This window comes from Pseudomonas putida (assembly GCF_028682395.1).
Taxonomy (GTDB): domain Bacteria; phylum Pseudomonadota; class Gammaproteobacteria; order Pseudomonadales; family Pseudomonadaceae; genus Aquipseudomonas; species Aquipseudomonas putida_AB.
The window spans coordinates 230,687-286,513 of sequence record NZ_JANHLC010000006.1 but is presented as its reverse complement, the minus strand read 5'-3'; the positions used below and the strand labels follow the sequence as shown (position 1 = coordinate 286,513).

The following is a 55,827-nucleotide window of genomic DNA, read 5'->3' as shown; positions in this document are numbered from 1 at the left end:
GGGGGTGCTCGCGTGAATAGCCAGAAGCCTCCATTCCGCAATCCACCGCCGCTGTTCCAGGTGAAGCGGGCCCGGGCCAAACCAATCGACCGTGAGGGCATGGAGCAGGCCGCCCTGATGCTGGAGATCGCCTTCCGGTACCCAGCCGCCTCGAAGCTGATCTACCACGTTCCGAACGGCGGGCACCGTCACAAGTCGGTCGCGATCAAATTGAAGGAGCAGGGCGTCAAGGCCGGTGTCCCCGATTTGGTATTGCCGATGGCCCGCGGCGGTTATTTCGGCCTGTACATCGAGTTCAAGGCCCAGCCGCCGTTCGACGCTGCAGTATCGCCTGCACAGGACGCCTATCTCCAGGCACTGACCGGGCAGGGCTACCTGGCCATCGTCTGCCGCGGGCATATCGACGCCATTGAGGCGATCCGGGCGTATCTGCTCCAGCCACAAACGAGGGTCGCGGCATGACCAAGACCGTGGCTGTGAAGGTTTCCGACGCCGAGATCACCCGCCAGGCCGCCAACGCTGACGTGTATAGCCTGCGCGACCTGGGCAATCGCGGGCTGTACCTGCGCTTTGCCACGGATCGCGCGCGTGGCTCCTGGTACCTGCTGGTCAAGCGCCAGTGGCACAAGATCGGCGAGTACCCGGGCCTCAACACCAAGCAGGTAGCGGCGGCGTTGCCTGAGGTTCGCTTGCGGGTTGCGGCCAAGGCCGGGGCGGCGGTTTCCGAGTGGGGCACGGTCGGCGAACTGCTGGACTGGTTTGGTGAGCGGATGGCCAGGGACCGTAGCCTGTCGGACAAGCGCAAGAAGACTGCCGCCTCGGCCATCAAGTGCCACTTGAAAGCGCGCCTGGGCGACGTTCGGCTGGCTGACCTGGACAAGCCCACGCTCGACACCCTGCTGATGTGGCCAATGCAGGAGACGTTGACCATCGACTTCGTGCGGCTGGTGTTCCAGTTGCTGGCCCTGGCCTTCAGGCAGGCCAAGCGCCTGGGGCAGATCGCCAGGAACCCCATGGACGGCATCCGGTTCAGCGACTTCTCCAAGGCGAAGGTCCGGGTCAAGCCGGCGCGCCTGCGCGGTGTCCAGTTGCAGGACCTGCTGGACGGCCTGCGCTTGGAGTTCGACGCCAAGCCGAGTGACGCCATGCTGGCCCTGTTGATGCTGTGCCACGGCACGCGCATCGGTGAAACCCGCCAGGCCCGCTGGGCGCACATCAGCCTGGCCGAGCGGTTGTGGTTCATCCCGGCCGACAACGCCAAGACGCGGGCCGAGCATCACCTACCGCTGACGGACCAGGTCTGCAGCCTCCTTTCCAATCACCGGCGCCACCAGCAGGCGGCCGGGTATCAGGGCGAGTTCCTGTTTCCTTCGCGCAACGGCAAACCACTCAGCGAGAGCCAGGCCAGTGCCGTGTTCCAGCACCTGGGCCAGGGCGAGTGGACGAGTCACGACCTGCGCAAGTTGGCCCGTACCGGCTGGGCTGACCTGGGTGTCGACCACCTGATCGGCGAGCTGCTGCTCAATCACGCCATGGGCCATAACGTGAAGGTGTACATCCAGTCGGACGTGATGAGCCGCAAGCGTGCAGCGTTGGAGCAGTGGAACGCCCATCTAGACAGCAAGGGTTTTGCCCTAATTCACGGGTACACAGGTGCTACATCTGGTGATTCAGGTAATTCGCTACAGGCCACGGCTGGTAAGGCTTACAGCGCTGTTTGCGCATCAACCATAGGCGAGGATTGAAAATGATGGTTTTGCTTGAAAGACGCACCGGTCTCGCCGTGAATTCCGTCGACGTCAGCTCGGTAGTGATCCGCAGCTCGAACGGCTGGCAAGTGCTCGACGTGAAGATGTCGACGGGTGAGCGGCACCAGGTCCGGCACACTGGCCACTGTTTCGACGGTGACGACATCTATGCCGTGCACAAGCGGCTGCTGGAGGCCAAATGAAGAAGTCACACGGCCCGGCATTCCGTGCCGCCCTGCTGGACCTGGCCAAGTGCCCGGCATGCCGGGGTAGGGCGGTGATCAAGGGCGTGTTCCATGATCTGGCCTGCACTCAATGCAATGCCTCGGGCTGGGTGTCGGCCGACACGGGCGTCGAGCTGCCGCTTGAGGTGCTGGTCACCCAGCTCAGCATTCGCCTGCAGGCCGCCGACCAGGTGATTGAAGAATTGAAGCGCGGCCAGGACAGCACCGGCCCGGGCGCGCAGTACCAGGACAACAACCGCCGCGGGGCAGGCGGCACGAATTTCACAGGGGATTGAGCCATGGCAATTTATAAAGACGTGATGGGTACCCTGGTGCGGGTGCTGGCAGCAGACAACATCGACAACAGCACCAAGCAGTCCTGGCAGAAGCTGATCGACGCCGACATGCGCCATGGCGGTACCGGCAGCACGCTATCGGCACGGGACAAGTTCGACTACGACTGCTGCCTGTACGCACTGCTGCATCGCCAGCTTGATCCTGTGCAGTGGGACGTACTGGTCGCCAAGTACTCGACTCACAAGGCCAACAAGGTAAGCGCCATTGGGCGACTAGTAGCTCGCATGGTCTCTCCTGCGCCTCAGCTGTTTATCTACAAGGCGCTCACTGCCTGGGCGATCCCGAAGCTGAAGGGGGTACAGGTCGGCAAGCGCTCCACCGACATGATCGTGCTGCCTGCTGAGTTCTACGACATGAACACATGGGATCTGGATGCATCTCCGGAGCGCACTCGTCGCAACTGGCGAGGCGGGATACACAAGCGTCTGGAGTTGCTCGAGGAGCAGGCCGTGATTCATGCCACCCATATCTTCGATCATGAGCAAATCTTTGTTGAGGCCGCTTGACCTCTTGGCCGCCTGGCCGTAAATTTAACCCATCATGTCGATCTTGCGCGTTATGAGATACGACCATTAAAGAGCCTCGCCATTCAAGCGGGGCTTTTTGCTTTCTACGACTCCTCGAGCCTCGGCATTTGCCGGGGCTTTTTCGTTTCTTGCTCCCTGGTAGGGGAGGACACCGGATGCCGAACATGCCAGACAAACCGGACACTTGGGCGATAGCGCTTGCGTGGTTGAGCCAGCATGCACCAATCCTCTATGCGGCCGGGCTTTCCTGTGCGATGGCGGTCCTGCGCATTACCTATGGTGGTGGGTCGAGACGGCAGATGCTGGTCGAGGGCGCTATCTGCGGCGGGCTGACCCTGACCATCATCAGCGGGCTCGAGTTCTTCGGTCTGCCCCAGAGCATGGCCACCTTCGTTGGTGGCTGGGTCGGTTTCCTGGGTGTCGAGAAGGTGCGGGCAATTGCAGATCGGGTGACAGACTTCAAGTTGCCAGGTCGGACGCCAGAGTAATGGCTTGCAGTGGATGCGCTGCCAGGCGCGAGTGGATCAACAAGTGGAGCAAGGTGGCATATGAGCGAGCCAAAGAACTCTTTGAACGTGGTGACGATCCTGCCCCCACTGAACCAGAAGCCAGGCAGCGTCCAGTTGGCCCAAGGCACCAGGGTGATGCTGAGTGATGGTAGTGAGCTGGCTCGCGTTCAGTCAGTTGAGCTGAAGGCTGAGGCAGGCGGGCTGTGGGTAGCAGTGATCACGGTCTATCCCGAGATCATCCAGCCAGTGATCGCTGAGGCGCACATCGTCGAGGTTGAGGTCACTGACCTGCAGTCGCAGTCGTGTGCCTACGCAAAGGGTGAGGCATGAGCACGCTCATTGCCAAAGGGCTCCAGGCCATCCTTGAAGAGCAGAAGAAGCAGACTGCGATCCTTGAGTTGATGGCCGAGCAGCAGGCCCTGCTGATCCAGGCCATGGCTGAGGATCAAGACCCTGACGCACAAGCATTCACTTACATGGATGGGAGCAAGGTGACCTAATGGCTCGACTCAAAACCCTCAAGTCAAGGGTGCAGGAGGCGGCCTCGCGGCAGTTCGCTAATCCGGTCGCTGAAGGTGCGGATAGCTGGGGCTCCGGCCGTGGCGGGCGACCTTGGCGCCGCAAGCGTGATGCCATCTTGTTGCGGGACAAGTACACCTGTCAGGTGTGCGGCGTGACGACGAACCACCTTGAGGTCGATCACGTCGTCAATCTAGCCCAGGGCGGCACTGATGAAGACGATAACCTCCAGGCTATCTGTGTTCCTTGCCACAAGCTGAAGACTGCTGCTGAGTCCGTGCAAGGGCGAGGCTGAGGCGGCAGAGCGAATGCTTCGTGCTGAAAACGGGATCTGCACCAAATGGGGGCCCCGACCGGGCGAACCATGGGGGGGCGGGTCGAAACCTTGGGGCCTTTCGCTCCGGACACCGCACCCCAACTCACGGACAGATTTTTTCCCTCTCACAGGTTTTTTGTTAATGGCGTTAACAACCAAACAGCGCGCTTTTGTCGAGGCTGTTAGGGGAGGTGCGTCCAATCGAGACGCAGCGATCGCCGCTGGCTATGCGGCTTCAAGCGCTTCGGTCGCCGGATCACGACTCGCCAAACACCCCAACGTCATTGCTGCTCTTGCCGAGTTGCCCGTTAACAAAAATGTTAAAGGCCTTCCGCCTGCGAAGGCGCGCAAGCAACAGTCAGTTGAGGTCATGCCTGAAGAGGAAGACTTCTCGTTCGACGTCACTAAGGCGCTGTCATTCGCCGACCCCAAGGACTTTCTCCTGGCCACGATGAACGACTTCAGCACTGAGCCGAAGTTAAGGGTTGATGCTGCGAAGGCACTGATGCCGTTCATCCATCAGCGCAAAGGCGAAGGCGGCAAGAAGGAAGAAAAAGAGCTCGCCGCCAAAGTGGCGGGCAAGGGCAAATTCGGAGCTGCAGCTCCCCCCCAATTGAGATCGGTGAAATAAGTGAACGAGCCCATTTGGGACACCAGTTGTCCCGACTGGGAGTCGAGAATCCTAAGCCGTCAGTCACTGGTTCCCTTTGCGCCGCTGTACCCTACAGAGGCCGAAGCTTGCCTGCAGGTGATGAAAGACCTGCGCATTGTTGATGCGCCAGGTAGTCCGCTCATTGGTGAATCCTGTGCGCCGTGGATCATTGACCTGGCCGGCGCGATCTTTGGTGCCTACAACCCAGACACCGGCGAGCGGCTTATTCAGGAGTTCCTCCTGCTGATCAGTAAGAAGAACGCCAAAAGCACCATCGCTGCGGCGATCATGCTCACCGTGCTTATTCGTAATTGGCGGCAGTCAGCCGAGTTCATCATCCTGGCCCCGACAATCGAAGTGGCCAACAACGCTTACGCGCCAGCTCGCGACATGATCAAGCACGACGAGGAACTGACGGCGCTGCTACATGTTCAGGATCACATCCGCACAATCACTCACCGTGAGTCAGGGGCAACCTTGAAGGTGGTCGCCGCCGACCAGAACACTGTTGGCGGCAAGAAAGCCGCAGTCGTATTGGTGGACGAGCTTCACTTGTTCGGAAAAAACCCACATGCCGCGAACATGCTGCGGGAGGCAACGGGAGGCCTGGCATCCAGGCCCGAGGGGTTTGTTATCTACCTCACGACGCAGTCAGACCAGCCGCCGGCCGGGGTCTTTCGCGAAAAGCTGCAGTATGCGCGGGGCGTTCGGGACGGGACGATCGTCGATCCCAACTTCCTCCCGGTGATCTACGAATTTCCCAAGCATTTGCTGGACGCCGGCGATCATCGCAAGTCGGAAAACTTCTACGTTACCAACCCGAACATGGGCTATTCGGTCAGCGAGAAGTTCCTGATTCGGGAAATGAAGAAGGCCGAAGAGGCGGGCGAGGCCGAGATACTCGGCTTTATGTCCAAGCACCTCAATGTCGAGATTGGTCTTGCGTTGCGCTCGGATCGCTGGGCAGGTGCTGACTTCTGGGCCGCTGCCGCTGAGCCCTTGCTCACATTGGATTCGTTGATCGAGCGTTCCGAGGTGATAGATATCGGTATCGATGGCGGGGGTTTGGATGACTTGCTGGGATTCGCGGCGGTGGGTCGTGATAAGCGCACCCGGGACTGGCTCATCTGGACCCATGCCTGGGCCCACCCGTCGGTTCTGGAGCGCAGGAAGGCCGAGGCGCCACGATTCCATGACTTTGAAAAGGACGGCAACCTGACGCTTTCCCTGCGCATTGGTGACGACGTGCTGGAGGTGGCCGACCTGGTGGAACAGGTTGAGGATTCTGGCCTGCTGGACAAGGTGGGCGTCGACCCAGTGGGGATTGGGGCGATCTACGATGCCATGGTCGAGCGCGATATCCCAGCCGAGAAAATCGTTGCCATCAGTCAGGGCTGGAAACTGGGCGGGGCAATCAAAACCGCCGAGCGCAAGCTGGCCGAAGGCGGCATGAAGCATGGCGGGCAACCGATGATGGCGTGGTGCGTGGGCAACGCCAAGGTCGAGCCCAGGGCCAACTCAATCCTGATCACCAAACAGGCCAGTGGGACAGCAAAAATTGACCCCTTGATGGCTCTTTTCAACGCAGTGACCTTGATCGCTCTGAACCCTGAAGGTCGGGGCAACGACGATTTTATGGCCGCCATTCGGAATCCGATCATCGTATGAACCCATTGCTCGTTTACATCCTCACGGCCTTGTGCGGATTCGCCTTGGCTGTGGCGGGGATCTACGTCCTGTTCGGATTGGGCTGGTCGCTGCTGGCAGGGTCCGGCTCGTTTCTTCTCATCGCGGGCTTTGTGCGAAAGGGGCTGACAGATGGCTAAAACACTATCGTCGGTCATTCACCGGGCCGCGCGAAAGCCAAGTGCGTCGATCAGTGATTGGTTTGGCAAGACCATAGGATTGAGCGACGGGGGCTTCTGGGGGCAGTTCCTGGGTGGGCAGTCCAGCTCCGGCAAGACAGTCACCGTGGACAACGCCATGCAGCTTTCTGCTGTCTGGGCCTGCGTGCGGATCATCTCCACTTCAGTGGCGGGTCTGCCACTGGGCGTCTATCAGCGTGATGCTGAAGGTGGCAGAAAAGATGCCCGGGACTTTGGTCTGTATGACGTGATCCACAACAGCCCCAATGAGGATATGACGGCTTTCCAGTTCTGGCAGGCCATGGTGGCGGCGATGTTGCTGCGCGGTAATGCGTTCGCAGAGATCCACCGCATTGGCTCTCGGGTCGTGGCGCTGGACTTTCTGCTGCCGTCGCGAGTGGATATTGAAGTGGATGGTGAGGGCCGGATTGAATACTGGTTTCGGCCCCGCAAGGGCGCTCCTCGAAAGATTGAGCGTGCGGACATGCTGCATATCCCGGCCTTCAGCCTTGACGGTCGGGTAGGGTTGTCGGCGATTCGCTACGGCGCCGATGTCTTTGGCTCGGCCATGTCCGCGGACGACGCGGCGAACGGTACCTTCAAGAACGGCTTGCTACCTGCGGTGGCCTTCAAAATCGATCGCACCTTGAAACCGGAGCAGCGCGAAGAGTTTCGCGACTACGTCAAGCAGGTGTCTGGCGCGCTGAATGCCGGGCGCTCCCCCGTCCTTGAGCAAGGGATCACGCCAGAAAGCATCGGTATCAACCCGGTCGATGCGCAGTTGCTGGAGTCCCGGGCGTACAGCACCGAGGAAGTCTGCCGCTGGTTTGGTGTTCCACCCTGGATGGTGGGTAAAACGGACGCGGGCAGTAACTGGGGCACCGGCCTTGAGCAGCAGATGATTGCCTTCCTGACCTTCTGCATCAGCTCCATAACCAGCCAGATTCAGCAATGCGTGAACAAGCGCCTGCTGACCCCGGTCGAGCGTCGCACCTACTACGCAGAGTTTGCCCTGGAAGCTTTCCTGAAGGCTGATAGCGTCGGGCGTGCGGAGTGGTACAGCAAGATGACCCAGAACGGGATCATGACCCGCGACGAGTGCAGGGTGAAAGAGAACCTGCCACGCCATGGCGGCAACGCTGCAGTGCTGACCGTACAAACCAATCTGGCGCCGATAGATCAACTCGGGCAGTCAACCGATGGGCAGGCCGCGCAGGCGGCTTTGAAAAACTGGCTCGGCCAGCATCAGGAGTAACTATGCCGCGGAACAATAAGGCTGGCAGCTTTCACTGCGAGCTGAGCCCTCGTGCGCTTGAAATGTGGAATCCGGACATTCGGGCTGCCACGGAAGCGGGCACCGATACCATCACCATGTACGGCATCATCGGCGAAGATTGGTGGGGCGAGGGGGTCACCGTTAAGCGTGTGGATGCCGCGCTGCGCTCTATTGGCGACAAGCCCGTAACGGTTTACATCAACTCGCCGGGCGGTGACATGTTCGAGGGTATCGCTATCTACAACCGCCTTCGTGAACACTCCCAAGAGATCACCGTCAAAGTTTTGGGCCTTGCCGCGTCGGCGGCGTCGGTGATCGCCATGGCCGGTGCGAAGCGGGAAGTTGCCAAGACGGCCTTCCTGATGATCCACAACTGCTGGACGTACTTCGCCGGCAACCGCCACGCCATTCGTGAACTGGCAGACACCATGGAGGAGTTCGATCGCGCGATGATAAGCCTCTATGCCGACACCAGCAGCCAGGATGAAAAGGCCGTCGAGGCCATGCTGGACGCCGAGACGTACATGAATGGCGCAAGTGCCGTAGAGAAGGGGTTTGCCACTGGGCTGATACCTGCAGACGAGGTTAAGGAGGCCCCTGATCAGGACCAGGCCCAGGCGCATGCCGCCCGGCGCCTGGATGCAGCCTTGGCAAAGTCCGGGATGCCCAGGACAGAACGACGAAAATTACTATCCGAAATCAAGACCGGCACGCCTTGCGCTGCTGGCGGCGACACGCTTCGCGCTGTCGTGCCGGGTATGCCTCGCGCTGCCCTTGATCTATCCGCGTTTGAAGAAACTGCATACCAGGCGTCGGCGCTCAGGAGCCTTATTCCAGTCCGCTGATCGACTGTACACACCATCGATTATCAACCGCCCGAGTGGCGGTTTTTTCATTTCTGAAAGGAACACACCATGCCAGTCGATCTCTCCCAGATTGAAGCTTCCCAGAAGCAAACCCAGGCCGACCTGAAAGCTGTCGGCGACCAGATCAAGACCTATGCCGAAAAAACCGAAAAGGAGATCAAGGCCTCCGGTGAAATGCAGGCGGAAACCCGCGGCAAGGTGGACGAGCTTCTGCTCAAGCAGGGCGAGCTTCAGGCGCGGATGCAGGAAGCGGAACAGAAGTTGGTAAACGCCAACAAAAAACAGGATCCGGAAGTCCAGCAGTCCGCCGGGCATCTGGTGGCGGCGAAGATGCAAGAAGAAGGCGTCGGTAGTTCGTTCCGCGGCTCCCGGCGTGTAGAAGTTCCTCGAGCAGCGATTACCTCGGCACCTGCTTCTGGCGGCGCCCTGGTACCGGCCGAGCGGGTGGGGGTGATTTTGGCTCCCGAGCGGCGCCTGACCATTCGTGACCTGGTTGCCCCCGGTACCACGGGCAGCAACGCTGTCGAGTACGTGCGCGAAACTGGCTTCACCAACAATGCAGCCATTGTCGGTGAAGGCCTGGCCAAGCCTTACAGTGAGCTGAAGTTCGCACTGGAAAACGCGAACGTGCGGACCATCGCGCACCTGTTCAAGGGTAGCCGTCAGATCCTCGACGACGCGGCAGCTTTGCAAAGCTACATCGACGCCCGGGCGCGTTACGGCCTTCTGCTCGCCGAGGAAGCGCAGTTGCTCTATGGCAACGGGACTGGCAACAATCTGCACGGCATCATTCCGCAGGCCCAGGCCTATTCGGCTCCATCGGGTGTTGTTGTAGCGGCCGAGCAACGTATTGACCGCATCCGCCTTGCATTGCTGCAAGCCACGCTTGCTGAGTTCCCGTCGACCGGCATTGTCCTCAATCCGATCGACTGGGCGGCTATCGAGCTGCTCAAGGATGGCGAGAATCGCTACCTCATCGGCAAGCCACAGGAAGGCACCTCTCCGCGGCTGTGGAACCTGCCAGTCGTTGAAACCCAGGCCATCGTCCAGAACCAGTTTCTGACCGGCGCCTTCAGCCTGGCAGCGCAGATCTTCGACCGCATGGGTATCGAAATTCTGGTTTCGACCGAGAACGACAAAGATTTCGAAAACAACATGGTCACGATTCGTGCCGAAGAGCGCCTGGCGTTCGCAGTCTATCGCCCCGAAGCGTTTGTCACTGGCCCTCTGGTTGTAGCCCCTTAACTCAATGACTTGAACCTGGGTCGCCCTTTGGCGGCCCTCTTTTTCTGGAGAGATGAAATGGCTCGTGGAAACCAGGGCAAGGCACAGTCACCTGTAGGCGAACCCGATGCTGGAAGTGTTCAGGCGATGGCTTTTGGTGTGGCGAGCGCCACTGATAGTGACGGTGATCGGGCTCCAGCAGGCGAACTGATTGTTGCATCGGATGTGACCGGCCCCGCAGCCTCTGACGCTGCTGACGCTGCTGACGCTGCTGACGCTGCTGACGCTGCTGACGCTGCTGACGCTGCTGACGCTGCTGACGCTGCTGACGCTGCTGACGCTGCTGACGCTGCTGACGCTGCTGACGTAGATGTCGAGGCAGGTGGCGCAGCTATCACTATCTACCCGCTGCGCAGCTACTTGGACGGCAAAGAAATTCGCCAGGCCGGTGGCCAAGGCTACAAATCTCCGCGACACGAGGCTGGCCTTCTGATTTCTAAAGGTCTCGCAACCGACAAGAACCCGAAGGCCTGATATGAACGTGATTCCGACGGATGAGGCTATGAGGCACTTGCGGGCGGAAGAGGAAGATCGGGCAGGTGTTGAGTTGTACCTGGCAGCCGCCGAAGACAGCGCCGCTCAGTTTATGAATCGACGGTTCTTTGTGGATGATGCAGCGATGGCTGCTGCTGTACTCGGCGGATCGGCAGGTGAACGTCCAATCCTGATCAATCAATCGATTCGTGCGGCGTGCCTTTTGATTTTGGGGAGTCTTTTTGAAAATCGAGAGGATGTGGTGATAGGTGGGGGGGTGTCGGAGCTCCCGCTGGGGTCTAGAACTCTGCTGACGCCGTATCGAATCGGCTGGGGGATCTGATGCGATCTGGAAAACTGCGCCACCGAGTTGATATTCAAAAGCCTCAGTTTGCCCAGGATGATGTCACGGGGGAGGTAGTCAAATCCTGGGCAACTGCCTGGTCCAAGGTCCCAGCTAGCATCGAGCCAGTTTCTGCCCGGGAGTTTATTGCGGCAGCGGCTGTTCAATCCAAGGTATCTACTCGAATTGTCATTCGGTACCGCGCGGGCGTCGACTCGACCATGCGCATTCTTCATCGCGACAAAATCTACTGTATTGAGGGCGTGTTGGCTGATAAGGCCAGCGGCTTGGAGTATCTGACTCTACCTTGCAGCGAGGGGCTTAAGGATGGCTGAGACAATCGAATTCAAATTGCTCGGCCTTGACTCGCTGCTTGGAAAGCTGGAGGCAATCAACTCGGAAACGAAAAGAAAGGGTGGTCGAGCAGCATTACGAAAAGCCGCCCGGATGGTTTCTGCTGCAGCAAAGGCAAATGCTCAGTTACTTGACGATCCACAGACTTCGACGGATATCTCCAAAAACATAGCTGTTCGATGGAACAGCAGTTTGTTTCGGCGGACAGGCGACCTTGGATTTCGCGTGGGTATTTTGGGTGGCGCCAAGGAAAAAAAGAACTACTACACCCGCCGAGGGCGCAAGGGTGGAACCTATGAGATTGGTGGTGATTCCGGGAACCCTGGGGGCGACACCTTTTATTGGCGCTTCCTTGAGTTTGGAACCTCGAAAATGCGAGCCCAGCCTTTCCTGCGCAAAGCGCTCGCGGACAACATCGAACTTGCAACGAGTACCTTTATCAGTGAGTACGAAAGAGCCATTGATAGAGCAATCAAGCGCGCAGAGAAAAAGGCCTGACAATGAAATACCCGCCCATTTTCCAGGTCGCCACGGCTGATCCAGAGGTTCTATCGCTTCTTGGGGCTAGTCCGGTAAGGCTCTATATGTTCGGCCTGGCGCCAGATAAGCCTGTAGGCACGTACGCAGTCTGGCAAGTCGTGCGCGGATCTCCGGATAACTTTCTGGCTGGTCGCCCTGATGTTGAGGCCTATGGTCTGCAGGTTGATGTGTATGCACCAACTGCAGCACTGGCACGCGCCGCTGGGCATGCCATTGAATACGCTATCGAGCTTTCCGCCAGAGTAACCGGTTACAACGGGGAGTCTCTCGAAACCGAAACAGGGCTCTATCGCTACAGCTTTGAGGTCGACTGGGTAGTCCAGCGATAACTCAACACCGCAACCAAACCCGCCCTGTGCGGGTTTTTTATTGTCTGAAAACCCGCAGGAGAACCACATGTCTATTCTGACCCAGGGCACGCAGGTGTTTGCCCTTGCGCCTACCGTCGCCAATCCATCCGTTTTCGAAGTGCTCGAGATCGAGTGCGCGACCGCATTCACGCCCGGCGGCAACCCGGCCGACCAGATCGAAACGACTTGCCTCAGCGAGACGGTGCGCAGCTACATGCGCGGCCTGCGGACCCCGGGCCAGGCATCGCTGACCCTCAACGCTGACCCGCGCAACGCCTCGCACGTTCGCCTGCACCAGCTCTCCGAAGACGACAGTATCGAGAGCATCCGCTGGGTGGTGGGTTGGTCTGATGGCAAGGGCGTGTTGCCCACTGTTGGCAGTACCGGCTCGATTGCTGCGATCAGCCTCACCAGTGGCGGCTCTGGCTATACCAGCGCGCCGACGGTTGCCCTGACGGGCGGTGGCGGGACTGGCGCGGCTGCTACAGCGATTGTCTCGGGGGGCGAAGTGACCGGTTTCACCATTACCAATGCTGGGGCCGGTTACACCGCGGAGCCGACGGTTGCGTTGACTGGCGGTGGCGGGGGAACTGGGGCAGTGGCTTCCGCCGTCCTGGGTGATGGCGCCGACTTTGTTCTTCCCAAGACTCGCACCTGGTTCCTGTTCGACGGCTATGTTTCGGACTTCCCGTTCGACTTCGCAGCCAATACTGTCGTGACTACTGCGGCAACCATTCAACGCTCGGGCGGCAGCGCCTGGATTCGTAAAAGCGCCTAAGGGGTAGTCATGAAGCTGAATCTTAACGAGCTCACCAAGGCCGGCGCATTCACCGGCCGACCGGTTGAAAGGGAAATCACCTGGAAACAGGGCGAGCAAGAACTAACGGCTACCGTGTTTGTCCGGCCGCTTGGCTACCAGACGGCGGTTAACGATGTGTTGTCGGCCACCGGAAAAGTAGACAGCTATGCGGGCCGTATCGCTGCGAGTATCTGCGACGAGAACGGCAATCAGGTATTTACTGTGACCGACATCACTGACGGCCCGCTCGATCCAGTAGAGCTGGCCAAGGATCCTGAGACCACTAAGCGGCTTGGCGCACTAGATGGCGGCCTAACAGTCGCGCTGATGATGGTTATTGCCCAGGTGAATAACCTGGGAAAGACGCTGCCCTCACCGACGAAGATGAGCTCTGGCATGAGCTCGTCCTCTGCGGAGTAGGAGGCCGCACCATTGCCGAGGCTCAAGAAAACCTGAGTCTGATTGAGTTTAGGTCCTGGGTGAAGTACCGGACGCTTCGCGGATCTTTGAATGTCGGGATGCGGGTGGAGCGGGGTGTGGCGCTGCTGGCGACGATCTACGCCAACGCAAACACCAAGGATGGTGGATATAAGATTTCCGACTTCATGCCGCATGATGCGGAGAAGCCGCTTACGCTGGAGCAGGCGATGGCAGCGTGGGCCTGACGCTGATAGAGTCTTGGTTTGATCTGAGGACGGAACCATGAAACCAGTAGTTACGGAGCAGACTTCCAAGCGATACAAGGGCCTTATGCTGTTGGGCGGAGCTCTTTGTTGTGTCGGTGTAATTTCTATGATCGGCTCGGAAAGTCCAGGTTTTGGGCTAGGTTCGACGGTGGTTGGATTGGGCCTGTATGCGTTTGGCAGATTCTCTGCCTGGTGGAATCACGGCTGATTTTTTTCATAACCTCTGACCCGCTTCTGCGGGTTTTTTTTCGCCCGGAGAAATTGAATGGCTTCGAAGTCACTGGGCACTCTGACCCTGGATCTGGTTGCAAGGATCGGGGCTTTCACTGGTCCTCTCGATAAGGCCAGTCAGGCTGCGAAGCAGCGCAACGCCGAGATGGCGAAGTCGTTCGACAGCTTGGCCAAGGGTGTGGGCGTTGCTATCGGAAGCATCCCCGCCATTTTGAGTGCTATGGTCGTTTCTTCAGTCGGCGCAGCCAAAGAGATATCCAACCAAGCGGCGCTGGCAGGGCTCGGCACTACTGAATTCCAAAAGTATGCGGCGGGCGCCCGTAGTGTTGGGGTTGAGCAGGACAAACTTTCCGACATCCTAAAAGATACCAACGACAAGCTTGGTGATTTCGCCAGCACTGGCGGCGGCGCGCTGAAGGACTTCTTTGACAACATAGCGCCGAAAGTCGGCGTGACGGCTGACAGCTTCAAAAAACTGAACAGTAAAGAGGCGCTTTCGCTGTATGTGACAAGCCTGGAAAAGGCCAATGTCAATCAGAAGGAAATGACCTTCTATATGGAGGCCATCGCCAACGACTCCACGGCTCTTGTCCCATTGCTGAGGAATGGAGGCAAGGCTTTTGATGAGCTAGGCCAGGCGGCACTGGACACCGGCGTCGTACTGGATGAGAAAACCATCGCTGCGGCAAAGCAGTTTGGGATAGAGCTGTCTGGCCTTCAGCAGTACATTTCTTCAGCCAGGACAATGCTGGCCGCAGAGTTTTTGCCGGTCCTGGCCCAGTTCACTAAAGATGTGAACAGCTCAGCGAAGGAGGCTGGCGGGCTCAAGGGCCAGGTCGGCGAGCTAGGCCAAAGCATCCTGAATGCAGCGGCATTTGTTGTTAGCGCCGGTGATGGCGTGACCAGAGTATTCAAGATCATCGCAAATACCCTGGTCGGGACATTTTCGACTGCGGCGGGGTATATCCAGAAGCTGGGCTCTAGCGGCTCCGCAGCTCTTTCCCAGCTATCGTTCGGGGATACCTCCAAAAAGTTCAAGGAAGATGCAGCCCAGATGGCTGCGTCCGCGAAGATCAGCTTCGATGTGGCTGGTCAGGCTGCAGAAGAAATAAAGCACAACCTTGAAGCCCCGCTCGCCGGGGATCGCTTCAAGGAATATGTCGCAAAGGCCAAAGAGGCTGCCGCAGAGATCGCGGAGACAACGCAGACCACAACTCTCGGGACTGGCGCAAACGTTGATCCTGAAGCCGCCAAAAAGAAGCTTGCTGCGGAGAAGAAGGCAGCCTCCGAAGCTGTGGCTGCCGCTAAGAAAATCCAAAGTGCTTTCAGTTCAACTGAGACGGACCTGCAACGTCAGATTGAATTGATTAATACCAGCACCGACGCCCGGAAGAACGCCACCGAGGCCGCAAAGCTTCAGTTCGAATTCGAGTCGGGCAAGCTGATCGGGCTGAGCGAGCAACAGAAGGACCGTCTGCGCGAGCTGGCCGCCGAGCTGGATGTGCGCAAGAAGCTGAAGCAGGCCAACGAGGACGCTGCAAAGCTCGCTTCTTTCGGTGCCAGCCTCGACGAGAGCAACAACACTGCCAAGGATGGGTTTGATCTTGCTCTGGCAGGCGCCGGTAGTGGTGATAAGTACAAGGAGCGCCTTAAAGAGTTTCTCGCAATACGTCAGGACTTCAACAGCCAGATGTCGGAGCTGCAAAAGCAACTCAACTCAGGCGATATCAGCGAAGAGCTATACAACAGCGAAACTGAGCTGCTGAAAGAGTCTCTTGATGAGCGCTTGGAGATCCAGCAGGAGTATTACGAGCAACTGGACGAGGCGCAGAACGATTGGCTGGACGGTGTTAGTTCGGCCTGGGAAAACTATCGCGATACCGCGCTGGACTATCAGCAGCAGGCCGCTGACTTCACTAGCTCAATGCTTCAGGACGTGACCGCAAACTTCGGTGACAACATCGCAGCCATGGCGCTTGAAGGCCAGACGCTCGGCGAGACACTGGAAAACGTCGCAGTCGGTTTTGGTAGGAGCATGGTGAATGCGCTTGCTCAGGTTGCCGCTCAGTGGCTTATCACTCAGGCGATTCAACTGGTGACCGGCAAGGCCACGCAGGCTAGCGCCGCAACCGCTATGGCAGCCAACGCTCAGGCCACTTCCTTACAGGCTGGGCTGGCTGCGTTTGCTTCGACAGCGGCCATTCCAATCGTCGGACCCGTTGCGGCGCCAGGCGCAATGGCCGCTGCTCTCGCAGTGACCACGCCGCTTGCGGCGGCTGTCGGGGTTACCGCTATGACGGGTATGGCGCATGACGGTATCGACTCTGTTCCGCAGACCGGCACATGGTTGCTCGAGAAGGGAGAACGGGTAACAACGTCCCAGACAAGCGCCAAGCTTGACGCCACTCTGGCTAACATTCAGCGAGATCAGGCAGGCGGCACGGGTTCCGCGCGGCGCGACGGCCGTTTGATTAGCCAAACCATCAATGTCTCCGGTCTTCCGGACAACCGAACCGCGAATCAAATCGCGGCGGCCTCTTCACGCAAACAGCGACAGGCATCGAGGCTCAAATAATGTTCAACGAGACCCGTCTCCTGGACTGCGTGTCGTATGGCTCGCAGTTCGGGCAGGAGTTCAACACCCGCGTTGTCACGCTGAGATCGGGCCATGAGCGGCGCAATGCCAACTGGACGCGGCCCCTGGGTCGCTACAGCGTGTCCTATGACGCCATCAGGCCCGAGCATCACCAGGATGTGCGTCGGGCTCACATGGCGTGCCTGGGCAGCTTGATTGCCTTTCGCTTCAAGGACTGGACGGATTTTCAGGCCGAGGGCGAGGTGCTTGGCCTGGGCACGGGGGCGCCGCACCAGTATCAACTGGTCAAGCATTACCCCTTTGGCCCGGTGAGTCTGGCGCGGCCGATCTCCAAGCCGGTCGCCGGAACGGTGGTGGTTTATGAGGACGGCCAGCCGATCCAGGCCACGGTGGATTACGCGACCGGGATCGTTACGGCGACGGCACCGCCGGGGGAGCCGATCACCTGGTCGGGCGAGTTCGATATCCCAGTGCGGTTTGAGTCTGATCGGCTTGATGTCGATCCGATCGCACGGACCAGCCAGGGCTTTGTGCTGACAGCTGATGTCGACCTGGTGGAGGTGCGCCTGTGAGGAATATCCCTCCCGCGCTGCAGGCGCACCTGAAACAGCCAGTGACCACGACGTGCCGCCTGCTGCGGCTCACGCTGCGCAGTGGCCAGGTCTTCGGCCTGACGACCCTGGATCGAAACGTCGACTACGACGGCGTGCTGTACATCGCGGCCAATGGCTTTGACACGTCGGTGATCGCCACCGATACCGGGCTGTCGGTGGATAACGCCGAGGCCACGGCCTTGTTGTCGGTCGATGTGCCGGGCGTCTCCCTGGAAATGGCCCTGGCGGGCGATCTGGATGACGCCGAATGGGAGTTGCGCCTGGTCAACTGGGCGGACCTGTCCATGGGGCATATGGTCATGGATGCCGGCGACATCGGCGAAGTGAACGTGGTGGGGGAGTCGGTCTACATCCCCGAGCTGCTGAGCTACGCCATGCGCCTCAAGCAGAGCATTGGCCATGTCTGGTCGCGGCGCTGCCGGGCGACGTTCGGCACGCCGGCCAACACGCAAACCGGGTGCGGGGTCCGCGCGGAGTCGATGTGGCGAAGCGGGGCGGTCACCGCGGTGGGCAGCGAGCCCAAGGTGGTGTTCGCGGCATCCGGCCTGGTGCTGGATCAAGAGCCGGTGCCCGGGCGTCTGCGCTGGCTGAGCGGACCCAACCGTTCGACCCGCCTGTACCAGGTCGAGGCCTACAGCGCCGCGAGCCACACCATTGCGCTGCTGGAGCCTTCGCCGTTCGTGATCGAGCCGGGCCATCAGTTCGAGATCCGCCGCGACTGCAACAAGTCGCCGAGCTACTGCACGCTCTACGGCAACTTAATCAACTACAAGGGCGAGCCATACATCCCGGTCGGTGACGGCCTGGAGACGATGACGCCTAGCTCACAGGTCTTTGGAGGTTTGAGTGGATCAGCCATTGTCGATTGATGCGGCGATTGCCGAGGCTCGCACCTTCCTGGGGTGCAAGTGGCGGCACCGCGGCCGCAATGCCTATGGTATCGATTGCATCGGCCTGGTGGTGCTGGCCATGGCCGCCGGCGGGGTTGTGATGCGCGACCGGATTGACTACAGCCGCACGCCGCACATGGATGGCCTGGAGCGCGAAATGCTCGAGCACTTCGGCGAACCGGTGGAGGACCTGCAGGCCGGCGACGTGGTGCTGATGGCCTGGGACGGCGATACAGAGCCTTCCCATGTCGGGTTGATCGGCTACAACGACTTGGGCCTGACGCTGATTCACAGCTACAGCCAGATCAGCGTCACCGAACACGGCATCGACCCGGCCTGGCGCCGGCGCATTATCCGCATCTTCAGGCCCTGGCCATGAGTAGCTCACTGATCTTCGGTAGCAACTCGGTCTTCGGCAAGATCGATCGGTTCACCAGCTTTGGCATGGACGTCAAGCTCGACAAGATGCTTGGCCTAACCACCAAGCCTCTTGAGGCGCAGTACCAATCAATCGGCGAGCTAAGCCAGCAGACGGCAAAGGAGTCAGAACCGAGAGCGATTATCTGGGGGCGAGTCAGGCCAATCGGCGGCAACTTGATCCACTGCCAGGCGCCGGTCCTGATCTGGGTCTCTAGCTTTAGCGAAGGGGCGTCCACGGGAAAGGGGGGCGGCAAAAAGAAACAAACTCAGGAGACCCGTACCCAGCACGCCTATCGAACTTACGCTATTGGCGTGTGCGAGGGGCCGATTACTGCTTTTGCACGAATCTGGCGTAATAACAAGTTGGTCTACGACGGTCGCGGTACCGCCTGGGGAGCCGCGAACAATGGCGTGTTTTTGAAGGCATTCCGTCTGTACCTGGGTGGCTGGGACCAGATGCCATCACCCGACCTGCAAGCCATTTGGGGAATGGACAACGTGCCGGCCTATCGCGGCACGGCCTACATGGTCGCGCTCAATGAAGACCTGACGGACCAGGGAGCGGCGGTACCGCAATGGCTGTTCGAGGTCGAGCGGGCCGAGGGGTATGTGCTGACCTCCAAGCCGTATGCGGCCGAAGAGATCACTGCGGTTGGCATCACTGGCCTAGGGCTTAGACCTGGGCCGGCAGCGCTGATCGAGGAACGCGCTGAATTCGGTGGGCCAACGGTGGTAAGCGGCAGTTTGCGCGAGCTGTTGGTGACCACCTCTCTATCCGAGAGCGTTTCAGCCATGGGTGCCGACCTCACTGCGGGCAGCCTGCGAACTATCCAACACGGCTATTCATCGCCAGCCGAAGCGGCAGATGTCGGGGGGGCCGACCTGCGTAGCGCAAGCCTGGATATCAAATTGATCAACTATCAGAAGTATCCCCTGGAAGGCGTTGATGCCGCCGGGGCAATGCTTGTTGGCGGGAGCCTGGCATGATTGAAATTGTTGAAGAAGTAGAAGGCTGGTACAGCATCGAGATCGCGAAGGTGGACGCCCAGGGTAACGAAATTCCTGGAACGCGCCGCCAGGCACTGCCGCCGTTTCGCAACTTGATCACCAATGCCGGCTTGAACCGCATGGCGTCCGCCGATGACTGGCTGGCCATCTGCCAGGTGGGGACCTCAAGCGCTTCGCCGCTGCCGACTGATACTGCACTGGGTGCGCGCAAGGCCAGCAGCCCTGACGTGATTAGCAGGAGAACCGCTGCGCAATCGGCAGCCCCCTATTACTGCTCCAACACGGCAACCTTTCGGTTTTCTGCTGGGTCGGCAACAGGAAACCTGACCGAAGTAGGCGTGGGATGGGCTTCGACGGGCGGCCTGTTCAGTCGAGCGCTGATCGTCGATACCGCTGGGGCGCCTACCACTCTGACAGTTCTGGCAGATGAAGTGCTCGATGTCACCTACCAGTTTCGCGCGTACCCACCGCTCATCGACAAGACCGGGGTCATTACGCTGGCGGGCGACAACTATGAGTGGGTGGGCCGCGCCTGCAATGTGTCTTTTGTCTCGGCAAGCGAGGGCTGGACGGCTCCAGAGGCCGCGCTGCTATCGACCGTTGGGGCGGGCGGGATCGCTTATAACGGCACCATTGGTGCAATCACCACGTTTCCCAGCGGCTCGCCAGCGCACGGTGCGACCTCCGCTAATCTGCCCTATTCGAACGACTCCTTTACGCGAGAGGGCACGCTGACTTTCGGCCTGACACAGGGGAACCTGTCAGGCGGTATCGGCGCGGTGCACTACAAGCAGGGCATGGGAGCCTACCAAATTGGCTTCACGCCGAATATTCCCAAGGATGGCACCAAGGTCCTGACCTTGACGGTGCGCACGACCTGGGCGCGCAAAGCTCTATGATGCCGAGCAACTCGCTTTCATCGGCGGCGGTCGCTTCACGCTTTGCCGGTGCGCGAGCCAAAAGCATCACGAAGCTGCTGGACTACGAAGATGGCGGGATTGCCATTCAAGACCCTTCTGCGGGTCTCCTGTACCAGGCCTGGCGGGCGCGCCTGATCAATGACAAGGTCTGGGTCGATGCGCCGAACACCGACGAGTTTGTGATGTTCTCGGCGCCGGGCATGACGGAAATCAGCCTGACCTTCGATCAGAGCATGCGCCCGGCCCTGGCCTATGTGCAGGACGGTGTATCGAAGATCTGGTGGTACGACTCTGGCGTCGACCGCATGGTGATCACCGAGATCGGCACCGGCATCATTACCCCGCGTATCACCCTCGACGACAAGCGGGTCATTGCCAGCGGCAACAACCAGAACAACGACATCATCCTGGCTTACGTGCGGGACGAGAAACTGTGCTATCGCCAGCAGCGCGAGCGCTTTCTCGTCGAGCGCGTGCTGGCCGGCGGCATCAAGACCGGCCTGATTAAGGTCGGCCTCAATCGGCAGCTTCGCCTGCAGTTCATGTTCGAGGTCCCTAAATGAGTCAGCCCGACGAGCCGCTGCTGTGCGGCTGGACGTTGCCGTCGATCATCGCGGATATCTGCGAGCGGGCGGGCCTGCCATTCGAGCTTATTGATGTTGGCCAATTGGACGGCTACATCGATGGGTTCTCGACGAACAGTGCCCACTCTGCGGCGATCGCTATCGAAACCCTGTCCTCGGTCATTCCCTTTGATCCGACGAGTTACGACGGCAAGCTTCATTTCATTCCCCGTGGCGGCAAGCCGGTGGCCTCTATCCGTCGTGATGAGTTGGTGGATGACGGCAAGGAGATCGAGAAGCTCAGCCGTCGCGACAGCATCACTATCCCGCGCGTGGTCAACCTGGAGTATTACGACACTGAAGGTGGTCTGACCACCGACAAGCAAACGTCCGAGCGCAGTATTGATAGTCGCACCAAGGGCGAGAGCAGCACTGAGTCCACGGTCATCATGCGAGCCGACGATGCTGCGCGCGCCGTAGTGATCGCTCATAAAATCAGTGTCGAAGAGCAGTACGGAGAGGTGGAGTTTTCCCTGGGGGATAACTGGCTTGAGCTGGTCGCTGGCGATGTGATCATGTTGGACGATGATCGGTTTCGCATCACCGACATCGAGATCGACGATGGCCAGCAGCACTATAAGGCCACCCACGATCGGGCCTCAGCCTACACCTCGAACATCAAGGGCGTGCCGGCAGCGGTGCCGTCAGAACCGCCGGGGCTGGTGGTTAGCGATTCGGTGATGGAATTCATCGACTCGCACATCCTGCGCTCGGCTGACGATGATCTGGGCTACTACGTCGCGGTGTCGAGCTACTCGATGAGCTGGTCCGGCGCCGTGGTGGAGCTAAGCAAGGACGGTGGCGCGAACTGGATTTCCTCTTCGGGCATTGAGTCGAATGCCACGATGGGCAAGCTGTTGTCCCCGTGCACCGCGCACACTGCTGCTTACCGCGATGACCGCAACGTCATCACCGTTGAGCTACTGCGCGGCGACATGGAGCTGATCGCGGCCACGCAGACCGAAATGCAAAACCGAACCAACCTGGCCCTGATCGGCGATGAGCTGATCAACTTCTCAACGGTCGAGCAGATCGGCGAAAAGACTTGGGAGCTGGGTGGCCTGCTGCGCGGGCGTAAAGGCTCGGGCGCGGTGGAGCATGCCGCCGGCGAGCGCTTCATCCTAATGGACCGGGTCGACCTGGCTTTTGTCGAGGCCGAGCTGTTCGAGCTGGGCCGGCCGCTGACCTTTCGCGTTACCTCCTACGGCCTGACCAGCGGCCCTACGATGACGGTCACCTTCGCCGGCGAATCGCAGCAGGAGCGCGAGCCGGCCTATCTCAAGGCCCGCCGGGTCGGTGCCGAGCTGCTGCTGTCCTGGCAGGGCGTCGGCCGCACGGGCGGCGGGGCCAGTGTCGGTATGGGCCGCTACTTCACCGGCTACCGGGTATCGCTGGGCAGCAACACTTACGAAACCACGAACCTCTCCCTGAGCATTCCGTATGCCTCGGGTGATGTGATCGTGCGCCAAATCAATTCCATCACGGGCGAAGGCCCGGCCATTACGGTGACCGTATGAGTGCCAGCGCGAACAACAGCATTCCGTTTGTTCCGGAGAACACCATTGACCCGGCCGCGGGGCTGAACGAGTCGATCAACACGATCGATGCCCTGTTGCAGCTTGCCGTGCTGACGGTCAACACGGACACTGCTCCGGCCAGTCCAGCCGAGGGTGATCGGCACATTGTCGGCATTGCCCCCAGCGGGGCCTGGGCCGGCAAGGCGGGCAAGCTGGCCCGGTTCCTCGATGGCTACTGGTCGTTTTATGACGCCCGCCTGGCCCTGGACCTGGCCAGCGGCATTCTGTACACCCGCAGCGGGGCAGCGTGGCTGCCCATCCAGGCCGAGGCAAGCGTGGCGGTGAATGGCACGCCGGCATCGGCCATGGACTTTGAAGGGGCGGGCGTCACCGTTGCGGACAATGGCGACGGTACGGTGACTATCACCATTCCAGGTGGTGGAGGCGGCGGGGGCGGGATGGCCAACCCCATGACCGCGGCGAATCAGATGATCATTGGTGGCCCTGCCGGTGCACCGGTGGCACTGCCCGCTCCAGCGACAGCCGGGTATGTGCTCAGTTACCTGGCGGGCTCCATCCAATGGGCTGCCGGGCTACTCAACCCGATGACGAGCAAAGGCGACCTGATCATCGGTGGCGACTCGGGCGCCGCTCTGCGCCTGGCCGGGGGAACGAATGGCTACGTCCTGACCATGATCGGCGGTGTGCCGGCCTGGGCATCGGCCTCCGGTGGTGGCGGGGCGTCGACCTGGGGCGCAATCGGCGGCGATATCGCTGATCAGCTTGACCTGGCGACCGCTCTAAACAACAAGGTCGATACCGCCAAGGTCGGTGCTGCGAACGGTGTTGCCGGCCTGGATGCCGGCGGCAAGGTTCCAGCCTCGCAGCTTCCAGCCATGGGCGGACCGGCTAGCACGGATGATCTGTCGGAGGGCACCAGCAACCTCTATTTCACGGCGGCCCGGGTGCGCGCTGTGGCACTGGCAGGCCTGTCAGTGGCGACTGACGCCGCCATCTCGGCGACGGATACGGTGCTGTCCGGCCTGGGCAAGCTCCAAGCCCAGATCACAGCCCTGGGCACGGCACTGGCTGAAAAGCTCTCGCTGTCTGGTGGCACCCTGACCGGCGCGCTAAACAACGCCCCGGCGGTTACCCTGGCCAGCGCATCGACCGTCAACATCGGCGCAGCCGCGGCCAACACGATCAACATCGCCGGCACCACAACGATCACCGGTCTTGGCACGATCGCGGCGGGCGCCCGGCGAACGCTGATCTTCGGCGGTGCACTGACCCTGACGCACAGCGCGACAAAGCTGATCTTGCCCGGAGCGGCCAACATCGTGACCGCAGTGGGTGACGTGGCCGGGTTTGAGTCGCTGGGCGCCGGTAACTGGAAGTGCGTGGGCTATGTGCGCGCCAATGGCAGGGCGCTGGTAACTGATGCTAGCAGCCTGGTTTGGGGTGGTATAGGCGGCACCCTGTCGAACCAGGCCGACATACAGGCGGCGCTAGATACAAAACTCAACATCACCGATGCCAGCACCTTCAAGTCTTACGTGTCCCCAGAGCAGGTCATAACCCCGGGCGGCCCTTTGGACCTACTTCACCTAATGGGAGCAGAGCCGTCGAGCCTTTCGGTCTGGATCGTCTGCAAGGAGGCTGATGCAGAGTACGCGGTTGGGGATGCCGTCTTGGTTCCCCACTTCGCAGTGGACTATGCCTACAACTACGGTATTTCCATTCGCGCCACGGCCACTGCCTTGAACTGTCGGTTCGGAAATGCGGCGGGTGCTTTCTTCGTTCTGCGAAAGAACTCAGCGACTACCGTGGCTATTACCCCCGCCAAGTGGCGACTGATCCTGAAGGCCAGAACATGAAAACTCACTATTTTATCGACAAGACAGGCAAATACCTCGGCGCGGTGGGTGAGGGCGCTGAGTTTCCAGCGGACGCCATCGAGATCGAGAGCCCGCCGCCAATCCATGCTGACCAACAATGGCTGTTCCCCGGCTGGGGGCCGAGCGCCACGGTCACCCGTCAGATTGAAGACGCATGGCGCGACACTGAAATGCCCCTTGCCCGGGAAAACCGAATCGCCATTGCCGAGATGGGCGACACCTCCATCCCCGGCACCGCCAAGCAATGGCAGGACTACTGGCTAGCCCTGCGCGACTGGAAGGACGGCAACCCTGACTTCCCCGACATGAGCAAGCGGCCGATCCGCCCAAGCTGACGCCCCGCGCCGAACACCGCACCCGCCATCGAGCGGGTTTATTTTTGCCTGGAGAAAAGCAATGCCGATCACCCAGCAGCAGTTGCTGCAGATCCTCCCGCACGCCGGCCCTCGAGCCGGTATTTTTTTGCCTGCGCTAAACCGGGCCATGGCCCGCTACAAGATCGATAGTCGCGTGCGCCAGGCTGCGTTCCTGGCCCAGATCGGGCATGAGTCGGGGCAGCTGCTCTATACCCGCGAGCTGGGCGGCAATGCCTACCTGGCCAAATACGACACCGGCCCCCTGGCCAAACGCCTGGGCAACACGCCCGAGGCCGACGGCGACGGGCAGAAGTACCGCGGGCGCGGCCTGATCCAGATCACCGGCCGGGCGAACTATGCCCAGGCCGCCAAGGCTCTGGACCTGCCGCTGCTGGAACAGCCCGAGCTGCTCGAGCAACCGGAATGGGCAGCGATCTCTGCCGCCTGGTGGTGGTCGGCCCATGGCCTGAATGAGCTGGCCGATGCCGGCAAGTTCGAGGCTATCACCCGGACAATCAATGGTGGGATCAACGGCCTGGCGGACCGGGAAGCGCTGTACGCCAAAGCCCTGAAGGTGCTGGTGTGATCGCCCGGGGCTGGCTGGCGCTCGCCGGCGTGCTGATCCTGCTCGGCCTGGGCGCCGGTGGCGGGGCCTGGCTGGCGGCGGGGCACTATCGGCCGCAACTCGACACCGCCAACCAGGGGCTGACCGTGTGCCGTGCTGCTCGGGGCAACCTGGAGGCGCTGGCCACCGAGCAGGGCGTCAAACTTGGACAACTGATCCAGGCCGGAAACGAACGCCAGGCCAGGGCCGAGCAGGCGGTGAAGGATGCGCAGGCCCTGGCCCAGGATGACTACGCCGCGGCGAATCGCCTGCAGCAGGAGCATACCGGCGGCGACCAGTGTTCGGCCGCCATGTCGGTCATCGATCAGGAGTTGGGGTTATGAGTCAGATGTCCGGCTTTACACCTGGCGTAATGGTGGCCGTTTTGTGTTTGCTGCTGGCCGGTTGCGCTGGCCATGTCGAGCCGGAGATTCGCACCGTCCGGGTGGAAGTCCCGGTACCGGTGCCGTGCCGCGCGCCCGAAGTGGCTGTGCCGCCGTGGGCAGCTTCTGGCCTGAGAAAGACCGATAGCCTGGAGGTGAAGGTGAGGGCGCTGCTGGCTGAACGCCGGCAGCGGATCGGGTACGAGCGGCAGCTTGTGGCTGCTGCTGAGGTGTGTCGCTGAAGCGGCATGCTAATTTTTTGCACCTGCGATGTAGGTGCAACCGACGAGGTGCTCTGCGACCTGTTCCAGCGACTGACCAAAGAGCGGGAGAGCTGACAAAGGCGCTTGATCAATCCAGAGCGCCGGGATTTCAATACGTTGCGCGCTCAATGAGCGCTTCGTTCATCCCGTACGGCATGGCATGCATCCAGGATCATTAGTTTGCGTTGAGCAACACAACCGTCATCTTAAATCCCCTTGTTCCTTAACAGCGGCAAAGTCTTCCTCTGGCAGTGAGTTGAGGTGTTCGGTGTCACTATGCCACTATCATATTATCAACGCATCTGCATAGCTGAGTCAGTTATTTGACGACAGAAATTAAACAAGGATTTTGTATTTGCCCGCTCTTGCTTCCTGATGGATAAGCACGCGATGTGTTGGGTCAAGACAATGTATTGCTGATTTAACAGGGTTTTCTCATGGATTATGTGCCAAAAATGCAAATAAAAAATACAAGTGTTGCTGCGCGTCGTAAGACAATTCTGGCCATTGCAGTTGCCTCGACACTGGTCAATGGAGTCGCGTCTGCCGCTGACACGGTGATTGACAGCAATGTGTCTGGGGCTACCTGGAGCGAAGACAACATAACGGTCAATCCGAACGTTGTCGTGGGCGACATTTCTGGGATCTTCGGCATCTCCGGCGTCGGGCTAGTCAGTACAGCCGACACCCTGCTCAACCACGGCACGATACGGAGTGGCCTGTTTGGCTATTACAGCTCCGGCCTCTCGATCAACGCCCTGAATAATGCTGTCGACGGCACCATCCAGGCTGGCTCTATAGCGGTGTTCAATACGGATGCCGGAATCGGCACGCTGAGTAATAGTGGATTGATCCATGGCGACGGCATTGGTATCAGTAACGGCAGTAACGGCAGTGACGGCAACATCGCCACCCTGATCAACAATGCCGGCGGCACTATCAGCAGCAGCAGTATGGCTATTTCCAATAGTGGCACCATTGGTGCACTCAACAACAGCGGGCTGATCCGCAGCAATGACGTGGCCATCCGGAACAACGGCGTGCTGGGTTCCATCACCAACTCGGGGACCATTGCCGGCAAGATCATCAACGAGACAAGCGATGATCTGATCATCAATGGCGCCAGCGGTTCGATCGCCGGTGTGTTGACTGGGTCCAATGGTTCGATTTCCGGACAGGATGTTGGCCTTATCCAAAACCGTAATGGCAATGTGTTGTTCAACAACGGCACGCTACTGCTCAACGACAATATCGAGGTGGTCGACACCAACGCCGGCAGCCTCGGCACCCTCTACTCTGTGATGAACAACGGCGCCACGCTGCAGATCAACAATGACATTTTCATCGCCGGCAACTACACCCAGGCCGCCGGTGCCGGCCTGGTGTTCGGTGTCGCCGACAACGCGCAAGCCACGGCCAACCCTGCCACCGATACGGGCTATGGACGCCTGTATGTCAATGGGGCGGTAACGCTCGCCTCGGGCACCAGTGTCGGCCTGACCAAGACCGGCAGCGCCTACACCTTTGCCCAGGGCCAGCGCTATCTGGTCATCGGAGCCACTGATGGCGCTAACTCCGAGTTCAACGAAAACACGCTCAACTACACCCCGGTCACCAACGGCCTGGGCCTGGCCGGTGAGAACATTGCCCTTTCCGGCGCCGTTGGCGCCAATGGCCTGGTGCTGACTGTCGTCGGCAGCAACGGTTCAAGCAATGCCATCAATGGCGCAACCACCCGCGATGCTCGCTCCTCCCTGGGCGGCCTGTTCCAGTACCAGGGCACCGACGAACAACTGATGAACCTCGCTCGCGCCGGTGCGGCCCTGGGTGCGTCCGGCAACAACGGCGGTGCCCAGTTGAGCCCGACGTCGACCACTTCCGCCGCAGCCACGGCGTCCGTCGGTTCGACCCAGCGAGTGTTTGAAGTCGCCAGCAGCCATATGGACAGCCTGCGTACCGCCCAGGCCGGCAACGGTTCCAGCGGTATCGCCACCGGTGAAGGCGCCAACGGCGGCGGCCTGTGGGGCCAGGCCTTTGGTGGTTCCTCGCGCCAGGATGAGCGCGAAGACATCGCCGGCTACCACGCCAACTACCACGGCATGCTGATCGGCGCCGATGCCGAGTTGAATGACAGCTGGCGTGCCGGCGGTCTGTTCAGCTACGCCACCACCTCGGTGAACAACGATGGCGCGAACAAGCACAACTCGGCCGACATCGACTCCTATGGCCTGATCGCCTACGCCACTTACACCGCCAACCCGTGGTACCTAAACCTGTCGGCCGGTGCCGTGCAGCATCAGTACGACACCAAGCGCCAGATCAGCATCACCGGCTTCGACGGCACCGCCAAGGGCAACTACGACGGCATGCAGTACCTGGCCGCCGTCCAGGCCGGCTACCCGATCGACCTGGGGTCGAAAACCACCCTGACGCCGATTGCGGGGCTGACCTACAGCACCCTGAAGCAGGACAGCTACACCGAGAAAGGCGGTAATGGCGCGGCACTGCACGTCAACTCCGACGATATCAATTCGCTGAAAAGCGACCTGGGCACCAAGCTGGAGCGTTCGTTCGCCACCTCTTATGGCGAGTTGATCCCGGCGGCCCAACTGACCTGGCGTCATGAGTTCCGTGACAAAGGCCTGCGCTCGGTGGCCAACTACTCGGCGGATGTCGCCGGGGAAACCAGCTTCGCCAGCAACGGTCCGTCGGCGATCAACGACACCGGCGTGTTGAACCTGGGCGTGACCCTGGTACGCAGCAATCGCTTGAGCCTGTCGGCCAAGTACACGCTGGAAGCGGGCAGCGGCTATACCGCCAACACCGGTAATATCCAGGCGCGTTGGGATTTCTAACGAGCTGCCTATCCCGCAACACCGACGCCCGTTTCTCCGTGAGGATTAACGGGCGTTTTGTTAATAGCGTTCTGGCCGGTCTCGATAGCGTGGTTCATGGCGCCACGCGCGCCCAGCTTGCCCCAGCGTATGCTCACCGAGTGATCGAAATCACCTGCGACGGCGATCAAGGACTAATCGCGCTGGCTGCGTGCCAGGCATATGTGATGGAGTTACAGAAATAGGGGGTGGTGTTCGTTCGGCAGGACGCCAGGGGAGGGGGTGTGTCGCGGCGCGTGAACAAAACGTGAGTCACACGCAAATACAGTGTGTACACTGTGCGGCTTTCTGGGACAGCGTGACCGTTTGCGGGCGGCGTAAGCTGTTGATTATGTTAGGTTTGCCTTCGCCTGATATGATTTAGGTTCCAGCGCCGCAAGGTGTAAGAGTTCGAGTCTCTTCGTCCGCACCAAACAGTAGCATTAAAAGGCGCAGCACCTGAGAAGGTCTGCGCCTTTTTTGTTTTGGCGCTCCGCTCGTGTGGCGGGGCAGGCGGCAGTGGGCTTGAGGTCAGGCGGCTTGTCGTTTTGTTGCTGAATAATGCCTGTTTGTCGGTTTTGTGCTGGAGAGATCTGGCGGTTGGGAGTGGGTTTGTTTTGTCCTTCTATATATAGAAGGGCTCGGGGTCTGCTTTTGGTGTAGTTGAATGTATTTGCTCTCGGGGTTTGGAGGTCTTTGCTCGCCAATCCCTGATAAATTTCCAGCTGTTCTTTAACCCGGTTTCAGTAGGGTGACTTCTTGGGTTTGACCCACTAGAATGCATGCCCTTGATTCTGGGGTCGGAAACGGCCGGCTAACGTCTGTGCAACGAGGAATATCCATGCAAGTTTCTGTTGAAAATACTTCTGCTCTTGAGCGCCGCATGAGCATCACCGTGCCGGCTGAGCGCATTGAGACCCAGGTCAACAAGCGTCTGCAGCAGACCGCCCAAAAGGCCAAGATCCCAGGCTTCCGCCCTGGCAAGGTGCCAATGAGCGTTATCCGTCAGCGTTATGAAGCTGACGCTCGTCAGGAAGCCGTAGGTGACGTGATTCAATCGTCCTTCTACGAAGCTGTCGTTGAGCAGAAGCTCAACCCAGCCGGTGCCCCATCCGTTGAGCCTAAGGTTCTGGAAAAAGGTAAGGATCTGGAATACGTCGCTACTTTCGAAGTGTTCCCTGAGTTCACCGTTGCGGGTTTCGACTCCATCGCGATCGAGCGTCTGAGCGCTGACGTGACAGATGCCGACCTGGACAAGATGCTCGACATCCTGCGCAAGCAGAACACCCGTTTCGAAGTGACCGAGCGTGCTGCTCAGAACGAAGATCAACTGAACATCGACTTCGTCGGCAAGGTTGACGGCGAAGCATTCGCCGGCGGCTCCGCCAAGGGCACCCAGCTGGTTCTGGGTTCCGGCCGCATGATTCCTGGCTTCGAAGACGGCCTGGTAGGCGCTAAAGCAGGTGAAGAGCGGGTTCTGAACCTGACGTTCCCTGCGGACTACCAGAACCTTGATCTGGCCGGTAAAACTGCCGAATTCACCGTGACCGTCAACTCGGTATCCGAGCCTAAGCTGCCTGAGCTGAACGAAGAGTTCTTCGCGCAGTTCGGCATCAAGGAAAGCGGTCTGGAAGGCTTCCGCACCGAAGTTCGCAAGAACATGGAGCGCGAGCTGCGTCAGGCGATCAAATCCAAGGTCAAGAATCAGGTAATGGACGGCCTGCTGGCTGCCAACCCGATTGAAGTGCCTAAGGCTTTGCTGGAAAACGAAGTGAACCGCCTGCGCGTTCAAGCCGTTCAGCAGTTCGGTGGCAACATCAAGCCTGATCAACTGCCGGCCGAGCTGTTCGAAGAACAAGCCAAGCGCCGCGTTGTTTTGGGTCTGATCGTGGCTGAAGTGGTCAAGCAATTCGACCTCAAGCCTGACGAAGATCGCGTTCGCGAAATGATTCAGGAAATGGCTTCCGCCTACCAGGAGCCAGAGCAGGTTGTGTCTTGGTACTACAAGAACGACCAGCAACTGAACGAAGTCCGTTCGGTTGTGCTGGAAGAGCAAGTTGTAGATACTGTTCTGCAGAAGGCGAATGTGACCGATAAATCGGTCTCCTACGAAGAAGCTGTCAAGCCGGTGGAAGCTCCACAAGCCGACTGATTTTCTGCTTCGCTGGAAAATACAGACCATAAGCCAGCCTCGAGCTGGCTTATGCGTATTCAAGACATGACTATTTGGGAGTGACTGCAGGACATGTCCCGCAATTCTTATATTCAGCAGAGCTCTGACATCCAGGCCGCAGGCGGCCTGGTCCCTATGGTTATCGAGCAGTCCGCCCGTGGCGAACGCGCCTACGACATCTACTCGCGTCTGCTCAAAGAGCGGATCATCTTCCTGATCGGCCCCGTAGAAGACTACATGGCCAACCTGGTCGCGGCGCAGCTGCTGTTCCTTGAAGCGGAAAACCCGGACAAGGATATCCATCTCTACATCAACTCGCCGGGCGGCTCGGTCACTGCTGGTATGTCGATCTACGACACCATGCAGTTCATTCGCCCTGATGTTTCCACGACTTGTATTGGCCAGGCCTGCAGCATGGGGGCTTTCCTGCTCGCCGGCGGTGCTCCGGGCAAGCGTCATTGCCTGCCGAACTCGCGCATGATGATCCACCAGCCACTGGGCGGTTTCCAGGGCCAGGCTTCGGATATCGATATTCATGCCAAGGAAATTCTGTCCATTCGTCATCGCCTGAATACGCTGCTGGCCCATCACACCGGGCAAAGCCTCGAAACCATTGAGCGTGACACTGAGCGTGACAATTTCATGAGTGCCGAGCGGGCAGCTGAGTATGGCCTGATCGACTCTGTCATGACGAAGCGTCACATGCCTGCTTAAGCAGCACAAATGCACGTGGCTAGGGTTGCGGGCTTGAAAAAGCCCGCAATTGCCTTCATCTTGTGCTGCAAGCCTATCGGATTTGGATCGATCGAATGACTGACACCCGCAACGGCGAGGACAACGGCAAACTGCTCTATTGCTCCTTCTGTGGCAAAAGCCAGCATGAAGTACGCAAATTGATTGCCGGCCCCTCGGTCTTTATCTGCGACGAGTGCGTCGACCTGTGCAATGACATCATCCGTGAGGAGGTGCAGGAAGCCCAGGCCGAGAGCAGCGCGCATAAATTGCCTTCGCCAAAAGAAATCAGCGGCATCCTTGATCAGTATGTGATTGGTCAGGAACGCGCGAAAAAGGTGCTGGCAGTAGCGGTGTACAACCACTACAAACGCCTTAACCAGCGCGACAAGAAAAATGACGACGTTGAACTCGGCAAAAGTAACATTTTGCTGATCGGGCCAACCGGTTCGGGTAAAACCCTGCTGGCTGAAACCCTGGCGCGTCTCTTGAATGTACCGTTCACCATCGCTGACGCAACCACGCTGACAGAGGCTGGTTATGTGGGCGAAGATGTGGAAAACATCATTCAGAAACTGTTGCAGAAGTGCGACTACGATGTCGAGAAAGCCCAGATGGGCATTGTCTACATCGATGAAATCGACAAGATCTCCCGTAAGTCCGACAACCCCTCGATCACTCGAGATGTGTCTGGCGAGGGTGTGCAGCAGGCCTTGCTGAAGCTGATTGAAGGCACGGTTGCCTCGGTTCCGCCTCAGGGCGGCCGCAAGCACCCGCAGCAAGAGTTTTTGCAGGTCGATACGCGCAATATCCTGTTTATCTGCGGTGGTGCGTTCTCGGGGCTGGAGAAGGTTATCCAGAATCGTTCGACGCGCGGCGGTATCGGTTTCGGTGCTGAAGTTCGCAGCAAGGAAGAAGGCAAGAAGGTCGGCGAGTCTCTGCGTGAAGTGGAGCCGGACGATCTGGTCAAGTTTGGCCTGATCCCTGAGTTCGTCGGACGTCTGCCGGTGCTTGCGACATTGGACGAGCTGGATGAGGCTGCATTGATGCAGATCCTCACTGAGCCGAAAAATGCGCTAACCAAACAGTACGCCAAGCTTTTCGAGATGGAAGGTGTCGACCTGGAGTTCCGTACCGATGCCCTGAAGTCCGTGGCCAAGCGTGCGCTGGAGCGTAAGACCGGTGCCCGTGGGTTGCGTTCTATCCTGGAAGGCGTGTTGCTCGACACCATGTATGAAATCCCCTCGCAAACCGAGGTGAGCAAAGTGGTGATCGACGAAAGCGTTATCGAAGGGAAGTCCAAGCCACTGTATATCTATGAGAACAGTGAGCCTGCTGCCAAGGCTGCTCCCGACGCTTAACAAGCGTTGGATGACGTTGTAAAAGAGGGGGCCTTCGGGCCCCTTTTCTTTTCCTGTCCCGGATCCTGCCCCCAGAGCTTGTTTTTTTCCTGGGCAGCCCCCATCTTGCTTTCAAGCTTACATTCATCTTTTTACGGCCCTATGGCCGTCGCAGAGGCGAACTCATGAAGACCACCATCGAATTGCCTCTCTTGCCATTGCGTGATGTGGTTGTGTATCCGCACATGGTTATCCCGCTGTTCGTGGGGCGTGAGAAATCCATCGAGGCCCTCGAGGCTGCGATGACTGGCGACAAGCAGATCCTGCTGCTTGCGCAGAAGAATCCCGTTGATGACGATCCAGGCGAAGACGCCCTGTATCGCGTCGGTACTATCGCTACCGTCCTGCAATTGCTGAAGCTGCCAGACGGCACTGTAAAGGTGCTGGTCGAGGGTGAGCAGCGCGGTGCGGTTGAGCGTTTCAGTGAGGTCGACGGCCATTGCCGGGCCGAAGTGTCGCTGATCGAAGAAATCGATGCTCCCGAGCGTGAATCCGAAGTTTTTGTGCGTAGCCTGCTCGCACAGTTCGAACAGTATGTTCAGTTGGGCAAAAAGGTGCCGCCAGAGGTCCTGTCGTCCCTTAACAGCATCGACGAGCCCAGCCGCCTGGTAGATACCATGGCGGCCCATATGGCGTTGAAGATCGAGCAGAAGCAGGACATCCTCGAAATTATCGATCTGTCTGCCCGTGTTGAGCACGTGCTGGCCTTGTTGGATGCCGAAATCGATCTGTTGCAGGTTGAAAAGCGCATCCGCGGTCGTGTGAAGAAACAGATGGAGCGCAGCCAGCGTGAGTACTACCTGAATGAGCAGATGAAGGCCATTCAGAAGGAACTCGGTGATGGCGACGAAGGCCACAATGAAATCGAAGAGCTGAAAAAGCGCATCGATGCCGCCGGTCTGCCCAAAGATGCCATGACCAAGGCCCTGGCCGAGTTGAACAAGCTCAAGCAGATGTCGCCGATGTCGGCCGAGGCAACGGTCGTACGTTCCTATATCGACTGGCTGGTGCAGGTGCCGTGGAAGGCGCAGACCAAGGTGCGCCTGGATCTGGCGCGGGCTGAAGATATCCTCGATGCCGACCACTACGGTCTGGAAGAAGTCAAAGAACGCATTCTTGAGTACCTCGCCGTACAGAAACGCGTGAAGAAAATTCGCGGCCCGGTTTTGTGCCTGGTGGGGCCTCCTGGCGTGGGCAAGACCTCGCTGGCTGAGTCCATTGCCAACGCTACCAATCGCAAATTCGTACGCATGGCCTTGGGTGGCGTGCGCGATGAAGCCGAAATTCGTGGTCATCGACGCACCTACATCGGTTCGATGCCGGGTCGTTTGATTCAAAAGATGACAAAGGTAGGCGTGCGTAACCCGCTGTTCCTGCTCGATGAAATCGACAAGATGGGCAGCGATATGCGCGGCGATCCGGCATCGGCCCTGCTGGAAGTGCTGGATCCGGAGCAAAACCACAATTTCAACGATCACTATCTGGAGGTCGACTACGACCTGTCCGATGTGATGTTTCTGTGCACCTCCAACTCGATGAATATTCCGCCAGCGTTGTTGGACCGGATGGAGGTGATTCGTCTGCCGGGTTACACCGAAGACGAGAAGATCAATATTGCGGTCAAGTACCTGTCTCCCAAGCAGATCCAGGCCAACGGTCTGAAGAAGGGCGAGCTTGAGTTCGAAAACGACGCCATTCGCGACATTATCCGTTACTACACCCGTGAAGCGGGCGTGCGTGGTCTGGAGCGCCAGATTGCTAAGGTGTGCCGTAAGGTCGTGAAGGAGCATGCCACCGAGAAGCGTTTTGCGGTCAAGGTCAGTGCTGACCTGCTCGAGCATTTCCTGGGCGTGCGTAAATTCAGCTACGGCTTGGCCGAACAGCAGGATCAGGTCGGCCAGGTGACCGGTCTGGCGTGGACGCAGGTGGGTGGCGAACTGCTGACGATCGAAGCGGTCGTTGTGCCCGGCAAGGGGCAGTTGATCAAGACCGGCTCGCTGGGCGATGTCATGGTCGAGTCGATCACGGCGGCCCAGACCGTGGTGCGTAGCCGGGCGAAGAGCCTGGGCATTCCCCTGGACTTCCATGAGAAGCACGACACCCATATCCATATGCCCGAAGGCGCGACGCCGAAGGACGGCCCTAGCGCCGGCGTAGGCATGTGCACGGCATTGGTGTCGGCGTTGACCGGCATCCCTGTACGAGCAGATGTTGCGATGACCGGTGAAATTACCCTGCGGGGTCAGGTGCTGGCTATCGGCGGTCTCAAGGAGAAGTTGCTGGCCGCACACCGCGGTGGCATCAAGACCGTGATCATTCCTGAAGAGAATGTTCGCGATTTGAAAGAAATTCCTGACAATATCAAGCAGGATCTTCAGATTAAACCGGTTAAATGGATTGACGAGGTCCTGCAAATTGCGCTGCAATACGCGCCGGAGCCCTTGCCAGATGTGGCCCCGGAGATAGTCGCGAAGGATGAGAAACGCGATTCGGATTCTAAGGAAAGAATCAGCACTCATTAGTACGCATTAAGCCTGGGGGGCTTCCTTGACAGCTTTTTAGAGCCCTTGTTATAAAGCGGCTCTTAAGTGTCTGCAGGCCATTCAGCACACGTTTTTGTATCGACCAAAAAACTTAGAATTATTCTTAAATTGATATAAGGGGACTTAGAGTGAACAAGTCGGAACTGATTGATGCTATCGCTGCATCCGCTGACATCCCGAAAGCTGCTGCTGGCCGTGCGCTGGACGCAGTGATCGAATCCGTCACTGGCGCTCTGAAGGCTGGTGACTCCGTAGTTCTGGTTGGTTTCGGTACGTTCTCCGTCACTGATCGTCCTGCGCGTATCGGTCGTAACCCACAAACCGGTAAGACACTGGAAATCGCCGCCGCCAAGAAGCCAGGCTTCAAGGCCGGTAAAGCTCTGAAAGAAGCGGTTAACTAAGCTTCTCGGGTCTTTCCCATCCGGGTCGGGTCTACGCCTGACCTGGCAGCGGGGCGGTGGTTCGGGGCTGGCAGCGCGCCAGGCTTGAATACCGGGAGTTGCCGTTCGAACTCTTCCGCTCCGCCAGTTACGAGAAGGCGCATCCTCGGATGCGCCTTTCTTCTATCCGGACTCTACCCACGCTCCACGGTTGCTTAATCTGAAGTGCAACCGTTTCTGGGGGACGCATGCTGCAAAATATCAGGGACAATTCACAAGGCTGGATTGCCAAGACCATCATTGGTGTCATCGTCGCTTTGATGGCGTTGACCGGTTTCGATGCCATTTTCCAAGCCACTTCCACGAGTCAGGACGCGGCCAAGGTCAACGGCGAGGAAATCACCCAGAACGAATTGAGCCAGGCGGTCGACATGCAACGTCGCCAGCTCATGCAGCAACTGGGCAAGGATTTCGACGCGTCGTTGCTCGACGAAAAAATGCTGCGCGAGTCATCGCTCAAGGGGCTGATCGATCGCAAGCTGCTGCTGCAAGGCGCAGAGCAATCGAAGTTCGCTTTCTCCGAGGCGGCTCTGGACCAGGTCATCCTGCAAACGCCTGAGTTTCAGGTTGATGGCAAGTTCAGTGCCGATCGTTTCGACCAGGTGATTCGTCAACTGGGCTACGGTCGGATGCAGTTCCGCCAGATGCTGGCCCAGGAAATGCTCATCGGCCAATTGCGCGCCGGTCTGGCTGGCAGTGGGTTTGTCACCGATGCCCAGGTTCTGGCGTTTGCCCGACTGGAGAAGCAGACGCGTGATTTCTCTTCGCTGACCATCAAGGCTGATCCATCGGCGGTCAAATTGACGGACGAAGAGGTCAAGGCCTACTACGACGAGCACGCCAAAGAGTTCATGACGCCTGATCAGGTCGTGATCGACTACATCGAGCTGAAGAAATCGGCGTTCTTTGATCAGGTCAACGTCAAGGACGAAGAGCTTCAGGCGCTTTATCAGAAAGAAACCGCCAACCTGGCCGAACAACGTCGGGCGGCGCACATCCTGATTGAAGTGAACGACAAGCTCAACGATGCCCAGGCTAAGGCCAAGATCGAAGAGATCCAGCAGCGCCTGGCCAAAGGCGAGGACTTTGCCGCGCTGGCCAAGGAGTTCTCCCAGGACCCAGGTTCGGCGAACAACGGCGGCGACCTCGGTTTTGCCGGTCCGGGTGTCTACGATCCGACGTTCGAAGAGGCGCTCTACGCGTTGGCTAAAGACCAGGTCTCGGCACCGGTACGTACCGAGTTCGGTTACCACCTGATCAAGCTGTTGGGTGTTGAAGCGCCGGAAGTTCCAAGCTTTGCCAGCCTGAAAGACAAGCTGACCCGCGAGCTGAAAACCCAGCAAGTGGAGCAGCGTTTTGTCGAGGCCACCAAGCAGCTCGAGGACTCTTCGTTCGAGGCTTCCGATCTGGCCCAGCCAGCTCAGGACCTTAATCTCAAAGTGCACACCTCCGCCGCATTCGGGCGTGAAGGTGGCGAAGGCGTGACCGCCAACCGTGCAGTGATCCAGGCTGCGTTCAGCCCGGAAGTGCTGGATGAGGGCGCCAACAGCACCGCCATCGAGCTTGATCCGGAAACCGTGATCGTGCTGCGTGCCAAGGAGCACCGCAAGCCTGAGCAATTGCCTCTGGAAAGCGTTGCAAGCAGTATTCGCGCCCAACTGGCCAAGGAACACGCTACGGCTGACGCCAAGGCCCAGGCCGAGGCGCTGATCGCTAAGCTGCGCGAAGGGAAAGCCGAGCCGACGCTGACCTGGAAAACCCAGGAAGCCGTGGCACGTGGTCAGGAAGGTATTGATCCGGCCGTACTGCAGGCTGTGTTCCGCATGCCCAAGCCGCAAGGCAAGGACAAGCCGACCTTTACCAGCGTGACCCAGGCCGATGGCAGCGTCGTGGTGGTGCGTCTGAACGGTGTCAATGAAGCCGCTGCGCCGACCGAGGAAGAAAAAGCCTCTTATCGTCGTTTCCTGGCTTCTCGTGCCGGTCAGCAGGACTTTGCTGCCTACCGCAAACAGCTGGAAAGCGAGGCGGATATCAAGCGCTTCTAAACGCTTGCTCCCCTGCGTTTCGGCAAAGAGAAAGGCCGCTCATATGAGCGGCCTTTTTTTGTGCGGGCGATTTGTGTGTGGAGAAGCTCGCGATCAAGCGGGTTCGGTGGCCTGCGGGACCATAAAGGCCGCTTCGAGCAGCTGTTGGGTGTAGGGGTGCTGTGGCGCGGCAAAGATGCCTTGAGCGTCGCCCTGTTCGACGACCTGGCCATGCTTGACCACCATCAATTGATGGCTGATCGCCTTGACCACCGCCAGGTCGTGGCTGATAAACAGGTACGTCAGGTTGTACTTGCGTTGTAGCGAGCGCAGCAGGTCGACCACCTGGCGTTGCACCGTACGATCCAGGGCCGAAGTCGGCTCGTCGAGGAGGATCAAGGCGGGCTTGAGCACCAGGGCCCGGGCGATGGCGATTCGTTGGCGCTGCCCGCCGGAGAACTCGTGGGGGTAGCGATCACGGGTCTGTGGGTCCAGTCCGACTTCCTGCAAGGCTTCGATAATCGCCTGTTCCTGCTCCGCTTCGGTGCCGATTCGGTGGATGCGCAGGCCCTCACCGACAATCTGGCTAACGCTCATTCGCGGGCTCAGGCTGCCAAAGGGGTCCTGGAACACCACCTGCATCTCGCGGCGCAAAGGGCGGACCTGTTGCTGGGTCATTTCATCCAGGCGCCGGCCCTCGAAGTGAATCGCGCCTTGGCTGGCGATCAATCGCAGGATCGCCAGGCCCAGGGTCGATTTGCCCGAGCCGCTCTCGCCGACAATGCCCAGGGTCTGGCCCTGGGGCAGGCTGAAATTGATGCCGTCGACGGCTTTGACGTGATCGACGGTGTGACGCAGAAATCCTTTCTTGATCGGGAACCAGACTTTCAGGTCATTAACCTCAAGCAGCGGAGCGCCAGGCGGATTGGCGGCGGGTTCGCCCCGGGGCTCGGCGCTGAGCAGCTCGCAGGTATAGGGATGCTGGGGCGCGCGGAACAGTGCTTCGCACGAGGCCTGCTCGACAATCTGCCCGCGTTGCATCACGCACACCCGATGGGCAATGCGCTTGACCAGGTTGAGATCATGGCTGATCAACAGCATGGCCATGCCCAGGCGTGCCTGGAGTTCCTTGAGCAGTTCAAGGATTTTCAACTGCACGGTGACATCGAGGGCCGTGGTGGGCTCATCGGCAATTAACAGTTCCGGTTCGTTGGCCAGGGCCATGGCAATCATCACACGTTGCCGCTGGCCGCCTGAGAGCTCGTGGGGCAGGGCCTTGAGGCGTTTGTGCGGCTCGGGTATGCCCACCAGCTCCAATAGCTCCAGGGTGCGCCGAGAGGCGGCTTTACCCCGGAGCCCCTTGTGGATCAGCAGTACCTCGTTGATCTGCTTCTCGATGGAATGCAGCGGGTTCAGCGATGTCATGGGCTCCTGGAAAATCATTGCGATCCGGTTACCGCGGATATGGCGAATGCTTTTCTCTGGCAGGGTCAGCAGATCCTGCCCGGCATAGTGAATGCTCCCGCTGGGGTGGCGGGCGAGCGGGTAAGGCAGCAGGCGCAGGATCGAGTGCGCGGTGACCGACTTTCCGGAGCCACTCTCACCAACCAGCGCCAGGGTTTCGCCACGCCGGATATCGAAGCTGATGTGCTCGACCACGCGCTGGCAGCGTTCAGCGCCGACAAATTCGACGGCGAGGTCGCGGATTTCGATCAGATTGTCCTGATTCATCTCATTTTCTCGGGTCGAAGGCATCGCGGGCGGACTCGCCGATAAACACCAGCAGGCTCAGCATGATCGCCAGGACGGCGAAGGCGCTGATGCCCAGCCAGGGCGCTTGCAGATTGGATTTGCCCTGGGCGACCAGTTCGCCCAGGGACGGCGCGCCCGGGGGCAGGCCAAAGCCAAGGAAGTCCAGGGCCGTCAGGGTGCCGATGGCGCCGGTGAGGATAAAAGGCATGAAGGTCATGGTGGAGACCATGGCATTGGGCAGGATATGACGGAACATGATGGCCCCGTTCTGCATGCCCAGGGCCCGTGCTGCGCGCACGTACTCCAGGTTGCGGCCGCGCAGGAACTCGGCGCGCACCACATCCACCAGGCTCATCCAGGAGAACAGCAGCATGATGCCCAGCAGCCACCAGAAGTTGGGCTGCACGAAGCTGGCCAGGATGATCAGCAGGTACAGCACCGGCAGCCCTGACCAGATTTCCAGGAAGCGTTGCCCGGCCAGGTCGACCCAGCCGCCGTAGAAACCCTGCAGCGCGCCGGCGATGACCCCGATGATCGAGCTGAGAATGGTCAGCGTCAGGGCGAACAGCACCGAGATCCGAAAGCCGTAGATCACCCGGGCGAGTACATCGCGGCCCTGGTCGTCGGTACCCAGCCAGTTGTCCCGCGACGGCGGGGCCGGCGCCGGGACCTTGAGGTCATAGTTGATGCTTTGGTAGCTGAACGGGATCGGCGCCCAGAGTGTCCAGGCGTCCTTGGCGGCCAGCAGCTCGCGGATATAGGGGCTCTTGTAGTTGGCTTCCAGGGGGAATTCGCCGCCAAAGGTGGTCTCCGGGTAGCGCTTGAGCGCCGGGAAGTACCAACCGCCGTCATAGTGGATAGCCAGGGGTTTGTCGTTGGCGATCAGTTCAGCGCCCAGGCTGGCGACAAACAGCAGCAGGAACAGCCACAGCGACCACCAGCCCCGTTTGTTGGCCTTGAACAGTTCGAAGCGGCGGCGATTGAGGGGGGATAGTTTCATCTCAATGCTCCCGGCTTTCGAAGTCGATACGCGGGTCGACCAGGGTGTAGGTGAGGTCGCCGATCAGTTTCACCACCAGGCCGAGCAAGGTGAAGATAAACAGCGTGCCGAAGACCACCGGGTAATCACGGTTGATCGCCGCTTCAAAACTCATCAGGCCCAGGCCGTCGAGGGAGAAGATCACCTCGACCAGCAGCGAGCCGGTGAAGAAGATCCCGATAAAGGCCGATGGGAAGCCGGCGATCACCAGCAACATCGCATTGCGAAACACGTGGCCGTACAGCACGCGGTTGCGGGTCAGGCCCTTGGCCTTGGCGGTGACCACGTACTGCTTGTTGATCTCGTCCAGAAAGCTGTTCTTGGTCAGGAGTGTCATGGTTGCGAAGTTGCCGATCACCAAGGCGGTGACAGGCAGCGCCAGGTGCCAGAAGTAATCGAGGATCTTGCCGCCCAGGCTCATCTGGTCGAAGTCATTGGAGGTCAGCCCGCGCAGCGGGAACCAGTCGAAATAACTGCCGCCGGCAAAGACCACGATCAACAGGATGGCGAAGAGGAAGGCGGGGATGGCGTAGCCGACAATGATCGCCGAACTGGTCCAGACATCGAAGTGACTGCCATGGCGCGTAGCCTTGGCGATCCCCAGCGGGATTGATACGAGGTACATGATCAGCGTGCTCCAGAGCCCCAGGGAAATGGACACCGGCATTTTTTCCTTGATCAGGTCGATCACCTTGGCGTCGCGAAAAAAGCTCTCGCCGAAGTCCAGGCGGGCATAGTTCTTGATCATGATCCACAAGCGTTCCGGCGCCGATTTGTCGAAGCCGTACATCTTCTCGATTTCCTTGACCAGTGCCGGGTCCAGGCCCTGGGCGCCGCGGTAGCTGGAGCCGGCGACCGAAACCTCGGCACCGCCGCCGCCGATCCGGCTGGTCGCGCCCTCGAAGCCTTCGAGCTTGGCGATCATCTGTTCCACCGGACCGCCGGGGGCGGCCTGGATGATCAGAAAGTTGATCAGCAGAATGCCGAACAGCGTGGGAATGATCAGCAGTAAACGCCGAAAGATATACGCCAGCATCTTATTGCTCCACGGCCGGTGCTTCGGTGGCCTGAACTTCCGCTGCCGGCTTGGCTTCGGGTTTTATCCACCAGGTGCTGGTGCCGACATCGTAGCGCGGTGACACCTTTGGATGGCCGATATGGTTCCAGTACGCCACGCGCCAGGTCTTGATGTGCCAGTTGGGGATGACGTAGAAGCCCCATTGCAGTGCGCGGTCGAGGGCGCGGGCATGGGTGACCAGGCTTTGCCGTGAGTCGGCATTGATCAGGCCTTCGACCAGGCTGTCGATGGCCGGGTCCTTGAGGCCGATATAGTTGCGGCTGCCGGGATTGTCGGCGCTGGAGGACTTCCAGTACTCGCGTTGCTCGTTGCCCGGCGACGTCGACTGGGGGAAGCTGCCCACGACCATGTCGAAGTCGCGCGAGCGCAGGCGATTGATGTACTGAGAGACATCGACACGGCGGATTTCCAGGTCGATACCCAGGTCGGCGAGGTTGCGTTTGAAGGGCAGCAGCACCCGTTCGAATTCGGTCTGGGCCAGCAAAAACTCGATCTTCACCGGTTTGCCGTTGCTGTCCACCATCTTGTCATCGACGATGCGCCAGCCGGCTTCCTGCAGTAACTGATAGGCCCGACGTTGCTGGTCGCGGATCATGCCGCTGCCGTCGCATAGCGATGGCTGGAAGGCGTCGGTAAAGACCTCGTCGGGAATCTTGCCGCGCAGGGGCTCGAGGATCGCCAGCTCATCGGCATCCGGCAGGCCGGTAGCGGCCATTTCGGAGTTCTCGAAATAGCTGCGGGTGCGGGTATAGGCACCGTTGAACAGTTGCTTGTTGGTCCACTCGAAGTCGAGCAGTAGGCTGAGGGCATGGCGTACGCGCACATCCTGGAAAATCGGCTTGCGGGTATTGAACACAAAGCCCTGCATGCCGGTCGGGTTGCCGTTGGGGAGTTCTTCCTTGATCAACCGGCCCTGGGCCACGGCGGGGGTGTTGTAGGCGTTTGCCCAGTTCTTCGCGCTGATCTCCAGCCAGTAGTCGAACTGGCCGGCCTTGAGGGCTTCGAGCGCCACGGTGTTGTCGCGGTAGTAGTCGATGGTCATCACATCGAAGTTGTAGAACCCGCGGTTGATCGGCAAATCCTTGCCCCAATAGTCCTTGACCCGCTCATAGCGTACCGAGCGCCCTGGTTTGACTTCGGTGACCTTGTACGGCCCGCTGCCGAGGGGGAACTCCAGATTGCCCTTGGTAAAGTCACGGTGCTCCCACCAGTGCTTGGGCAGCACCGGCAGTTGGCCGAGGATCAGCGGCAGCTCGCGATTGTTGGCGTGCTTGAATTTGAACAGCACACGCAGCGGGTCTTCGGCGATGACCTCGGCGACATCTGCGTAGTAATTGCGGTAGATCGGAGCGCCGTCCTTGATCAGGGTCTGGAAGGTAAAGACCACGTCCTCGGCGCGCACCGGGTGACCGTCGTGAAAGCGCGCTTCGGGACGCAGGTAGAAACGTACCCAGGTGTTGTCCGGGGCTTTTTCGATGCGGCTGGCGAGCAGGCCGTACTCGGTGACCGGCTCATCGAGGCTCTGGCGGGCGAGGGTGTCGTAGATCAGGCCGATTTCGTCGGCGGGCACGCCTTTGCTGACGAAGGGGTTGAGGCTGTCGAAGCTACCGAAGGCGGCCTGGCGGAAGGTCCCGCCTTTGGGCGCATCCGGGTTGACGTAGTCGAAATGCTTGAAGTTGGCCGGGTACTTGGGCGGGTCGCTGTAGAGGGTGATCGCGTGATCCGGCGCCGCCTGGGCGACGGTACCAAGGGCGGCGAACAGCAGGCCGCAAGCGGGTGCGAGCAAGGCACGCAAAGGCATCATGGGGCTTTCTCCGAAGTCTTCAGCCACCAGGCACTCAACCCCAGGGTGTAGGGCGGCGTGGTGACCATGGCAAACCTGTTGCGGTAGGCCAGGCGATGATAATTGAGGTACCAGTTGGGAATGCTGTAGTGCTGCCACAGCAGCACGCGATCCAGGGCCCGGCCGGCCGCCAGTTGTTCGTCACGGGTCTGGGCGGCAAGCAGCAGTTCCAGCAGGTGGTCGACCACCGGGTTGGCGACGCCAGCGTAGTTTTTGCTGCCCTTGACGCCGACCTGGCTGGAATGAAAGTACTGCCACTGTTCCAGGCCCGGGCTGAGGGTCTGGTCGAGCGTCATCAGGATCATGTCGAAGTCGAACTGGTCCAGGCGCTGTTTGTACTGGGCGCGGTCGACAGTGCGCAGGCGGGCATCGATGCCGATGCTGGCGAGGTTCTCCACGTAGGGCTGCAGGATTCGCTCCAGATTGGGGTTGACCAGCAGAATCTCGAACCGCAACGGTTGGCCGTTGCTGTTGACCAGGCGCTGGCCCGACAGCTTCCAGCCGGCCTCACCCAGCAACCCGAGAGCGCGGCGCAGGGTTTCGCGGGGGATGCCGCGGCCATCGGTCTGGGCCAGGGTAAAGGGCTGGGTGAAAAGCTTGGCCGGCAGTTGCTCGCGGTAAGGCGACAGCATCAGCCATTCCCGGCCCTGGGGCAGGCCCGTGGCGGAGAACTCGCTGTTGGGGTAGTAGCTGCTGGCTCGCTGGTAGGCGCCGCTGAAGAGCGTGCGGTTGGTCCACTCGAAATCGAACATCAGGCCCAGCGCTTCACGCAGTTGCGCATTGGCAAAGGTGGCGCGGCGGCTGTTCATGAACAGCCCCTGGGTCTGGGTAGGAATCTGGTGGGGGATCTGCGCCTTGATCACATCGCCACGGCGCACTGCCGGAAAGCTATAGCCATTGGCCCAGTTCTTGGCCTGGTGCTCGATATAGATATCGAACTCGCCCGCCTTGAAGGCTTCGAAGGCGACGTCGCTGTCGCGGTAGAACTCGACCTCGACCCGGTCGAAATTGTACTTGCCGCGATTGACCGGCAACGCTGCGCCCCACCAGTCCTTGACGCGCTCGAAGATCACTTGGCGGCCCGGCTGGACCTGGCTGATGCGGTACGGCCCGCTGCCCAGGGGCGCCTCGAAGGTGGTGGCCTTGAAGTCGCGGTTTTTCCAGTAGTGCTGGGGCAGCACTGGCAACTCGCCCAGGCGCAGGATCAGCAGTGGGTTGCCGGAGCGCTTGAAGACAAACCGGATGCGCTGCGGACCGAGTACATCAACGCGCTGCACTTCCTGCAGGTTGGTCCGGTATTGCGGGTGACCTTCCTTCAACAGCAGGCGATAGGAGAATGCCACGTCGTAGGCTGTGATGGGGCTGCCATCGTGAAAGCGGGCTTCGGGACGCAGGTTGAACACCACCCAACTGCGGTCCTCGCTGAACTCCACGGTGCGGGCAATCAGGCCATAGCTGGCGGTCGGCTCATCGCCCGAGGGGGCGTACTGGCCGGTACCGACCATCAGGGTTTCATTGAGCTCGTTGACGCCGTATTGCAGAAAGTTCGGCGTCGCGACCGGGCTGGTGCCCTTGAACGTGTAGGGGTTGAGCGTATCGAAGGTGCCAAATGCCATGACCCGCAATGTCCCGCCTTTCGGCGCATCGGGGTTGACCCAGTCGAAGTGGGTGAATTTGGCTGGGTACTTGAGCGTGCCGAACTGCGCATAACCATGGCTTTCGCTGATTGTCGCGCTTGCGGGAAAGCTCAAGGCCAGGCTGATGAAGAGCGTGAGGAGGGGACGCATCAAGTCAGAGATCCGATCCAGGCGGCTTGGGCTATAGGCCTCGGAGAGTAACAGCTTGTCTGGACAGGAAAAAGGCCGCGCGCAGTGGTGTGGCAGATACCGTTGTTCGCGCCCGGCGGGCAAGGGCTGCCCGGGGCGTGGATAATAGGGGGGAAGGTGCTTGCGCCCGGCAGATATTGGCCGGGCATGGGTTTAGTGCGGCTGGTAAACGGTCAGGATCTGGCCCGGCTTGAGTGCCTGGCCGGTACGCGGATTCCAGCGCTTGAGGTGCTGCATCTCGACATTGAAGCGCTTGGCCACGATGTACAGCGAGTCACCCTTGCGCACTTTGTACTGGGTGGATTTCTTGGTGGCGGGACGGTTGTCCTGCATCACCAGGGTCTGGCCGACCTTGAGGTTGTGCCCGGTCAGATTGTTCCAGCGCTGCAGGTCATGCACCTGGACCTTGTTGGCTTTGGCGATGACGGTCAGGTTGTCGCCATTCTTGACCCGGTAACTGCGGTTGAGCTTGCCCTCGGAGCCTTCGAACACCGCTTTGCGCGGGCGCTGGCTGATCAGCTCTTCAGGGCGCATAGTCGAGAGGCTGCTGGTCAGCAGTTGTGCTTTGGAGGTGGGCACCAAGAGATGCTGCGGGCCATCAATGGTGGTGCGCTGCTTGAATGCCGGGTTGAGCTGGAACAGCTCGTCTTCGTCGATCTCGGCAATGGCGGCGACCTTGGACAGGTCCATCGGCATCTTGAGTTCGACGACTTCGAAGTAGGGCTCGTTGGCGATCGGGTTGAGGTTCACGCCATAGGCGGCCGGGGCCAGCACCACCTGGGACAGGGCCAGCAACTTGGGCACGTAGTCGCGGGTTTCCTGGGGCAGCGGCAGGTTCCAGTAGTCGGTCGGCAGGCCGAGCTTTTCATTGCGCTCGATGGCCCGGCTGACGGTGCCTTCGCCGGCATTGTAAGCGGCAAGTGCCAGCAGCCAGTCGCCGTTGAACATATCGTGTAGGCGCGTCAGGTAATTCATCGCTGCCAGGGTGGACGCCGTGATGTCCTTGCGTCCGTCGTAGAAGCGCGTTTGACGCAGGTTGAAGTAGCGCCCGGTGGACGGAATAAACTGCCAGAGGCCGACCGCTTTGGCTGGCGAATAAGCCATCGGGTTGTAGGAGCTTTCAATGACCGGCAGGAGCGCAAGCTCCAACGGCATATTGCGCTCTTCGAGTCGCTCGACGATGTAGTGGATGTAGAGGCTGCCGCGCTCGCCGGCGTTTTCCAGAAACGAAGGGTTGCTAGCGAACCACAGGCGTTGTTGCTCAATGCGCGGATTGACGCCCAGGCCTTCCTGCAATTGGAAGCCCTGGCGCATGCGCTCCCAGACGTCCTGCGGAACTTGCGGGCTGGGTTTTTCGCTGAGCCAGATAGGCTTTTGCTTGATTCGGGTATTGATACTGGGCGTCGACGCAACGGTTTCCTGCGTCGAGTGATCCATGCTCTGGCAGCCCGCCAAAGTGGCGGACACAGCCACTGCGATGGCTTGAGCCAACCGCGTCAATGTGTCTGATGAAAAGGTTCTACGTATAGATGACGACATTGGCTGGAAGTAAGTTCCGGGCAAAAATGTCGGCCGATTCTAGAAACCGAGTGGGACATGGTCAACCATTCAAAATTTCCGAGTCTATTGCTAGGAATTATTAAAAGCTGTCTTTCCACGTCCGCAAAGTAGCAAAAACCTCGCTTGGGGACTGATTGTCGAGGCCATTCCGTTCGTCCGCTTTTTCTTTAACAGATGTTTCGGTGGTCCGCAAAAAGGGGTTGGTGAGCTTTTCCAGGGCCAGGTTGGAGGGCAGGCTGATGCGCCCCTCGGCACGCCAGCCGGCGACCTGCGCCAGGCGTTCGCTGATATGTGCATTTTCCGGCTCGACGGCTAGGGCAAAGCGCAGGTTGCTCAGGGTGTATTCATGGGTGCAATACACCTGTGTCGAGGCCGGTAGGCTGGCCAGGCGGCTGAGGGAGGCGTACATCTGCTGCGGCGTGCCTTCGAACAGGCGACCGCAGCCGGCGGCAAACAGGGTATCGCCGCAAAACAGCAGCTCGCCGTGATAGTAGGCGATATGCCCCAGGGTATGGCCGGGAACACCAATGATCGAAAAATCCAGGCCAAGTACCTGGACCTGGTCGCCATCGCCCAGTGCCAGGTCGCGGCCAGGGATGTTTTCCGTGGCCGGCCCCATGACCCGGGCGCCGGTGAGTTGCTTGAGTTGCTCCACGCCACCGACATGATCGAAGTGGTGGTGAGTGATCAGGATGTCCTCCAACTGCCAGCCCGGATTTGCCTCGAGCCAGGCCAGCACGGGGCCCGCGTCACCGGGATCGACCACGGCGCAGCGCTGGCGGGCCGGGTCGCGCAACAACCAGATGTAGTTGTCGGTAAAGGCGGGGAGGGCATCGATCTGTATCATCAGGGAATTCGCCAAGCGGATAACAATGGCGCATCTTAGAGCCTGTGATCGATCTAGGCGAGTTGGAGAATTTCATGACCGACAAGGCTTTCGCCCAAGCCGACCCCGAGTGGCTGGCGCTGATTAGCGCGGCGCGAGATTGGCTGTCCAGTCCCATCGGGCAGCTGTTGCTGGAGGAAGAGCGGCGCATGCTCGAGGATGAGCTCGGGCGTTTTTTCGGCGGGTATCTGGTGCATTACGGGCCGGGCGCGCAAAAGCCGCCGAGCGCGCCGCAGGTGCAACGTAATGTTCGCCTCGGGGCGCCGCTGCCGGGGGTCGAGATCGTTTGTGAAGAGCAGGCCTGGCCGCTCAGTGAGCATGCCGCCGACGTGGTGGTGTTGCAGCATGGCCTGGATTTTTGCCTGTCGCCCCATGGTCTGCTGCGTGAGGCCGCCAGTAGCGTGCGCCCGGGCGGGCACCTGGTGATCCTGGGCATCAATCCCTGGAGCAGTTGGGGGCTGCGGCATCTGTTCGCCCACGATGCCCTGGCGCAGGCGCGGTGCATTGCTCCTTCACGCGTGGCCGACTGGCTGAACCTGCTGGGCTTTGCGCTGGAGAAACGCCGCTTCGGGTGCTATCGTCCGCCGCTGGCTTCGCCTGTCTGGCAGACGCGCCTGGCCGGCTGGGAACGGTTGGCCGGAGGCTGGCAATTGGCCGGCGGCGGCTTCTATCTCCTGATCGCGCGCAAGATCGCCGTGGGCCTGCGGCCCGTGCGCCAGGCCCGGCGCGAGTCGATGGGCAAGCTGCTGCCGTTGCCGATGGCCAAGGTCAATCGCCGCCGCAGCGAGCCGTAATCCACAGATGCTTCAGTTTCGGCCGGTTTCCGGCCCTGGGTTCTGCCGAGCGATTGCCGGCGGGGCACCTGGCAATTTTCGATGGAAAGGTAGTAATGAGCGATAGCGTTGAACTCTTCACCGATGGCGCCTGCAAAGGCAACCCCGGCCCGGGTGGCTGGGGGGCATTGCTGGTGTGCAAGGGCGTAGAGAAAGAACTCTGGGGCGGCGAAGCCAACACGACCAACAACCGTATGGAGTTGCTCGGCGCGATTCGCGGCCTGGAGGAGCTCAAGCGGCCTTGCGACGTGCTGCTGGTGACCGATTCGCAGTATGTGATGAAAGGCATCACCGAGTGGATGGTCAACTGGAAGAAGCGTGGCTGGAAGACGGCCGCCAAGGAACCGGTGAAGAACGCTGATCTGTGGCAACTGCTCGACGAGCAGGTCCAGCGCCACAACGTGAAGTGGCAATGGGTACGCGGTCATGTCGGCCATTACGGCAACGAGCGGGCCGATCAGTTGGCCAACCGTGGTGTGGACGAAGTGCGGGGGATCAAGCATGCGTAGTGTGGTACTCGATACCGAAACCACCGGTATGCCGGTGACCGACGGTCACCGGATCGTCGAGATCGGCTGCGTGGAACTGATGGGCCGGCGCCTGACCGGCCGGCATTTTCACGTTTACCTGCAACCCGACCGCGAAAGTGATGAGGGCGCCATTGCGGTGCACGGCATCACCAATGAGTTTCTGGTCGGCAAGCCGCGATTTGCCGAAGTGGCCGATGAATTCTTCGAGTTCATCAAGGGCGCGCAGTTGATTATCCATAACGCGGCGTTCGACATCGGTTTTATCAACAACGAGTTTGCCCTGCTCGGGCAGGCCGATCGCGCCGATATCACCCGGCATTGCACGGTGCTCGACACCTTGATGATGGCTAGGGAACGTCACCCCGGCCAGCGCAACAGCCTCGATGCCTTGTGCAAGCGCTACGGCGTTGACAACTCCGGCCGTGAATTGCACGGCGCCTTGCTTGACTCGGAAATTCTGGCTGACGTCTACCTGACCATGACTGGCGGCCAGACCAGCCTGTCACTGGCGGGCAATGCCTCCGACGGTAATGGTTCCGGTGATGGTTCGGGCAGCCAGGCCAGTGAAATCCGCCGACTGCCGGCCGACCGCCAGCCTGCACGGATTATCCGGGCCAGCGAGAGCGAATTGGCCGAGCATCTCGCCAGGCTGGAAGCCATCGGCAAATCGGCCGGTGCTCCGGCGCTCTGGACCCAGTTGGCCGAGGCCAAGGGATCACTGCACTGATTGGGCCTGTAACTCACATTTACTTTTGAGGACAGCCTTGAGCATGCCTGCCCATCCCGAAGCACCCCCTGGCGACGTCAGGGTCCAAGTGGCGGACGAAGGCTTTGCCGACTATATCGCTGCCAGTGACTTCAGTTTCGAGGTGTGCGGCTACTTGCAGCCGGAACTCGACAGGCCCTTTGAACAATGGGCCGTGCAGGCGGTAGCACCCTACCGCAAATGCTATGGCATCGATGCCCAGGAATTTCTCGGCTACCGCGGCCGTGCCGAGAGTGAAGTGCTGATGGCTTATCTGGGGGCACGTGCGGTCGGACATCTGGTAGTCAGCACCAACTGGAACGGTTTTGCCCATGTCGATGAGCTGGCGGTGGATGCGTCGGCGCGGCGCGCGGGGGTGGCCAGGGTCTTGCTGAACGTGGCCCAGTTCTGGGCGCGCAAAAAAAACCTGCAGGGCGTCATGCTCGAAACCCAAAGCAATAATCAGGCGGCCTGTCGGCTGTATCGCCAGTGCGGTTATGAAGTTGGCGGCATCGACCGCCTGCGTTATCGCGGGATTGATGCGCATAGCGGCGAGGTGGCGATCTTCTGGTATCTGCTGTTTATCGGCTAGGCCAGCATGCTTGTGGCTTTTTCGCTGACGATTTCCAGCAGGGCGGTCAGTGCTGCGCAAGGTGCCTGGTCCTTCAGGGTCAGGGCATGCAGGTTGACCATGATCGCCGGTGACAACGGGCAGCAATCGAGGCCAGCCTCGCGGGCACCAAAGGCGGTAAACGGGTCGACGATGGCCAGGCCTTCCCCGGCTTCGACCATGCTGCGCATCATCTGGTAGGTCTGGACTCGGGTTTGCACCTGTGGCGCCGGGCGCAGCGCCTGGAGCTTGGTGTCCAGCAACAGGCTGAGCGGGTCCTGGCCTTCGAGACCGATCAGGGGCTGGCCCGCCAGCTCGTTCAGGGCAATGTACTTCTGTTTCGGCTGCAGCCAGCCACGGGGCGCAAGCAGTTGCAGCTTGCCCTGGGCCAAGGGTGTGCTCGCGATCTGCGGATGCTCGGCCTCGTGCAGGCTCAGGCCCAACTGGTTCTCGTGCAGCAGCAGGCTCTTGACGATATCGCGGGTCGATTCACTGGCGAGTGTGCAGGGGGTCTCACGAAAGCGTCGGCGCAGGGCGGCGATGCTTTGGGGCAGCAGTTGCTGGGCGAGGGTCGGCGTGCAGGTGATCCGCAGAGGTGGGTCCAGGTGCTGGCGCAGGCTGCTGGCCAGGCGCCGGATCGGATCGAGTTCGCCGTACAGCCGGTTGATTTCAGCTTGCAGCGCCAGGCATTCGCGGGTCGGCTGGAGCCGTGCCCGAACGCTTGCAAACAGCATAAACCCGAGGGACTGCTCGGCATCGCGCAGGAAGCCGTCGAGGATCTCGGGCGGCAATTGCAGCAATTGCGCGGCGCTGTTGAGTTGGCCGGTCTGCAGGATGGCCTGGATTACCTCTATATCGCGTAAACGCATGCTTGAAGTCCGTGTCCGGCAGGGTGGGATCAACGCTGATCCTACCCCAACTCAGGCACCGTGACTGTGCTTATAACCCGAGGTTATTGAGCATCGTTGCCACTCTCGGGTTCACGGGTGATGGTGATGCCGGACTGCACCAGTTCGAACTGGTTGTCGTCGAGCTTATTGACGCGATCACCAATCGCCAGTTTGTAGCTGGTAACGGGCCCCTGGCCGGCCAGGCCTTCTTCGCTCGGCATTGATTCCTGGAACTCATGCACGGAGTAAATCCGTCCTTCGGCATCCCTTGCATGAAACTGCCCGACGAGAACTGCTGCCATTTTCTAGAACCTCTGGGGATAAACACTCGATTTGCGGTGCTGTAGACCGGGTTGGACGGAGGTAAGTTTTACCCAGCAAAAAAAATACCGCAGAAGGCGCCATGGGCGACGCGGGCGGTTTCCAGAAAAAACCGTTAAACACGGCACTGGCCAGGGACGAACTGTCTTCGGTCATCTATACCTATGACTTCCTTCAGTCAGATACCCGGGAGTTCCCATGAGCCATGTCTATACGGTCGCCGTCCTGGTCGGCAGCCTGAGAAAGGACTCGATCAACCGAAAGATCGCCCACGCCCTGAGTGAACTGGCACCGGCCAATCTCAAGCTGAAGATTGTCGAGATCGGCGACTTGCCGCTGTACAACGAAGATATCGATGTAACGCCTCCGGCCACCTACAGGGCCTTTCGCGAGCAGATTGGCGCGGCTGACGCGGTATTGTTCGTGACCCCCGAATACAACCGTTCGGTGCCCGGTGCCTTGAAGAACGCCATCGATGTGGGGTCGCGGCCGTATGGCAAAAGCGCCTGGGGTGGCAAGCCTGGGGCCGTGATCAGTGCCTCGCCCGGGGCCATCGGCGGGTTTGGTGCCAATCATCATCTGCGCCAATCCCTGGTGTTTCTCGATGTGCCCTGCATGCAGCAGCCGGAAGCCTATTTCGGTGGCGCGGGCAATGCCTTCGATGCGGCGGGGAAATTATCGGAGCAGAGTCGGCCGTTTCTACAGGGGTTTATCACGGCCTATGCCAAGTGGGTCGAGCAGAACGCCAAGCGCTGATGGCGGAGTCAGGCGGGCAGCCGGGGAACTGCGCCATTTAGGACGCGGCTCCCCGGGCACAGTCAACTGGCCTGAGGCATTTCCCCCAGGGCCAGGCGTCGGTTGATATCGGCCACCACGGCGGGCAACTCGACAAGGGTATCGATCAGGTAATGGGGGCGCGATCCGGCGAACAGCGCGTGGATCCGCGTGCGCTCGGTGGCCAGTGTTGCGGCATCCAGCGCCAGGTACGCGGCATGGTCCAGGCCCAGGGCATTGCCCGAGCAGACGAGGGCGACGGTCCACATCCCGGCGCGCCGGCCTTCGAGGATACCGGGTACGGTGTCGTCGACCTTCACGCATGCCGCCACATCATCAATCCCCAGGGCAATCACGTTGGCCAACGCTTGGGCCGGCCATGGGCGCCCATTGGGGACTTCGTCGGTGGCCACTACATGGTCGGCGACATAGCCATTACGGGCCGCCAGTTCGACCACCTTGGTCATGACCTGTGCCGGATAACCCGAGCAGGAGCCGATTTTCAGGCCCATGGCGCGCAGTTCGGCGATGGCGGGCAGGGCGCCGGGGATCAGCGCCGAGTGTGCGGCGATTTTCTCGATCTGCAACGGCATAAAGCGCTCATAGATCGCGGTGACGTCGGCGTCGCTGGGCAGGCGGCCAAACACTTCGCGGTAGCGCTCGCCGATCTGCGGCTGGTTGCACAGTGTGCGGATATGGTCCCATTTGCCCATGCCCATGGGGCCGCGGGCTTCTTCGATGGAGACCTGGATGCCGAATTCGCCAAAGGCTTCGACAAAAATCTGCGTGGGGGCGAAGGAGCCGAAGTCGACGACGGTGCCCGCCCAGTCAAGGATGGCGGCCTGGAGGGTATTGGGGTGGCTGTAGTTCATGGCAGTGTTCTCTTGGCAAAAGGGATAGGGCGCTTTAATCAGTGTTCCAGGACCGCCATGTCCCGGAGCACCTGGGCAATGGCGTTGACGGCGGCTTGCATCTGGTCCGGGCCGACATGGCCGATGCAGCCGACTCGAAAGGTTTCGACCTGGGTCAGCTTGCCCGGATAGAGGATGAAACCCTTGGCCTTGACTCGCTCGTAGAAGGCCTTGAACTGGTAGTTCGGGTGCTGTGGGGCGTGAAAGGTGACGATAATCGGCGCCTGGATCGCGGCCGGCAGAAAGCTGCGCAGGCCCAGGTTGGCCATTTCGCGGAGCAGGACCTGGCAGTTGTCCTGATAGCGGCGATAGCGGGCCGGCTGGCCGCCTTCTTCGTGATATTGCTGCAAGGCCTCGTGCAGTGCGGCTACCACATGGGTCGGCGGGGTAAAACGCCATTGTCCGGTACTGGCCATATAGTTGTGCTGGTCGTGCAGGTCGAGGGCAAGGGAGTGGGCGTTGCCTGGGGCGCTGGCCAGGGACTGTTTGGCGGCCAGCACAAAGCCCATCCCCGGGACGCCCTCCAGGCATTTGCCGGAAGCGGCGATCAGGGCGTCGAAGGGGATATATCGGGCATCAATGGCCAGGGCACCAAACGAGCTCATGGCATCGATCAGCAGGCGTTTGCCATGGCGCGCGACGGTGGTGGCGATCTCCGGCAGCGGGTTGAGAATCCCGGTGCTGGTTTCGCAGTGGATCAGTGCCACATGGCTGATGGTCGGGTCGGCCAGCAATAGCCGTTCAACATCGGCGGCGGTCGTGGGTTGGTCCTCGGCGGTTTCAAAGGTGCTGAAGTCGCGTCCCAGCACGGCGCAGATCTTCGCCAGCCGCTGGCCGTAGGCGCCATTTATCAGCACCAGGACCTTGCCGTCGCGAGGCACCAGTGTGCCGATCGCGGCCTCTACGGCAAAGGTCCCGCTGCCTTGCAGGGGAATGCAGTGATGGCTGTCCGCGCCATCAACCATGCCCAGCAGTTGCTCGCAGACACTGGCCGTCATCTGGTTGAAACGTTCGTCCCATGAGCCCCAGTCGGCCAGCATGGCCTGGCGGGTGCGTGCCGAGGTGGTCAGCGGGCCGGGAGTGAGCAGGATCGGGGCGGCGGTACTCATGTCAGGTGTCCTTGCAGGGGGCGGGTCTGGTTGAACGGGATACGCGACATAAATTGCAGTTTGCGGTTATATCAATCAAATTGTTTGTTGTGATGCCAGTGATAAGTGAGGCTTATGAATGAACCTGTTCCAACTTCGCGCCTTCGACGCGGTGGCCCGTGAAGGGAGTTTTACGCGCGCGGCGGCCCGGCTGTTTATCAGCCAGCCGGCCGTGACCGGGCATATCAAGGCGCTGGAGGAGCACTACCAGATCTCGTTGTTGCGACGTACGGCCCGACGTGTCGAATTGACCGAGGAAGGGTTGCGCCTGGCGGCGATTACCCGGGCGCTGTTCGGCCTGGTCGATGAGGCTGAAGCGCTGCTCGACGCCAATCGGCAACTGCTCAGTGGTCGGCTGGAGGTGGCGGCTGACGGACCGCACCTGGTGATGCCCATGCTGGCGCGTTTGCGTGAGCGCTACCCGGGCATCACCGTCAATCTGCGGCTGGGCAATGCCCAGGAAACCCTGGCGGCGTTGCTGTCCGAGCATGTCGACGTCGCCCTGTTGACCGAGGTCCAAGCGCGCCAAGGTTTGCACCTGCAGGGCATTGGCCAGTCGCGCATCTGTGCGCTGGTGCCATTGGGGCATCCCTGGGCCGCCCGCTCTGGCGATTTGCCTCTTGAGCAACTGGACCAGGTGATCATGGTGCTGCGCGAGCCAACGTCCACCACGCGCCGGACATTCGACGCCGCGTGCCGTGCGGCTGGGGTGAACCCGCGGGTGCTGCTCGAACTCGACAGCCGCGAGGCCGTTACCGAGGCCGTTGCAGCCGAACTGGGGATTGGCATCGTGTCCTCCCTGGAGGTCGGCCATGATCCGCGTGTCGTGGCCCTGCCGATCACGGGCCACGGCTTGGATAACCAGCACCTGCTGGGCTGCCTTG

60 protein-coding genes and 1 tRNA gene (2 of these 61 only partly in view) are annotated in these 55,827 nt (G+C 60.1%); 49 read left to right on the top strand and 12 right to left on the bottom strand.

The annotated features are described in order from the left end of the window. From NPS46_RS16685 to NPS46_RS16615, 15 genes are all read left to right on the top strand, one after another. A protein-coding gene (locus NPS46_RS16685) for a nuclease domain-containing protein (protein WP_274108990.1) crosses the window boundary here: on the top strand, positions 1-16 show its 3' end. The gene continues 290 nt to the left of window position 1, outside the view; the window shows 16 of its 306 coding nt (coding positions 291-306); its start codon lies off the left edge, out of view; the stop codon is at positions 14-16. Between the two features lie 83 nt (positions 17-99). Next, complete coding sequence (locus tag NPS46_RS16680) at positions 100-462, top strand: VRR-NUC domain-containing protein (protein ID WP_274109067.1); 363 nt, start codon at positions 100-102, stop codon at positions 460-462. Then, entirely contained in the window at positions 459-1,745 is a 1,287-nt protein-coding gene (locus NPS46_RS16675) for a tyrosine-type recombinase/integrase (RefSeq protein ID WP_274108988.1), read from the top strand. The genes NPS46_RS16680 and NPS46_RS16675 overlap by 4 nt, the downstream gene beginning before the upstream one ends. Before the next feature lie 2 nt (positions 1,746-1,747). Continuing rightward, entirely contained in the window at positions 1,748-1,951 is a 204-nt protein-coding gene (locus NPS46_RS16670) for a hypothetical protein (RefSeq protein WP_274108986.1), read from the top strand. Then, a complete protein-coding gene (locus NPS46_RS16665) occupies positions 1,948-2,268 on the top strand; it encodes a hypothetical protein (protein ID WP_274108984.1) in 321 nt (106 codons plus the stop codon). Before NPS46_RS16670 ends, NPS46_RS16665 begins: the two co-directional genes overlap by 4 nt. A 3-nt stretch (positions 2,269-2,271) precedes the next feature. Next, the gene (locus tag NPS46_RS16660) at positions 2,272-2,835 is read left to right on the top strand and encodes a hypothetical protein (RefSeq protein WP_274108982.1); all 564 of its coding nucleotides are present in this window, start codon (positions 2,272-2,274) and stop codon (positions 2,833-2,835) included. 176 nt (positions 2,836-3,011) lie between these two features. Further along, positions 3,012-3,344, top strand: coding sequence for a phage holin, lambda family (locus NPS46_RS16655; RefSeq protein ID WP_274108980.1), 333 nt, complete (start codon positions 3,012-3,014; stop codon positions 3,342-3,344). A gap of 60 nt (positions 3,345-3,404) precedes the next feature. Then, positions 3,405-3,695 (top strand): hypothetical protein, encoded by a 291-nt coding sequence (locus tag NPS46_RS16650; RefSeq protein WP_274108978.1) that lies wholly within the window; start codon positions 3,405-3,407, stop codon positions 3,693-3,695. Continuing rightward, the gene (locus NPS46_RS16645) at positions 3,692-3,865 is read left to right on the top strand and encodes a hypothetical protein (RefSeq protein ID WP_274108976.1); all 174 of its coding nucleotides are present in this window, start codon (positions 3,692-3,694) and stop codon (positions 3,863-3,865) included. Before NPS46_RS16650 ends, NPS46_RS16645 begins: the two co-directional genes overlap by 4 nt. Continuing rightward, entirely contained in the window at positions 3,865-4,179 is a 315-nt protein-coding gene (locus NPS46_RS16640) for an HNH endonuclease (RefSeq protein WP_274108974.1), read from the top strand. Before NPS46_RS16645 ends, NPS46_RS16640 begins: the two co-directional genes overlap by 1 nt. 163 nt (positions 4,180-4,342) lie before the next feature. Beyond that, positions 4,343-4,831, top strand: coding sequence for a terminase small subunit (locus NPS46_RS16635; protein WP_274108972.1), 489 nt, complete (start codon positions 4,343-4,345; stop codon positions 4,829-4,831). Beyond that, positions 4,832-6,520: a terminase large subunit gene (locus tag NPS46_RS16630; RefSeq protein ID WP_274108970.1), complete on the top strand. Its 1,689-nt coding sequence runs from the start codon at positions 4,832-4,834 to the stop codon at positions 6,518-6,520. A gap of 150 nt (positions 6,521-6,670) precedes the next feature. Further along, a complete protein-coding gene (locus NPS46_RS16625; RefSeq protein WP_274108968.1) occupies positions 6,671-7,972 on the top strand; it encodes a phage portal protein in 1,302 nt (433 codons plus the stop codon). Between the two features lie 2 nt (positions 7,973-7,974). Next, entirely contained in the window at positions 7,975-8,838 is an 864-nt protein-coding gene (locus NPS46_RS16620; RefSeq protein ID WP_274108966.1) for a head maturation protease, ClpP-related, read from the top strand. A 69-nt stretch (positions 8,839-8,907) separates the two neighbouring features. Continuing rightward, entirely contained in the window at positions 8,908-10,104 is a 1,197-nt protein-coding gene (locus NPS46_RS16615; RefSeq protein ID WP_274108964.1) for a phage major capsid protein, read from the top strand. A gap of 87 nt (positions 10,105-10,191) precedes the next feature. Here NPS46_RS16615 and NPS46_RS16610 read toward each other — a convergent pair whose 3' ends face one another. Then, on the bottom strand, positions 10,192-10,539 hold the full coding sequence (locus tag NPS46_RS16610; RefSeq protein ID WP_274108962.1) for a hypothetical protein: 348 nt from the start codon (positions 10,537-10,539) through the stop codon (positions 10,192-10,194). A 79-nt stretch (positions 10,540-10,618) separates the two neighbouring features. Here NPS46_RS16610 and NPS46_RS16605 point away from each other — a divergent pair, with 79 nt between their 5' ends. From NPS46_RS16605 to NPS46_RS16460, 28 genes are all read left to right on the top strand, one after another. Beyond that, positions 10,619-10,960, top strand: coding sequence for a head-tail connector protein (locus NPS46_RS16605; RefSeq protein ID WP_274108960.1), 342 nt, complete (start codon positions 10,619-10,621; stop codon positions 10,958-10,960). Next, positions 10,960-11,295, top strand: a complete 336-nt coding sequence (locus NPS46_RS16600; protein ID WP_274108958.1) for a phage head closure protein — start codon at positions 10,960-10,962, stop codon at positions 11,293-11,295. Before NPS46_RS16605 ends, NPS46_RS16600 begins: the two co-directional genes overlap by 1 nt. Continuing rightward, positions 11,288-11,812, top strand: a complete 525-nt coding sequence (locus NPS46_RS16595) for an HK97-gp10 family putative phage morphogenesis protein (protein WP_274108956.1) — start codon at positions 11,288-11,290, stop codon at positions 11,810-11,812. Before NPS46_RS16600 ends, NPS46_RS16595 begins: the two co-directional genes overlap by 8 nt. Before the next feature lie 2 nt (positions 11,813-11,814). After that, positions 11,815-12,183 carry a tail completion protein gp17 gene (gene gp17, locus NPS46_RS16590; protein ID WP_274108954.1) on the top strand — a complete coding sequence of 123 codons (369 nt, stop codon included), beginning with the start codon at positions 11,815-11,817 and terminating at the stop codon, positions 12,181-12,183. A gap of 67 nt (positions 12,184-12,250) precedes the next feature. After that, positions 12,251-12,982, top strand: a complete 732-nt coding sequence (locus tag NPS46_RS25415) for a phage tail tube protein (protein WP_425312748.1) — start codon at positions 12,251-12,253, stop codon at positions 12,980-12,982. 9 nt (positions 12,983-12,991) lie between these two features. Then, entirely contained in the window at positions 12,992-13,423 is a 432-nt protein-coding gene (locus NPS46_RS16575) for a phage tail assembly chaperone family protein, TAC (RefSeq protein WP_274108953.1), read from the top strand. Positions 13,424-13,434: 11 nt separating this feature from the next. Beyond that, positions 13,435-13,668 (top strand): phage tail assembly protein T, encoded by a 234-nt coding sequence (locus NPS46_RS25410; protein ID WP_425312752.1) that lies wholly within the window; start codon positions 13,435-13,437, stop codon positions 13,666-13,668. Between the two features lie 286 nt (positions 13,669-13,954). Continuing rightward, complete coding sequence (locus NPS46_RS16565; RefSeq protein ID WP_274108951.1) at positions 13,955-16,495, top strand: phage tail tape measure protein; 2,541 nt, start codon at positions 13,955-13,957, stop codon at positions 16,493-16,495. Then, a complete protein-coding gene (locus NPS46_RS16560) occupies positions 16,495-17,088 on the top strand; it encodes a DUF2460 domain-containing protein (protein ID WP_274108950.1) in 594 nt (197 codons plus the stop codon). Before NPS46_RS16565 ends, NPS46_RS16560 begins: the two co-directional genes overlap by 1 nt. Then, the gene (locus NPS46_RS16555; RefSeq protein ID WP_274108949.1) at positions 17,085-17,999 is read left to right on the top strand and encodes a DUF2163 domain-containing protein; all 915 of its coding nucleotides are present in this window, start codon (positions 17,085-17,087) and stop codon (positions 17,997-17,999) included. Before NPS46_RS16560 ends, NPS46_RS16555 begins: the two co-directional genes overlap by 4 nt. Then, the gene (locus NPS46_RS16550; RefSeq protein ID WP_274108946.1) at positions 17,977-18,399 is read left to right on the top strand and encodes a C40 family peptidase; all 423 of its coding nucleotides are present in this window, start codon (positions 17,977-17,979) and stop codon (positions 18,397-18,399) included. Before NPS46_RS16555 ends, NPS46_RS16550 begins: the two co-directional genes overlap by 23 nt. Continuing rightward, entirely contained in the window at positions 18,396-19,427 is a 1,032-nt protein-coding gene (locus tag NPS46_RS16545; RefSeq protein WP_274108944.1) for a hypothetical protein, read from the top strand. The genes NPS46_RS16550 and NPS46_RS16545 overlap by 4 nt, the downstream gene beginning before the upstream one ends. Beyond that, positions 19,424-20,347, top strand: a complete 924-nt coding sequence (locus NPS46_RS16540; protein ID WP_274108942.1) for a hypothetical protein — start codon at positions 19,424-19,426, stop codon at positions 20,345-20,347. The genes NPS46_RS16545 and NPS46_RS16540 overlap by 4 nt, the downstream gene beginning before the upstream one ends. After that, positions 20,347-20,931 (top strand): hypothetical protein, encoded by a 585-nt coding sequence (locus NPS46_RS16535; RefSeq protein ID WP_274108940.1) that lies wholly within the window; start codon positions 20,347-20,349, stop codon positions 20,929-20,931. Before NPS46_RS16540 ends, NPS46_RS16535 begins: the two co-directional genes overlap by 1 nt. Continuing rightward, positions 20,928-22,508 carry a phage tail protein gene (locus NPS46_RS16530; protein ID WP_274108938.1) on the top strand — a complete coding sequence of 527 codons (1,581 nt, stop codon included), beginning with the start codon at positions 20,928-20,930 and terminating at the stop codon, positions 22,506-22,508. The genes NPS46_RS16535 and NPS46_RS16530 overlap by 4 nt, the downstream gene beginning before the upstream one ends. Further along, the gene (locus NPS46_RS16525) at positions 22,505-24,385 is read left to right on the top strand and encodes a DUF2793 domain-containing protein (RefSeq protein ID WP_274108935.1); all 1,881 of its coding nucleotides are present in this window, start codon (positions 22,505-22,507) and stop codon (positions 24,383-24,385) included. The genes NPS46_RS16530 and NPS46_RS16525 overlap by 4 nt, the downstream gene beginning before the upstream one ends. Next, positions 24,382-24,741 carry a hypothetical protein gene (locus NPS46_RS16520; protein ID WP_274108933.1) on the top strand — a complete coding sequence of 120 codons (360 nt, stop codon included), beginning with the start codon at positions 24,382-24,384 and terminating at the stop codon, positions 24,739-24,741. The genes NPS46_RS16525 and NPS46_RS16520 overlap by 4 nt, the downstream gene beginning before the upstream one ends. A gap of 61 nt (positions 24,742-24,802) precedes the next feature. Continuing rightward, on the top strand, positions 24,803-25,348 hold the full coding sequence (locus tag NPS46_RS16515) for a glycoside hydrolase family 19 protein (RefSeq protein ID WP_274108931.1): 546 nt from the start codon (positions 24,803-24,805) through the stop codon (positions 25,346-25,348). Next, positions 25,345-25,710: a hypothetical protein gene (locus NPS46_RS16510; protein WP_274108929.1), complete on the top strand. Its 366-nt coding sequence runs from the start codon at positions 25,345-25,347 to the stop codon at positions 25,708-25,710. The genes NPS46_RS16515 and NPS46_RS16510 overlap by 4 nt, the downstream gene beginning before the upstream one ends. Beyond that, a complete protein-coding gene (locus NPS46_RS16505; RefSeq protein WP_274108927.1) occupies positions 25,707-25,991 on the top strand; it encodes a hypothetical protein in 285 nt (94 codons plus the stop codon). Before NPS46_RS16510 ends, NPS46_RS16505 begins: the two co-directional genes overlap by 4 nt. 647 nt (positions 25,992-26,638) lie before the next feature. Further along, positions 26,639-28,867 (top strand): autotransporter domain-containing protein, encoded by a 2,229-nt coding sequence (locus NPS46_RS16500; RefSeq protein ID WP_274108925.1) that lies wholly within the window; start codon positions 26,639-26,641, stop codon positions 28,865-28,867. Between the two features lie 347 nt (positions 28,868-29,214). After that, positions 29,215-29,318: transfer RNA gene (locus NPS46_RS16490), tRNA-OTHER, on the top strand. Between the two features lie 408 nt (positions 29,319-29,726). Continuing rightward, positions 29,727-31,037, top strand: a complete 1,311-nt coding sequence (tig, locus tag NPS46_RS16485; protein WP_274109062.1) for a trigger factor — start codon at positions 29,727-29,729, stop codon at positions 31,035-31,037. Between the two features lie 93 nt (positions 31,038-31,130). Beyond that, the gene (gene clpP / locus NPS46_RS16480) at positions 31,131-31,772 is read left to right on the top strand and encodes an ATP-dependent Clp endopeptidase proteolytic subunit ClpP (RefSeq protein ID WP_274108924.1); all 642 of its coding nucleotides are present in this window, start codon (positions 31,131-31,133) and stop codon (positions 31,770-31,772) included. 95 nt (positions 31,773-31,867) lie between these two features. Further along, positions 31,868-33,151 (top strand): ATP-dependent Clp protease ATP-binding subunit ClpX, encoded by a 1,284-nt coding sequence (gene clpX, locus NPS46_RS16475; RefSeq protein WP_274108922.1) that lies wholly within the window; start codon positions 31,868-31,870, stop codon positions 33,149-33,151. A gap of 164 nt (positions 33,152-33,315) precedes the next feature. Then, positions 33,316-35,712, top strand: a complete 2,397-nt coding sequence (lon, locus tag NPS46_RS16470; RefSeq protein WP_274108920.1) for an endopeptidase La — start codon at positions 33,316-33,318, stop codon at positions 35,710-35,712. A gap of 149 nt (positions 35,713-35,861) precedes the next feature. Beyond that, on the top strand, positions 35,862-36,134 hold the full coding sequence (locus NPS46_RS16465) for an HU family DNA-binding protein (protein ID WP_002552737.1): 273 nt from the start codon (positions 35,862-35,864) through the stop codon (positions 36,132-36,134). A gap of 227 nt (positions 36,135-36,361) precedes the next feature. Next, positions 36,362-38,218, top strand: coding sequence for a SurA N-terminal domain-containing protein (locus NPS46_RS16460; protein WP_274108918.1), 1,857 nt, complete (start codon positions 36,362-36,364; stop codon positions 38,216-38,218). A 93-nt stretch (positions 38,219-38,311) separates the two neighbouring features. On the opposite strand, the gene NPS46_RS16455 is transcribed toward NPS46_RS16460, so the two are convergent. From NPS46_RS16455 to gloB, 7 genes are all read right to left on the bottom strand, one after another. Then, positions 38,312-39,928, bottom strand: coding sequence for an ABC transporter ATP-binding protein (locus NPS46_RS16455; protein WP_274108917.1), 1,617 nt, complete (start codon positions 39,926-39,928; stop codon positions 38,312-38,314). Between the two features lies 1 nt (position 39,929). Further along, positions 39,930-40,949, bottom strand: a complete 1,020-nt coding sequence (locus NPS46_RS16450; protein WP_274108915.1) for an ABC transporter permease — start codon at positions 40,947-40,949, stop codon at positions 39,930-39,932. 1 nt (position 40,950) lies between these two features. Then, the gene (locus tag NPS46_RS16445; RefSeq protein WP_274108913.1) at positions 40,951-42,024 is read right to left on the bottom strand and encodes a microcin C ABC transporter permease YejB; all 1,074 of its coding nucleotides are present in this window, start codon (positions 42,022-42,024) and stop codon (positions 40,951-40,953) included. 1 nt (position 42,025) lies between these two features. After that, positions 42,026-43,870, bottom strand: a complete 1,845-nt coding sequence (locus tag NPS46_RS16440) for an extracellular solute-binding protein (RefSeq protein WP_274108911.1) — start codon at positions 43,868-43,870, stop codon at positions 42,026-42,028. Beyond that, positions 43,867-45,696: an extracellular solute-binding protein gene (locus NPS46_RS16435; protein ID WP_274108909.1), complete on the bottom strand. Its 1,830-nt coding sequence runs from the start codon at positions 45,694-45,696 to the stop codon at positions 43,867-43,869. The genes NPS46_RS16440 and NPS46_RS16435 overlap by 4 nt, the downstream gene beginning before the upstream one ends. A 192-nt stretch (positions 45,697-45,888) precedes the next feature. After that, entirely contained in the window at positions 45,889-47,274 is a 1,386-nt protein-coding gene (locus tag NPS46_RS16430) for a transglycosylase SLT domain-containing protein (protein ID WP_274108907.1), read from the bottom strand. Positions 47,275-47,374: 100 nt separating this feature from the next. Next, a complete protein-coding gene (gene gloB / locus NPS46_RS16425; RefSeq protein WP_274108905.1) occupies positions 47,375-48,142 on the bottom strand; it encodes a hydroxyacylglutathione hydrolase in 768 nt (255 codons plus the stop codon). Positions 48,143-48,216: 74 nt separating this feature from the next. Between gloB and NPS46_RS16420 the strand changes: the two genes are divergently transcribed. The 4 genes from NPS46_RS16420 (at position 48,217) to NPS46_RS16405 (ending at position 50,881) form a co-directional block, all read left to right on the top strand. Further along, complete coding sequence (locus NPS46_RS16420; RefSeq protein WP_274108903.1) at positions 48,217-48,975, top strand: class I SAM-dependent methyltransferase; 759 nt, start codon at positions 48,217-48,219, stop codon at positions 48,973-48,975. A 95-nt stretch (positions 48,976-49,070) separates the two neighbouring features. Then, entirely contained in the window at positions 49,071-49,523 is a 453-nt protein-coding gene (gene rnhA / locus NPS46_RS16415) for a ribonuclease HI (RefSeq protein ID WP_274108901.1), read from the top strand. After that, on the top strand, positions 49,516-50,271 hold the full coding sequence (gene dnaQ, locus NPS46_RS16410) for a DNA polymerase III subunit epsilon (RefSeq protein WP_274108899.1): 756 nt from the start codon (positions 49,516-49,518) through the stop codon (positions 50,269-50,271). The genes rnhA and dnaQ overlap by 8 nt, the downstream gene beginning before the upstream one ends. A 43-nt stretch (positions 50,272-50,314) precedes the next feature. Next, complete coding sequence (locus NPS46_RS16405) at positions 50,315-50,881, top strand: GNAT family N-acetyltransferase (protein ID WP_274108897.1); 567 nt, start codon at positions 50,315-50,317, stop codon at positions 50,879-50,881. Here the strand turns inward: NPS46_RS16405 and NPS46_RS16400 are convergent. Then, on the bottom strand, positions 50,878-51,768 hold the full coding sequence (locus tag NPS46_RS16400) for a LysR substrate-binding domain-containing protein (protein ID WP_274108895.1): 891 nt from the start codon (positions 51,766-51,768) through the stop codon (positions 50,878-50,880). The genes NPS46_RS16405 and NPS46_RS16400 overlap by 4 nt on opposite strands. 83 nt (positions 51,769-51,851) lie before the next feature. Next, a complete protein-coding gene (locus NPS46_RS16395; RefSeq protein ID WP_274108893.1) occupies positions 51,852-52,091 on the bottom strand; it encodes a hypothetical protein in 240 nt (79 codons plus the stop codon). 217 nt (positions 52,092-52,308) lie between these two features. On the opposite strand from NPS46_RS16395, the gene NPS46_RS16390 reads away from it, so the two are divergent. Then, entirely contained in the window at positions 52,309-52,866 is a 558-nt protein-coding gene (locus NPS46_RS16390; protein WP_274108891.1) for an NADPH-dependent FMN reductase, read from the top strand. Between the two features lie 62 nt (positions 52,867-52,928). Here NPS46_RS16390 and phnX read toward each other — a convergent pair whose 3' ends face one another. Both phnX and NPS46_RS16380 read right to left on the bottom strand, forming a co-directional pair. Then, positions 52,929-53,756, bottom strand: a complete 828-nt coding sequence (phnX, locus tag NPS46_RS16385; protein WP_274108889.1) for a phosphonoacetaldehyde hydrolase — start codon at positions 53,754-53,756, stop codon at positions 52,929-52,931. 38 nt (positions 53,757-53,794) lie between these two features. Then, the gene (locus NPS46_RS16380; protein ID WP_274108887.1) at positions 53,795-54,904 is read right to left on the bottom strand and encodes a 2-aminoethylphosphonate--pyruvate transaminase; all 1,110 of its coding nucleotides are present in this window, start codon (positions 54,902-54,904) and stop codon (positions 53,795-53,797) included. 118 nt (positions 54,905-55,022) lie between these two features. Between NPS46_RS16380 and NPS46_RS16375 the strand changes: the two genes are divergently transcribed. Next, a protein-coding gene (locus NPS46_RS16375; RefSeq protein WP_274108885.1) for a LysR substrate-binding domain-containing protein crosses the window boundary here: on the top strand, positions 55,023-55,827 show its 5' portion. The gene runs 56 nt beyond the window's last position; the window shows 805 of its 861 coding nt (coding positions 1-805); the start codon lies at positions 55,023-55,025; the stop codon falls past the right edge of the window.

Bases quoted from the DNA above. Each gene is read 5' to 3' on its own strand.
- NPS46_RS16680 (WP_274109067.1), top strand. From the start codon at position 100: ATGGAGCAGGCCGCCCTGATGCTGGAGATCGCCTTCCGGTACCCAGCC.
- NPS46_RS16675 (WP_274108988.1), top strand. From the start codon at position 459: ATGACCAAGACCGTGGCTGTGAAGGTTTCCGACGCCGAGATCACCCGC.
- NPS46_RS16670 (WP_274108986.1), top strand. From the start codon at position 1,748: ATGATGGTTTTGCTTGAAAGACGCACCGGTCTCGCCGTGAATTCCGTC.
- NPS46_RS16665 (WP_274108984.1), top strand. From the start codon at position 1,948: ATGAAGAAGTCACACGGCCCGGCATTCCGTGCCGCCCTGCTGGACCTG.
- NPS46_RS16660 (WP_274108982.1), top strand. From the start codon at position 2,272: ATGGCAATTTATAAAGACGTGATGGGTACCCTGGTGCGGGTGCTGGCA.
- NPS46_RS16655 (WP_274108980.1), top strand. From the start codon at position 3,012: ATGCCGAACATGCCAGACAAACCGGACACTTGGGCGATAGCGCTTGCG.
- NPS46_RS16650 (WP_274108978.1), top strand. From the start codon at position 3,405: ATGAGCGAGCCAAAGAACTCTTTGAACGTGGTGACGATCCTGCCCCCA.
- NPS46_RS16645 (WP_274108976.1), top strand. From the start codon at position 3,692: ATGAGCACGCTCATTGCCAAAGGGCTCCAGGCCATCCTTGAAGAGCAG.
- NPS46_RS16640 (WP_274108974.1), top strand. From the start codon at position 3,865: ATGGCTCGACTCAAAACCCTCAAGTCAAGGGTGCAGGAGGCGGCCTCG.
- NPS46_RS16635 (WP_274108972.1), top strand. From the start codon at position 4,343: ATGGCGTTAACAACCAAACAGCGCGCTTTTGTCGAGGCTGTTAGGGGA.
- NPS46_RS16625 (WP_274108968.1), top strand. From the start codon at position 6,671: ATGGCTAAAACACTATCGTCGGTCATTCACCGGGCCGCGCGAAAGCCA.
- NPS46_RS16620 (WP_274108966.1), top strand. From the start codon at position 7,975: ATGCCGCGGAACAATAAGGCTGGCAGCTTTCACTGCGAGCTGAGCCCT.
- NPS46_RS16615 (WP_274108964.1), top strand. From the start codon at position 8,908: ATGCCAGTCGATCTCTCCCAGATTGAAGCTTCCCAGAAGCAAACCCAG.
- NPS46_RS16605 (WP_274108960.1), top strand. From the start codon at position 10,619: ATGAACGTGATTCCGACGGATGAGGCTATGAGGCACTTGCGGGCGGAA.
- NPS46_RS16600 (WP_274108958.1), top strand. From the start codon at position 10,960: ATGCGATCTGGAAAACTGCGCCACCGAGTTGATATTCAAAAGCCTCAG.
- NPS46_RS16595 (WP_274108956.1), top strand. From the start codon at position 11,288: ATGGCTGAGACAATCGAATTCAAATTGCTCGGCCTTGACTCGCTGCTT.
- gp17 (WP_274108954.1), top strand. From the start codon at position 11,815: ATGAAATACCCGCCCATTTTCCAGGTCGCCACGGCTGATCCAGAGGTT.
- NPS46_RS25415 (WP_425312748.1), top strand. From the start codon at position 12,251: ATGTCTATTCTGACCCAGGGCACGCAGGTGTTTGCCCTTGCGCCTACC.
- NPS46_RS16575 (WP_274108953.1), top strand. From the start codon at position 12,992: ATGAAGCTGAATCTTAACGAGCTCACCAAGGCCGGCGCATTCACCGGC.
- NPS46_RS16565 (WP_274108951.1), top strand. From the start codon at position 13,955: ATGGCTTCGAAGTCACTGGGCACTCTGACCCTGGATCTGGTTGCAAGG.
- NPS46_RS16560 (WP_274108950.1), top strand. From the start codon at position 16,495: ATGTTCAACGAGACCCGTCTCCTGGACTGCGTGTCGTATGGCTCGCAG.
- NPS46_RS16545 (WP_274108944.1), top strand. From the start codon at position 18,396: ATGAGTAGCTCACTGATCTTCGGTAGCAACTCGGTCTTCGGCAAGATC.
- NPS46_RS16540 (WP_274108942.1), top strand. From the start codon at position 19,424: ATGATTGAAATTGTTGAAGAAGTAGAAGGCTGGTACAGCATCGAGATC.
- NPS46_RS16535 (WP_274108940.1), top strand. From the start codon at position 20,347: ATGCCGAGCAACTCGCTTTCATCGGCGGCGGTCGCTTCACGCTTTGCC.
- NPS46_RS16530 (WP_274108938.1), top strand. From the start codon at position 20,928: ATGAGTCAGCCCGACGAGCCGCTGCTGTGCGGCTGGACGTTGCCGTCG.
- NPS46_RS16525 (WP_274108935.1), top strand. From the start codon at position 22,505: ATGAGTGCCAGCGCGAACAACAGCATTCCGTTTGTTCCGGAGAACACC.
- NPS46_RS16520 (WP_274108933.1), top strand. From the start codon at position 24,382: ATGAAAACTCACTATTTTATCGACAAGACAGGCAAATACCTCGGCGCG.
- NPS46_RS16515 (WP_274108931.1), top strand. From the start codon at position 24,803: ATGCCGATCACCCAGCAGCAGTTGCTGCAGATCCTCCCGCACGCCGGC.
- NPS46_RS16505 (WP_274108927.1), top strand. From the start codon at position 25,707: ATGAGTCAGATGTCCGGCTTTACACCTGGCGTAATGGTGGCCGTTTTG.
- tig (WP_274109062.1), top strand. From the start codon at position 29,727: ATGCAAGTTTCTGTTGAAAATACTTCTGCTCTTGAGCGCCGCATGAGC.
- clpP (WP_274108924.1), top strand. From the start codon at position 31,131: ATGTCCCGCAATTCTTATATTCAGCAGAGCTCTGACATCCAGGCCGCA.
- clpX (WP_274108922.1), top strand. From the start codon at position 31,868: ATGACTGACACCCGCAACGGCGAGGACAACGGCAAACTGCTCTATTGC.
- lon (WP_274108920.1), top strand. From the start codon at position 33,316: ATGAAGACCACCATCGAATTGCCTCTCTTGCCATTGCGTGATGTGGTT.
- NPS46_RS16460 (WP_274108918.1), top strand. From the start codon at position 36,362: ATGCTGCAAAATATCAGGGACAATTCACAAGGCTGGATTGCCAAGACC.
- NPS46_RS16455 (WP_274108917.1), bottom strand. From the start codon at position 39,928: ATGAATCAGGACAATCTGATCGAAATCCGCGACCTCGCCGTCGAATTT.
- NPS46_RS16450 (WP_274108915.1), bottom strand. From the start codon at position 40,949: ATGAAACTATCCCCCCTCAATCGCCGCCGCTTCGAACTGTTCAAGGCC.
- NPS46_RS16445 (WP_274108913.1), bottom strand. From the start codon at position 42,024: ATGCTGGCGTATATCTTTCGGCGTTTACTGCTGATCATTCCCACGCTG.
- NPS46_RS16440 (WP_274108911.1), bottom strand. From the start codon at position 43,870: ATGATGCCTTTGCGTGCCTTGCTCGCACCCGCTTGCGGCCTGCTGTTC.
- NPS46_RS16435 (WP_274108909.1), bottom strand. From the start codon at position 45,696: ATGCGTCCCCTCCTCACGCTCTTCATCAGCCTGGCCTTGAGCTTTCCC.
- NPS46_RS16430 (WP_274108907.1), bottom strand. From the start codon at position 47,274: ATGTCGTCATCTATACGTAGAACCTTTTCATCAGACACATTGACGCGG.
- gloB (WP_274108905.1), bottom strand. From the start codon at position 48,142: ATGATACAGATCGATGCCCTCCCCGCCTTTACCGACAACTACATCTGG.
- NPS46_RS16420 (WP_274108903.1), top strand. From the start codon at position 48,217: ATGACCGACAAGGCTTTCGCCCAAGCCGACCCCGAGTGGCTGGCGCTG.
- rnhA (WP_274108901.1), top strand. From the start codon at position 49,071: ATGAGCGATAGCGTTGAACTCTTCACCGATGGCGCCTGCAAAGGCAAC.
- dnaQ (WP_274108899.1), top strand. From the start codon at position 49,516: ATGCGTAGTGTGGTACTCGATACCGAAACCACCGGTATGCCGGTGACC.
- NPS46_RS16405 (WP_274108897.1), top strand. From the start codon at position 50,315: ATGCCTGCCCATCCCGAAGCACCCCCTGGCGACGTCAGGGTCCAAGTG.
- NPS46_RS16400 (WP_274108895.1), bottom strand. From the start codon at position 51,768: ATGCGTTTACGCGATATAGAGGTAATCCAGGCCATCCTGCAGACCGGC.
- NPS46_RS16395 (WP_274108893.1), bottom strand. From the start codon at position 52,091: ATGGCAGCAGTTCTCGTCGGGCAGTTTCATGCAAGGGATGCCGAAGGA.
- NPS46_RS16390 (WP_274108891.1), top strand. From the start codon at position 52,309: ATGAGCCATGTCTATACGGTCGCCGTCCTGGTCGGCAGCCTGAGAAAG.
- phnX (WP_274108889.1), bottom strand. From the start codon at position 53,756: ATGAACTACAGCCACCCCAATACCCTCCAGGCCGCCATCCTTGACTGG.
- NPS46_RS16380 (WP_274108887.1), bottom strand. From the start codon at position 54,904: ATGAGTACCGCCGCCCCGATCCTGCTCACTCCCGGCCCGCTGACCACC.